Consider the following 57,671-nt stretch of genomic DNA (forward strand, 5'->3'; position numbering starts at 1 on the left):
CACGCATATCACCGTTGATCTGCGGTTCACTGGCTTCAGTCAGCAAGTAACGGATCTGTGGCTGGTGTTTTTGTCCGTAGCGGTCAATACGTCCGTTACGCTGCTGGAATACCATCAGCGACCACGGAATATCGAAGTGAATCATTTTATGGCTGAGGTGATGCAGGTTGATACCTTCAGACGCCACATCCGAGCAGATGAGCAGGCGTAGCGGAGACTGGGTTTTGCCAAACGCTTCGACGGTTTCCATCAGAACTGTATCGCCCTGATCGCCTCGCAACGTGGCAATTTGATCGTCTTTCAGCTTGAGATCGGAACGCAGTTGCTGCCCAAGGAACTCGAGCGTTTTGATACTCTCGGTAAAGATCACCAAACGATCTTCTGTGTTATTCGCTTTCCAGCGGAGATCGTTACGGATGGTCTCCAGCAACAACTGATACTTGCTGAACTGACTGGCATCAATATTATTGAGCGCCAGCAGCAGTGACTCTAATTCGTTAATCTGGCTCTGACTGTTTATTTCTTTGCGGTTCTCAAGCCGCTTCAGGCGGTTAGCCACCACGCTGGCACATGCCATTGGACTTGAGAACAACGCTTTTTCGAGCGTAATTTTGAACAGGCGGCCTTTGTTTGATTGCGAGTCTTCATCATCGTCGTCACGGAACTGGCTCTCAACCAGCCGACGATAAGCTTCTTCTTCGGCCCCGGTTGCCGGGTGCGTGAGTTTGACGATATTACGTTCCGGAAACTCGCCAGCCATCTGATCTTTCACGTCTTTTTTGAAGCGACGCACAACCAGATTTTTATCGGCAAAATCGGCGTATTCATACTCTTTCGGATTAGCAATGGCCGTCGGGTCGAGCATATTCATCAGGCTGGCAAAACTTTCAGCCTTACCGTCATGCGGCGTGGCCGAGAGCATAATCAGCGTATCGCTGCGTCCGGCAAGCAATTTTGCCAGTTTGCTGCGCAAGGAGCTGGTCCCACGTTCAGCGACGTTATGCGCTTCATCGATAACAATAATATCCCACCAGGCATTTTCCAGGTGGTGGCGATATTCGATGTCCTGTTTCAGAGTATCGATGGAGATAATGGTCTTATCGAAATAGTGAAACGGGTTGTGGTTGGTTGGGATACGGTTACGCACCTTTTGTAAACCAGCGGAATCAAGCCGCGTCAACGGAATAGCAAAACGGCTCCAGAACTCTTTCTGGAATTGCGTGAGCATGGATTTAACCGCCAGCACCAGAATGCGTTTGCCACGTCCGCGGCGAATCAGCTCTGAAACCAGGATACCGGCTTCCAGCGTTTTACCCAGCCCTACCGCATCAGCAATTAATATCCGCTGGCGCGGCTGCGCCAGTGCCATGCGCGTGGGATCGAGCTGAAAGGGCATGGAATCCATCGCAGCCTGATGTCCAAAATGGACTTTGCTGTCAGTCGGGACGCGTTGGCGTAGCTGGCTCTCTATGTACAATTGAGCCGCCTGGTAATTGGCTGACTCATCTTCCACCAGATTTGTTTTTGCTGGATCAAGAATCTCGACTTTTTGCTCCAGCTTTGTCAGAAATAGCCCTTCTTTACCGCGTACCAGCTCCGAAATTCCATCACAGGTCAGCAGGTGACCACCATCTCCGCTGTCATCCGCCCGGCGAATGCGCCACTCTGCATCACGAATAACCACCCGCATCCCAGGTGCATAATTTTGCTTATTCATCGGTTTTTCTGTCTGTATGAGGCAGTGGCGGTAACACTATCCCGAGCGATGTGGTGCGGCACACTGCGATAAAAAAGAGGGCCTTAAAGATAACATGAAGGGCAGCGTCAGGGGGATAAAATGGAATGTAATGCGCAGAAATCACGCATAAATTTCAAACAACGATAGTTAAAAAGTGAGTTGGGTCAACTCCCCCACACTGAGTCGGTGGGGGAGAATTCGTTTAGCCTGCGATGATATAACTCTTCAATCCATTATCCGGGGCTATAACCAATGCCCGGCATGTTGCCAGGCGCTCGACCTGATTCGGTATTCGTCCTGAAAAATCGAAGAATGTGTCACCTGTACAACGCCAGTAACTCAGTCCCATATCGAGCAACACATAATGTTCACTGCCATCGCTGAAGGTCACGGTCAGTTCACGTCCGTGATCGGTGTTCTGATTATCTCCTGCTAACCATGAGATTTTCCCTGACCAGGCTGGCCCAAGGTAGCCCTCTTCCAGCAACGTGGTCATAACTTGCTGGCGATCCTGCTCATCAAGCCATGCGTTATAGAGTGAATCGTGTTGGCGAGAACTGTACTCTAACTTTTTAACTGAAACAGTGAGTTCGGCACGTTCTGCCAGCCCCTGTTCAACCAATTCCGTCAAAATTTCACCTAACAAACGTACAGTAAATGGGCTATTGAGATAACGATCACTATAATGGACGTGAGTAATTTCGCGTCCATTAGTAAAAACCTTCTTCCAGCCAGCATGCTGCTGAGCTATCAGTGCCCAGAAACGCGAACCAAAACCTTCCACCTGACCGTCAAGTTGTTGGCTGAGATTGATGCGTACCGCCCCGGCGGGCAATGCTGGCAGTAAGTCTTCTGCACTCAAAGTCTGACCCGAGAATGTTTTTCTGGACGCCCCTTTAATCGTCACTACCGGCGATGCCGAGCTTTGTCCCCATAATTCACCGGGCGAAACGGTGGCACTGTCGGCAGCGGCCCACTGTTGGGTTTGCCCCTCACGAGTGACCTGTGCCAGTAAGTGCCCATTCCCTTGCACAAGTTGCGCAGTGTCTATAGATTTCACTTGCAAGCATTCACCCGGTATCGCCGCTAGCGCGGAAAGCTGATGTCTGGTGCTATCAGCTAAGTTTTCCAGCTGCGTGGCAATCAGCAACTCAACATTGCCCCCAGAGGAAGCAAACTGGAGTAACTCTTTAAATAATGGCCATTGCGCAAAACTCCACTGTTCCTGCGACCCAGCAAGAACCAACGAGCAAGAATCATAAACCTCGCTGTTCAGGCATTGCGCAATACGCAAACTGAGTGGGTTGGTTTCAACCCGACTACTTTCTCCGAAGTACTGATATTCTGGCGCGAGATTAAGCCGCTGTAGACGAAGATTAGTGAGCAGGGTTAATGCCTGGTGACGATCTAATTTGCCGACATAATGCTGACTGTCGTAGCTGAGCAAGCAGTGGTGGCAGAATTTATCACAGCTGCAATCGAGCAATTTTCTGGCGTAATTAAAGACATCCGACCAATCATCGATCAATTGCACTGCATAACCCGCACCACCAGCATTATTATCGTAAATAAAGATAGAATATCCAGTGAAGCCATCGATATCGCGCGCTTGCTGTGTCGTCACGCCCAGCTCAGTATTTTCGATACCCAATTTATGCGCTAATCCTTCACGCAAAGCAACCGCAAGGGAACGCGCGGCAACATCATCCCTGATCAGTAAGCCACTATCATCACTGAGTTGCAGCTCAACCATATCTGTACGGCTGCTATATCCCAACCACAGATCTTTATGAACATGACCGTGGCACAATTTATTGTTCCCCTGCCGATCATTACTACCGCCTCTCAACAGGTAGTGTGTATTTTCCTTCTCCGGGTTCTTTAGATTCTCCGGAGTACGCTGGGGCTGGGTTTGAGATTCTGCCCGGCCACAGGAAAGACAAATTGCGTAGCCATGACCAAATTCACCCTCACTAAAGTGGAACAATTCCCCGTTATGACTAAAACGGTAACGTCCGAGTCCAGCATCGGGTAAGGAGACCCATACCGAAGAAGGTACAAGAACACGAGGATCTTTCCAGGGAAGTTGCGCAGGCATGGATACATCATTATGTGCCTGATAACGAATGTCTGTCGCGAAACCGACAGGCTGTAAATACCGCTTCACATCAAGCTGCTGTATATCTGCCTTGCAGTGGCAACATTCGACAGGCCGGGTGGCGCTGGTCGCTCCCGCGCCGCATTTACGGCAATGCCAGAACCACGGAATATGATGATCGCCAGACAGCTCCTGCCCGCTGGCAAGTACTTTACCAAGCATAATACCCGAGGAACGATATACTTTTCCGCCCAATACCACATCAGCACCAGGAGCATATTCACGTAATGCTGTGGACAGGTCACGGCTGGGCAGTTTTTCAATGCGGCGAGAAAAGTTTTCTCCCCCTTCATTAGGGTCAGCCTGAGTGGCTTTTATTGCGCGACGTCTTTCCAGTTCATCCGCGGTCAGATAATTGAAATTGACCACGCCAACCGGGAAACCATGACCCGGCAGGAACGCTTCACTGATGAGTTTAGAAAACAGATAAGCACCGCGATAATCACGAAGCTGATAAGTGATTGCTTTGCCTGCTGGCGTTTCTTCCCACGCGCTGTTATCTGTTTTCAACGCTTCGATGTTTTCCAACAGTATGGCAAGTTGGCTTCTCCAACGAGTATCAACCAGCTGCATCATCGTTTGCGTACGAGTCAAGAGCTGTGGCGGCGTCAATGACATCAGTACAGTTCCCTGGGTAAGGCGTTTAAGTTTATCCGCCAGCTGATCGGCCTGATGATTTAACCAATGGAGAAAACGAAGACACTGGCTCTCATCACCTTCAAAGAACCATTTACAACTCAGTTTTGTCGCATCAGGAACTTCAGCTCGTAAAAACGCACCTAAAACCAATGCGTTAACATGCCGCTGAACAATACTACTGCTACCAAAACGAACCCGTGGGGCACTCGCAACGGTGTTGAACGCCCAGAGAGGGTCTTTGAATACCTCCATTCCATGCGCGGTGTTTTTACATAACGTAATGGCGGCAGATGCGCTTTCACCGCGACGGCCAGCGCGGCCAGCACGCTGCAAATAATTCGCCGGAGCCGGAGGAACGTTATTCATCGCGACCAAACTCATACCACCAATATCCACGCCCATTTCCATGGTCGTGGAACAGTTCAACACATTGACTTTCCCTGCTTTAAATTGTTTTTCATTGAACTGGTTCTTCTCTGGTGTTCGCTGCGCTGAGTGTTCCTCCAGACGATACCAGCTATCTTTCAGGGCCAATCGATCGCTGCGAGTAGACCATACCCCCTCCTCCCGAGCATGTTGAATGAGTTCATTACTTTCCAGCCAGTGCAGGCGATCTTCTCGCGCCATTTCTCCACCACCGGATAAACGCCAGTGACGCACAGGAAGCTCAGGCATTTCAATCAATACAGCTTTTTCAGGTGCTATCTCTTTGCTACCTGGTAAATACGGAGAATAACCCAATAAAGTGACATCTAACGCACGGCGAGTATAGGGGCAACGCCAAACTTGCTTTGGACTGTAAAATTCAGCTTGTTGTTTAATGTCCAATTGATAACCAGATTCAAACTGACGCAGGCATGGTCGAATAGCTTCCCAGACCTCATTCATTAAGTGATTAACCAGCGCTTTCCAGTGAGCCTGCTCAGGCTGTATTGCTGGAAAGACAGCAATTAACAGCTTAATGACCCGGTTATAATGGCGATCGCGTATTTGTGGCCAAAGTTGATCACGTTTCTGCCCTTTGTATTTTTTATCTGGCCCCTGCAGCATTTTTACCGGGAAACGAGCCCCCATCCAGCGAGGGTACTCCTCGTTTTCGTAAAAAACAGCACTGTTTTCACGTATAAAGAAATCAAGGGTAATCTTCAATAAATTACGCCATTCCGGTAATTGCTTATCGTGGTCGGGTAATAATGTCTTCCAGTCCTGCGGGCAGGTTGTGACTTTATCAATAAATGGATAGTGAATGGCCACCAGCCCCAGACTTTCGAGGGTCCAGGCATTTTTAGGGCGGCGACCAAACTCACTGTATAAACAAAAATCAGCAAACTGTTGTTTAGTAAGATCGAGCCCAGACATGTCGTTAAAACTTCCTCTCATTCTATCAGCAAGGTCCACACTGCCAACCAGCTGCTCAGACAGTGTTTGCCACGACATGGTTTTCTTCTGCTGATTGCCAGAGCTGGCCAGGAGTATTTGCATTGCTTGAGCATGTTCCTGGCTTAAGGAATTAACCATCGGCTTAATAATTTCAAGCGCCTGAACATCCGCAGGGCTCAGTTCCTCATTTACTACCATCGCTTTTCTCAGTGCGTCGATGGAATTTTTTAAAGGAGGGATAGAAAACTGGGTAATAAAACTCTCTAACAATGCACAGTGTGCCGGACTGAGCTTTACTGATGGCTCATTAATATTTGCCAGCTCCTGGTAACAAAGAGCTCGCAACGTACCCTTATCTGCGTCCTGCTGTAAGCGGGCAGAGATGCGGGCGGTTCCCTGACGTGAATCCGTAAAAGTGAGCAGGCGTCGACCATTAAACGGCCCTAACCGCTCTTCTCTTGTTTGTGGTAAAGGCGAAAATTCAAGCAAGGTAGGAATAATTTCATTCAAAAAAAAGGGCGCGCCGAGTCGAAGCGGGCGGAATAAAGGATTATTTTTCCGTTGGGTATCACCACAACAAACACAGGAAAAAGAATTATTGCGTTCCTCCCCCCGATGTTCTGGCCTCAACAGGTTTACCTCATAGTGCTTTTGTGCCCCACCGTCAATTTTGCCCGCAGTGGTATCCTCCAGTGAAACAATAGTTTTTTCACCAGCGCTCGCTAACAGACGATCAAATTGATGGCTATTCTCTAATCCATCGTTTTCTTCATCTTCGGGATAAACATCAATATCAAGGGCAAATTCATCTTCTTCTGCGGCTGCGGGTTGCGCCACCAACCAGTTCGTTCCATCACCGCGCATTTCCTCTTTGGCTGATAAATACGCTGAACCGCACCCTGAGCAACGCAAAACTTCAAACACAGGCGCACCGCAGTCGCAATATTGGCGTTGTTCAAACCACACCTGACCAAATGGCCAGTCACTCTCACCTAATTCACTCGCTTTATGTGCGCATTGTTTATTTGAACATGCCCATAGACCCGCGAGTGTTCGGATAAACCCATGCATACGTAATGGCGTAAAAGCCAGTGAAAATTTAGATTCACCCTCTCGCGATTTCGCCATCAGATCGAGAAGTTGCAGCAGCTCACGGTGATTAATATCTGGCCAGATTCTTCTGGCAACATTGAGCAATTCACTCAAACGTACCGCCTGCCGTCCGGGGTGAGTTAACGCCTGACGCAATTGCTGGGCCACACGGTAATGGCACAGCTGTTGGTAAAGTTCCTGAGAACTTAGTGAGTTAAGAGATGCTAAAGATGTGGGATATTCATGACGAATAAGAGACTCCGATATCGGCGGTATTTGTCGATAGCCGCGAACTACTTTTACATCACGTTCTGTGACCCCCGCGAGATCGGCAACAAATTTAGCAAGTTCTTTATTACCTTCAGGAGAATCTTCACCAATAGTGGCCGAGGTAGCAATGATTTGCACAGGTTTATCTGTACCAGGTCCAACATTGAAGGCCTGCATGACGCGACGTAAAAGCAGCGCTAATTCAGCTGCCTGAGAGCCAATATAACTGTGAGCCTCATCAAGGACGATATACTTCAGCATTCCCTGGGACTTTTCAATGACAGGGGCATCTTTGCGACGAATCAGCATATATTCCAGCATCGTGGTATTCGTCACCATGATGGACGGTGGGGCTTCATAAATGGCTTCCCGACTCAATGCCTGTTCAGGTACTTTGAGCTGGTCTTCCTGAACTTCATATTTGGTATGCCGGGTTTCGCCATTATATAGCGCAAAGCGTATCTTCCCTTTAAACCCGCGAGTCCACTCGCGAAGCCGCTCTTGCTGACTATTTATTAGCGCATTCAACGGATACAAGAAAATAGCCTGCGTCCCTGTTAGTGACTGCCGGGTCAAATTTTGCTGACGAATAAGATCTTCCAGCACCGGCACCATAAAACATTCTGTTTTTCCTGACCCTGTACCACTGCTCACTAATAGGGACTGCTTCTCTTCAAGAATCGTTCGCCACGCAGTTAGCTGATGACGAAACGGCACTGGCGCATTGCTCAAAGCATCAACCAGCGGGCTGGAGATCAGTTTGTCACGCAAATCCTCCATTGTTTCATTCGCAGGCATCCAGCCAAACGTACTTTCGAATACCGGATCTGCAAGCAGTGACCCCCCCAGACCTGGAGGCTGGAAATATTGAGATTCCAGATATTGACTCAACGACTTGCTCCGCAATGCCAGCTGACTTACCACCGACCTCACCGCACGCTGATGAAGCTGATTTAGAAGTGGCGCATAATGCAGTTGCTGAACGTTCATCAATGACATACTCCTGCTTGTTCAAAATAATACTGATAGATAACCCCCAATTGCTGCGGGGCTTGCTGATAGTGAAATTCAAAAAGTGCAGTTAGCTGATGCATAAGTTTATTGTTTCTTTGGGAAAGCAGCGCCGCGACTAACATCAAATTAAAACGTTTTTCAAAACGAGTGTGATATGTGTTTTCGATCCAAAATTTATTAAAAACAGATTTAAGGTCTGGAGTAATAGCACTATCCCAAAGCTCTTTAGAAAAAATGCTGACACGTCCAAAACTATCTGGGTTTCTTAATAACATCTGTTTGGCATCATTAAACTGCTCGCGGCTTACAGATGGCAATACAGTGCAACCTGCAGGTAATATCTCACTATGTGTAAGCAACATATTAGCGATGGGAACTAATCGACGATCGATATGCGCTTGATGATTTATAAATGCAATAAATGGCTGTAGTATATTTAATGCAAATGCCTTATCATTAATCTGTTTTTCCAGAGAATACCAACACTGTTCAAAGACATCTTTCCATATTGAAACAGGAATCCATCCCCATGAGAAGGGTAATTCCTCCTGTATATCATAAATAGCATCACTATCCCCAGAAAGACATGATGATATTAACAACTGAACAACCACGCAATAATTACTCGAAATTTCTCTAAATAAATCCAGTTCCAGCAAAGGCAAGTTATTATTCAACTTGTATTTTTTAATATACTCAACTAACAAATAACAAGAGTTTTGCAAAGGATTATTGTTTATTTCCAAAAATAGCGCATTATAATATTCCTTGCGCTGTTCTGGTTCTGCGTTGCATATAGCATTTAGAAATAAATCATCTGTTTGTAATGTAGGTAACATCCATTTAATCACTGGTGCAATACGAATTGCACCATCAATTTTACCCACAATTAACCATGGGCCACCTTGATTATTCAACGTCGAGAAATCATAACCAGACTCATCTTTTTTCAGCAGGACTGTGCATAAGTCAGGAGTATTAAGAGAAATGGCTTCAACAACCATGCCGTCTATTTTATGGTAAGGAAAAACAATAGAATATTTTATATCAACCAGCAATCTTTCATCACCCTCAATAAAACGGCCATCGTAGCGTTTAATATTGAGTGTTGTTTTGTCCTTACCAAATCTGTCAGAGTAAAAATCAACACGTAATGAACTATCATTTTTCCATGCACATACAAGCATGGCGTTCAGCAGATTATAATTCTCATAAAGTGAAATCTGTTGCAATTTTTCATTACGGCCAGATAACAATGGAATATCCGCATGTAAATAATGAAATTTTTCAGACATCGGGTTTTCATCCAACAACTCGATATTAAGATATCCTTTCCCGGCACAAGATATTGTTAACAGCTCAGCGTCTACGCCATGCAAATGTGCTATAGATGCAACACCGTCAAAATGAACAGAACCATCATTACTTACAAACCGTCCACCGCTAACGGGCTTAGGTAATAACAATTTAAGATTAGAACCATCTTTCCAGGATACTCGTAAATTGATAGTGCTCTCTAGCATCTGTGATGAATTACAATCAATAACACACTCGTTTTGCAAATAATCTGATTTAAGTGTTACTTTTTCATTGTTTGAATATTTATCAACCCTTGCATCCGTTATACCAGAGAGTACAATAACTCCTTTCTGAGCAGTCTCGGGAATAATTTGAATATCGAAATCTGCTGGCAAAATCACAACTTTACCGCTAAATAAAACCTCACCATTGACTATTCGCCTGACTTCTATCTGCCCTTTCGGCATTACTGATGCGACAGAAAACCAGGAGTTGTTACCTGAACGAATGGATCGCCAAAAAAGTTCGTTCTCTGGGACAATGCCATGCTGCATATCCTTTTTCCAGCCGATCTTTGGCCAGGCACGATGGACAGGATAATCAGATTTTACCAGATCGATCTCTGTCGGTTTTATATAATACTCAATCGCAGAATCATAAAGTTGCTGCGTGCGAATCGTACAAACTGCGCCATCATGTAAAACAACGCTGAATACTCCGCTTATTTTAGTTAAGCTACGTTCACTATTTTTCAGCAACCTCGGGATATCAAACTCACCTTCTCCACTAATATCCAAATGACTATTTGTCGGTAGCGAAATAAAAAGAGAGTTTTGCCTGGAACTAACAGAGCCCATGCCGACAAGTTTTAACTGCGACTCGCTCTCATTCATCGCTTCAAAAACCCATGGTAAATCTTCGGTAAGCTCATAACCCCCTTTGGGAATTACGTGACCTAGCAGAATCGGCCCTTCATGGAGCGACAACGATATTTCGGCCATCGCATCTGCCCCAGAGAGTTTTTGCATAGCGAAGGGTAATAACTCTACTCGCCAATCTTGCTGTTCATAACGGCTTAGCATTGCCAACCGGGCCCCACCATTTCTCCATTTTGCAGAAATGATGAGTCGTGTCTGTTCCGGCTGAATATTGCTTTCAAACAGGGATATTAACTGTTCAGTACGCATTGTGGCCGGAAATCGAAACCGGGCATCGCAATACCAACTGTCATCAACATCAACCCATATCCTTTCAACCAGCACATTGCTTGATATACGGGGCTCTGAAGATTGAGAAAGTAATCGTCTTACAATCTCTGAGGCATTCTCTTCCGGGAGTACCAACGGAAGTTGAAGATGCCAGTCAGGATATTGTTTGCGTAGTGAGGAAACGGGGTCCTGACCATGAGTGGGATGCTCATTGAGTAACGTATGAAGTGTCTCGCAAAATTCACCAGCTATTTCATAGACGAGTTCATTTTGCATTGTCGCAGGAATAGTGTCGCCCAGTTCTTGTGCGATTATTTCCGCAGGACGCCTTGACGATTGCCCACGTAGTGCCTGATAAACTCGTTTGAAATAGGTTATTAAATAGCCACTTTCATTTTCAATCATCCGGATGGGCAAACCGCCTTCGCAAGCCAGAGTATGCAGATAACCCGATGCTTGACCCAGACTTCTCACCTTTCTTTTCCAGTAACGGATCCCATCATTTACCAGCTTTTGCCGATGTGCGTAAGGTACCTTCCAGCCAATCGATTCTAAAATAACGTCCCATCTTGGATGTCCTGCAGTATGGTTACGGCGGATAAACTCAGCGGCGTATATGCTGAACAAAACATCACTGTAAGAAATGAATATGGTTTTGGGGTAGTTACGTGGAACATGGGCACGAAGAAGAGCAGCCAAACTTTCATACTCTGCATCATGACAACGGTAAGCATACAGCGCCCTCCCATCAGCTCCGGGTAATGAACGACTGCTAAAAAACGCATTGAGCCATCGCAAAAGTGGGTTAACTGGAGTTTTCACAAGCAACCTGCCTTCGATTGATACAATTAGTAACAGATTACTATGATTGCAGGAAAGCTCAACGCCTGAGACCAACAAAATATGATAGAAATCATGTATATCTTGGCGAAAGTTGATACAATCAACGAAGATTCGCTGGTTTAAAGGCCACATATTTTACAAGGTGTACATACAATTTTTATACCAGCATTACTAACTGTGATTATTACAGGAATAACAATGTTAGCTCAGCTTTTTGAACATTTGTTTCAATCAATTGATTCCACACTCGTCACAAACATTTTTATTTGGGCTGTTATCTTTGTATTTTGTGCTGCTTGGTGGTGTGATTATAAAAATATTCATAACAAATTCCGAGAGTATGCTCCAACATTAATGGGAGCATTAGGCATACTGGGTACTTTTATCGGTATCATTATTGGATTGCTTAATTTTAATACTGAAAGCATTGATACCAGCATCCCAGTATTATTAGGAGGTCTTAAGACAGCATTCATTACCAGTATTGTTGGAATGTTTTTCGCAATTTTGTTTAATGGATTAGATGCTTTCTTTTTTGCCAATAAACGTCGCCTATTGGAGGCGAATACTCCAGCGTCGGTTACTCCTGAGCATATCCATCAAGAATTAAAAGAACAAAATAAACATTTAGTGAAGTTAATCTCTGGCATGAGTGGTAGCGAAGAGGGTTCCATTGTTGCTCAAATAAAACTACTGCGTAATGAAATCAGTGATGCCTCCCGGGCACAAATATCTAACCATTCTAATTTCAGTAATAAGCTCTGGGAACAATTACAGCAATTTGCAGACCTGATGGCAAAAGGAGCAACCGAACAAATTATCGATGCCCTTAGGCAAGTTATTATTGATTTCAACAATAATTTAACTGAACAATTCGGTGAGAATTTCAAAGCACTTGATACTTCTGTAAAAAAACTTGTCGACTGGCAGGAAAACTATAAAAACCAAGTTGAGCAGATGGGTGAGCAATACCAACAAAGTGTTGAATCTTTAGTCGAAACCAGAAAAGCTGTCGCAGGGATCTGGGAAGAATGCAAAGAGATTCCTCTTGCGATGGCTGAGCTTCGTGACGTGCTGCAAGTGAATCAGCACCAAATTGGTGAACTCTCCCGTCATCTGGAAACCTTTGTCGCCATACGCGATAAGGCAACTGATGTTTTACCTGAAATTCAAACAAAAATGTCTGAAGTGGGTGAACTCTTAAAATTAGGTGCCGCGAATGTCAGCGCGTCTCTTGAACAAACCAGTCAGCAGATACTTATCAATGCTGATTCGATGCGAGTTGCCCTTGATGAAGGCACTGAAGGTTTCAGACAGTCAGTGACTCAGACACAGCAAGCTTTTGCATCAATGGCGCATGATGTCAGCAATTCCTCTGAAACTCTTACCAGCACGCTTGGAGACACTATTACGGAGATGAAACAAAGTGGTGATGAGTTCCTGAAATCTCTGGAAACACACTCAAGAGAATTGCATCGAAATATGGAACAAAACACTACTAATGTTATTGATATGTTCAGTAAGACAGGTGAGAAATTTAATCAACAATTATCCAGCAATGCCGATAACATGTTTGGTTCAATGCAATCTTCGTTTGATAAAGCAAGCGCGGGACTGACATCTCAGGTGAAAGAGTCAATTGAGAAATTTGGTAGTTCAATTAACGAGCAGTTACATGCTTTTGAGCAAGCAACAGAGCGCGAAATGAATCGTGAGATGCAATCACTAGGGAATGCTCTGCTCTCAATCAGCAAAGGTTTTGTCGGTAACTACGAGCGACTACTCAAAGAGTATCACGCTGTCATGGGACAACTGCAAACATTAATTTCTGCTAATCAAAAACGAGGATAATTGCTAATGGATAAAATCCTTGGCAAGCAGGCCCCTAAAAAAGATCAAGATAATGAACATTGGGTTTCAATGTCAGATTTAATGGCAGGTCTGATGATGGTATTTATGTTTATTTCTATCGCCTACATGCACTATGTGCGTATTGAAAAAGAAAAAATTAAAGAAGTGGCTGTCGCCTATGAAAATGCTCAACTTCAACTCTATAATGCACTAGAAACTGAGTTTACAAAGGATTTGCCAGCTTGGGATGCTGAAATTGACAAACAAACTCTTGAGGTCCGTTTTAAATCACCCGATGTCTTATTTGGTTTAGGTAGCACAGAGCTTAAGCCAAAATTTAAACAGATCCTTGATAATTTCTTCCCTCGCTACCTTAAAGTTCTTGATAACTACCAGGAACATATTACTGAAGTACGTATTGAGGGACATACAAGTACTGACTGGACTGGAGCATCCAATTCTGACATGGCCTATTTTAATAACATGGAACTCTCGCAAGGGCGAACACGAGCAGTACTGCAGTATGTCTATGGTTTAAAAGAAAGCGCAGCACACCAGAAGTGGGTAAAAAGTAAATTTGCTGCCGTTGGATATTCTTCCGCACACCCTATTCTTGATAAATCTGGTAAAGAAGATCCCAATCGCTCTCGCCGAGTAACATTTAAAGTTGTAACAAATGCCGAGTTGCAGATTAGAAAAATAATTCAGGAGTAAGAGATGAAATTATCTATCGACATTTCTGAACTTATTCAGTTAGGAAGAAAAATGTTGCCGGAAGGCGTTGATTTTTTCCTTGACGAAACGCCTGTAGTTTTTGATCCAATTGATATCGAACTTTCTGCAGGTAAAGAAGTTAGAATTGAAGATCTTGATCCCGGCAGTGGTCTTATTTCCTACCAAGGGAGACAGGTTCTTTTGTATATTAGAGACCATACCGGACGTTATGATGCGGCTATTGAAGATGGAAAGAAAGGGAAGCGATTTCATATTGCCTGGTGTAGAACATTAGATGACATGCGCCAAAAAAATCGATTTGAACGGTATCATGCAACAAATCGTGTTGATGGCTTATTTGAAATTGATGATGGGCTCGGTCGGAGCCAAGATGTCGCTCTTAAAGTTTGTATGAACTGCCTAGAACGCCTTAATTACAAAGGAAGTATAGATAAACAACAGAAAAGAGTAATATTTAAATCATTTTCTTTGAATGAATTTTTTTCAGATTATAGTACCTGCTTTCGCCATATGCCTAAAGGAATCTATGATAAATCAAATAGCGGCTATGTAGAAAATTGGAAGGATATATCCAGAACTACTCGAGAACAAGCTAACTACAAATGTAGTGATTGTGGTGTGAATTTAATGTCCATGAAAAGTCTATGCGATGTTCACCACAAAAATGGTATTAAATATGATAACTCAGCTGAAAATCTACTCGTCTTGTGTAAAGATTGCCATCGAAAGCAACCTTTGCACGAAGGAATATTTGTCACTCAGGCTGACATGGCAATCATTCAACGCTTACGTTCCCAACAAGGGCTTTTGAAGGCTGAATCCTGGAAGGATATTTACGATCTGACAGATCCATCGATTCATGGTGATATAAACATTATGCAACACAAAGGATACCCGCCACCAGTTCCGGGATTAGACTTACAAAACGCGGAGCATGAAATTATTGCTACCGTAGAAGCTGCCTGGCCGGTTTCAAAAATTGCAGTAAATTTAACACCGGTAAAAGTCGATGGTTGGAAAGTATTCTCCGTGGGAGAACTCGTTAAAGAAATACAATCTGGGGTTATTTTCTAATTATACAACCCAAGTCTGAACAAACAGCAGTTGATTATTAATACTAATCTCTGTAAATTTTGACTTGGGTTCTCTTAATAATTCATATTTATCTATCGTCAAAAGACTGTTTGTAAATCTTAGAATAATCAAATGGTGAAGTCTGCTTCTCCCGATTCGCATCCAGAAAATCAGCCCACCACTGCAACATTAGCCTCCTCTCCCCCAGATGCTCCGCCTTATGTATATAAGCCGCCCGAACAGAGTTGCGTTCCTGATGGCTCATCTGCCGCTCCACAGCATCCCTCGACCACAATCCTGATTCAATAAGTGAACTACACGCCATCGTCCTGAAACCATGTCCGCATACTTCCGTTTTCGTGTCATAACCCATCACTCTCAGCGCCTTATTCACCGTGTTTTCACTCATCGGCTTACGCGGATCGTGATCGCCAACGAAGATCAGCTCACGGTGTCCACTCATGCTTTTGATCTTTTCCAAAATTGCGAGAGCTTGTCGCGACAAGGGAACAAGATGCGGCGTCTTCATCTTTGAGCCACGCTGAGAATGTTTAACACCGTCCAACGGTTCACGCTCACCGGGGATCGTCCACATGGCCGTTTCAAAATCTACTTCTGACCAACGGGCAAATCGCAGCTCGCTCGAGCGGATAAAGACTAACAAGGTAAGTTCGACAGCAAGTCGGGTTAACGGTCTGCCAGAGTAGTGATCAATGCGGTGAAGTAATTCGGGAATACGTTCAAGATCCAGAGCCGCACGGTGCTTTCTTTTCGCCGTAGCAACCGCTCCAGCGATCTCTTGTGCGGGGTTGTAATCGATTAAACCACTTTGTACAGCAAACCTCATAATCGCGGTAGTACGCTGCTGTAAACGGGCGGCGACTTCAAGGCGTCCGGATGACTCGACTGCTTTGATGGGTACAAGTAGGTCTCGCGTTTTCAGTTCTGCAATGTTCCGCTTACCAATGACAGCAAAGAGATTATCTTCCAGGCTTTTCAATACACGAGCACTATGTGATGCAGACCATTTCTGATTACTGGCATGCCAGTCTCTGGCGACTACTTCAAACGTTATCGCTTCTTGCTCTTGTTCTACCTTAACAGCTTTCTTGTTCTCACTGGGATCGACGCCATTCGCTAATAGCTTACGGGCCTCATCCCTGCGAGCTCTGGCATCTGCCAATGACACTTCAGGATATTTCCCCAGCGCCAGCATCTTCTCTTTACCACCAAAGCGATAACGTAGCCGCCAGTATTTGGAGCCGTTAGGGTGAACCAGCAAAACCATGCCTTCACCGTCAGTTAGTTTGTAGGCTTTTGCTTCAGGCTTTGCCGAACGAACCTTCACATCACTCAGAGCCATGATGAGTATCCTTTCAAGGGTTCTGTGTGGGTACAAACATTATCGAACCGGGGTATACCCGCAGTTGTACCCGCATCAGTAAGTTGATGTAGATTGAATCAGGTTGACTTAGGTTGAGTGAAAAAGCGAGGAAAGCCTTGCGGATACTGGATTTCAGGCACAAAAAAAGACGTCCGTTGACGTCTATTGATGTTCCGATGGTGCCGAAGGCCGGACTCGAACCGGCACGTATTTCTACGGTTGATTTTGAATCAACTGCGTCTACCGATTTCGCCACTCCGGCATGGATAAGGATACGGAAAACGCTGGCGATTATACCGTTACCCGTGGGGTGTGCAACCGCTATTGAGCAGCGCGTGCGCTGAGCGTTGAAAAAAACAGCGTCGTTATCCCCCCGGAAACCAGAACACTCTCAATCTGCATGGCCCTGCCCGCTTCTCCGGAACTTTCTGAGATCTTCCTCCTCATATCCTGCATTATCGGCGTCTGAAAGACGGAACCATGAGGTTATACATGAGTAAATCAATGCAACGCGGCGTTTGGGCATGGGGTATGGCGGCAGCACTGGTCGCGGGCAGCGCGTCGGCGGCGAGCTGGCAGGATCAGCTGAGCAGCGCCGCGTCTCAGCTCTCGCAGCAGCAAAACAGCAATACCACCACCAGCAGCAATGGCGCGCAGAGCGGCGGGCTGTCGCTCTCCACGCTGACCGGCCTGCTGAACGGCGGCGATAAAGCGGTCAGCGCCAGCAATATGACCAACGCGGCGGGCGTGATGGAGTACTGCGTGCAGCATAACGTGGTGGATAACAACGTGAAGTCGGTGAAAGAGCAGGTGCTGAGCAAACTCGGCCTGAGCACGCCGGCGGCGCAGGCGCAGAAAACTGATTATCAGCAGGGAATCGCGGGCCTGCTCAATACCGGTAACGGCCAGCAGCTTAACCTGCAGAGCCTGAGCAACTCGCCAATGGGTGAGAAGCTTAAAACCAAAGCGTGTGATGTGGTGCTGAAGCAGGGTAAAAAATATATCGGCATGTAATCAGCGCCGTGTGCCGGGCCGCTGTCCCGGCCTTATCGTGCTGATGAATGAGATTTTTTATGGCCAGATGCGCGCGCTGCTGGCCTCCCCATGTTTTTCTGTGCGCCCTGACGCTATAGTGAGATTTTGCAGCAAACAGGACAGCGCGCATGAAAGGCATCAACATAGCGATTTACTTCGATCCCGATCTGATTCGGCTCTGCGTACATGAGCAGGATGACAGCTACCTCAACCAGACTTTTCAGTATGACGACAGCGTCATTGAAGAGATCTATCAGTGGCTGGAACAGTACACGCCAAAGCGCACCCATATCTGCCTGATTGAGCACGACACCGCTGATATCCTCGCCGATGAGCTGACCGATAACGGCTATCACGTCCATCAGGTGAGCCAGCATGACCTGCTGAACTGGTTCGCCAGCGAGCCGCCGGCGACGCCGGATGGATCGCCGGTGCGCGCCCTGCTGCGCTATCTGGAGAGCGAACGCCCGGCGGAGTATGAGTCGCGCACGCCGCAGATCGAAGCGCTGATGGATCTGCTGGATGAGCTCGACGCGCTGGAAGGCGTGGATGAGGTGGAGGATGAAGATAGCCTGCCGGATAACGTGCTGCGCCTGATGAAGCAGAAAAAAATCAGCGCTGATGATGCCGCGCAGCGCCTGCTGCCGGAGGTCAATGAGCGCATCCGTGAACACCTCATTAACTACCCCGAACTGATGACGCCCGAGCTGCTGGAAGATTTTTTTCCCGAGATGATCGAAGCGCTCGACACGCCGAAGCACTGAGTAATACATCCTGTCACAGGGCCGCGCACGCGGCCCTGCCCTGCGGAGATGCATGATGCTGGAACTCTTCAAAGCGATAGGCCTCGGGCTGGTGGTGATCCTGCCGCTGGCCAACCCTCTGACGACCGTGGCGCTGTTTTTAGGGCTGGCGGGCGAGATGAATTTTCAGGAGCGTAACCGTCAGGCGCTGCAGGCGTCGGTTTATGTGTTTCTGATCATGATGGTCGCCTGGTACGCCGGCAACGCGGTGCTGCACACCTTTGGCATCTCGATTCCCGGCCTGCGCATGGCGGGCGGGCTGATTGTCGCCTTTATCGGCTTTCGCATGCTGTTTCCGGCAAAGCCGGTCGGCCATTCGGTAGAGGCGCGCCATAAAAAAGATGAGCAGGATGCCAGCGACGATCCGCGCGAGACGGTCAATATCGCCTTTGTACCGCTGGCGATGCCGAGCACCGCCGGTCCGGGTACCATTGCGATGATCATCAGTTCAGCCTCAACGGTGAAAGCCGGCGTCGATTTCCCCGCCTGGGTGGTGATGGTCGCTCCGGTGCTGACCTTTCTGGTGGTAGCCCTGATTTTATGGATTTCCCTGCGCAGCTCCGGCGCGATTATGAAGCTGGTGGGTAAAGGCGGCATTGAAGCGATTTCGCGCCTGATGGGTTTTCTGCTGGTCTGTATGGGCGTGCAGTTCGTGATCAACGGCGTGCTGGAAGTGGTGCGCACGTTTCATTGAGTTTGGTGCGGGCCCCGTAGGGGGCGCATTTATGCGCCCCTGGTTGAATCCGGGTGACGATTAATGCAGGGTTTTGCGGACGTCGGCGACCTGCTCTTTGGTCACGGCCGGGGCGCGGTTGCTCCAGCCCTGGCGAACGAAGGTGGCGAGCTGTGCGACCTCTTCGTCGCTCAGGCGCTGGCCGAAGCCCGGCATCGCCAGCGTCGACGGCGCTTTAGCCGTTGAAGGCTGCTGCGCGCCAACGAGGATCGTGTGGATCAGCCCCGTCGGATCGCCTGCGTTCACGATCGTTGCCTGATCCAGCTCGGGGAAGATCCCCGGCGCACCTTTACCGGTTACGAAGTGGCAGGCGCCGCAGTTGTCGAGATAGAGACGCTCGCCTTCGCTCAGGTTCTTCGCGGCCGTCAGCTTCGCTTCAGTCTGCTGCTGCGCCTGCACGTTGTAGGCCTGCAGCGGCGGATTGCCGCCAAGGAACTTCAGATAAGCAGCAATCGCTTTCAGATCGGCGTCGGTCATATGGGAGCTGGAGTGCTCAATCACCGACTTCATCTCACCGCCCACGGCAGCTTTATCGTTACGCCCGGTCTGCAGGTAATCGATCACCTCCTGCTCGCTCCAGTGCGGCATACCGCGCAGCGACGGCACATCCCAGTTATTCAGGCTGCCGCCGGCGAGGAAGGTTTTGTCGCTGCTGTCGAGCGATTTCTCATTCATGCCGAGACCGCGCGGCGTATGGCAGCTGCCGCAGTGGCCAAGACTCTCGACGATATAGGCACCGCGATTCACTTCAGCAGAGGCGCCGCCAATCGGCTGAAACGGCTTGTCGGAGGTAAACGCCCGGTTCCAGAAGCGCATCCCCCAGCGCTGGCTGAACGGGAAGCTCAGCTTCGTCTCCTGCGGCTGCTCGCTGCTCGGCTTTACGCCCTTCATAAAGTAGACCCAGAGCGCGTGCATATCAGCATCGCTGATCTTCGCATAGTCCGGATACGGCATGGCCGGATAGAGGCGTGAACCATCCGGCAGCACCCCTTTACGTACCGCGTCAGAGAACTGCTGTTCGCTGTAGTTACCGATACCGTGCGCTTTGTCCGGCGTGATGTTAGTGGAGTAGATCGTGCCCAGGTTCGACTCAATCGCCAGCCCGCCCGCGTAGGCTGCTTTGCCCGCGACGCTGTGGCACGCCATGCAGTCGCCCAGCCGCGACAGATACTCGCCCTGCTTAATCAGGGCCGCTTCATCTTCCGCCTGCGCCTGCAGCGCCACGCCGCTCAGCGCCAGCGCTGCCAGTAATGTTAGTTTTTTCATCTGCTTATGCCTGTACCAGTGGGCCGGGGTTCTTCAGATACTGCTCTTTGATCGCCTGCGCCGCCATCAGGGTGATCGCGCCGATGGTATCGGTCGGGTTCGCCTGGAAGTTTTGCGGGAAGGCGTTGCCGCCCGGCACAAAGACGTTATGCACGTCCCAGCTCTGCAGGTATTTGTTCAGCGCTGAGGTTTTCGGGTTATCGCCCATCACCGCGCCGCCCACGTTGTGGGTTGAGACATATTTGGTGATATCAAAATCGGCGCCCATCGGCAGGAAGCTCATACTCATGCTGTCCGGGTTCAGCTCTTTGGCAATATCGCCCACGATGCCCTTCAGATGCTGCTGCAGCTTCAGCTCGTTCTCTTTCCAGTTAAAGGTCATACGCAGCAGCGGGTTGCCGCGATGATCGGTGTAGTGCGGATCGAGATCGAGATAGATATCGCGATAGGACTGGCAGGTGGTGGTGATGCTGATCTTCATCGAATGGTTGTACCACTGCTCCAGCCCCTCTTTGTATCCCATGCCCCAGGCAGGCGTGCCTTTCGGCAGCGCAGCAGCCATCGGCGTACCGGTTGCCTGCGAGCTGTGGATCTTGGCACCGCCGAGGAAGCCGAGGCCCGGGCCGTCGAAGTTGCCTGGCGAGATGTCATTGAACATCTGGCCGGTCGCGCCGGCGGTGGCGTAAGAGTTAAAGTTCTTATCTTTAAAGAACAGCGTGGCGCCGCCGTTGGAGAGAAACGCATAGTTGCGCCCTACCACACCCTCTTCAGTGATCGGGTTATACGGCTTGCCGATGCCGGAGAGCAGCATCAGACGCACGTTGTAGAGCTGGAAGCTGGAGAGCACCACAATTTTGGCTGGCTGGAACACCTCGTTGCCGTCGGCATCGTAGTAGATCACGCCTTTTGCGGTTTTGCCATCATCGTGCAGCACGACTTTAGCCACTTCAGCGTTCACTTCGTAGGAGAAGTTCGGCAGTCGCTTCAGCGCATCCATCACCGCCGTCTGCGGTGACGCTTTGGAGTAGTTCAGGCACGGATATTTTGAGCAGTAGCCGCAGTAGTTGCACGGTGCAATCTGGTTGCCGTAGGGGTTTTTCCACGCGCGCGACACGCAGGCTGAAGGGTTCGGGAACGGATGATAGCCGAGCTTCTTCGCCGCCTCTTTAAACATCACGTTGTTGAGCGTGTCGTCCAGCGCCGGCAGCGGGTAAGGCTCTGAGCGCGGCCCTTCAAACGGATCGCCGCCTTCGAGGATCTGACCACGCAGGTTGCCGGTGGTGCCGGACTGCCCGCAGATCAGCTCAAATTTATAGAAGTAAGGCTCAATCTCTTCCCAGCTGAACGGGAAGTCCATCACGCGCATATCATCCTGCAGAATGCCTGGCTTATACGCCTGATCAACATAGGTTTTCAGTTTGATATCGGTCGGGGTCGGACGGATCAGTACTGCCGTCCAGTGCATGCCTGCTCCGCCCACGCCGGTGCCAGGTGCGAAGGCACCCCATTTGCGGGTAGGCAGCGCGGTCTGGTCCATATTGTAACGCACCGTCACCGCCACCTCTTTTGGTGTGGCGAAGACTTTATTACGTACGTTATAGGCGTATTCATCAGCCGGCTTCGGGTAGGCGAAGTCGGGATAGTCGCGCTCGCCGCCGCGCTCCAGCGCGCGCACCTCAAGTCCGGCCAGCGCCAGCTCGATACTCATCAGCGAGCCGGCCCAGCCGAGGCCGCACACAACGACATCGACTTCTTTTTTTGTAATCTGTGCCATGTTAGTTCTGTCTCATATACCAAATAGGGAAATTCAGGCGCGCTGGCCCAGCAGGCTGACCGGTCCGAGCGGATACGGCACGTTGTGCTGCTTCACCCATTCGGTAAAGCTGGCGCGGGCACCCGGGAAGCCGATAGCGATCCACGCCTTCATGCCTTTATTACCGCCATACATCGGGTCGGCAAGATAACCATGTTTGGTATCAGCCAGTAGCTGGCTGAAGAACTGTGAGGCTTTCAGCGACGGCTCGCCCAGCGCCGCAAAATCGAGGCCATCATTCTTGTTGATACGGGTCAGCACGGCATCTTTCTCTTCCGTGCTCAGCTCGTGGAAGGCTTTCTGATAGGTCGTCTGCGTCCACTGCTCCACCAGCTTGATGGCGGTGCGGTACATCTGCTGCGGCGTAAACGGGATCTGATAGCCCATGGTCGCCGGGGCGTGTACATCAAACGGCCCCTGCAGATAGATTTCTGCACCGAACTCCGGCGTGTGCAGCTGCTGGTCGATAAATATCGGTACGTTGGTTTCCAGCGCGCCGGGCGCCTTGCCGCTGCCGCCAGCCGGGATCAGACGGTCGGTTGCCGCCAGGATAAACTGCCATTCACTGGCGCTGAAAAAGATCGGTTTATAATCGGCGAGTTCCGGCGCAGCCATTTCTGCCGCCTGCGCGGCGGTAACGCCTTTTAATAAAAGGTCGCTGACCGGCAAAGCCAGCAGCGCCCCGAGTAAAAATTTACGTCTGGTGGTGGGTTTTTCTAACAGCATGGCGCGACAATTCTCACTAGCTAAGAAAGATAATTTATATTTTTGTTAATGACGTTATAAATCGGCAAACAAGCGGGCAATCTTATGGATACAAATATTTCAGGATGTAAAAATTAAATTTAAAATGTGTTTAAGTGAAGGATGGTTATTTTTTTGCCGTGTTATACGTGTGCAGCAGTGCCACTAATTACCTGAAATTGTGGTTTAAACCTGCTAAAAGAAGGGGTTTTAAGTGCTTTATCTGGATATAACGCTAAAAGCGCTGCATTAAAGAAATAATCGCCCGGCGCAACTGTTGAAAATAAATCACGCTTACGCTGCAGTAACGATCAGCGTAAATATTCAGCTTCATTAAGCCTCAGCCAGCTTTTCATCTCCCTGCGTTTTATTTGCCCATTTAATGCGTAAAAAAGCGGCAAAACAATTAATACCCGGTATTAACCTTATATTCTGACAAAGCTCAGAACAAACCGGCATTTTGACTCTGCCCGCCGCGCGTTAAATTCAGCGTCTCTTCCTCTGAGGATAATAATAATGCGCTTACTGATTTTACTGGCAGCGGTCTGGAGTACTGCCTTTACCCTGCATGCCGCCACGCCAGAGGATACGCTGGTAGTGGCGGTACCGCTGGATGGCATCATCAGCTTTGACCCGGCGGAGAGTTTTGAGACGGTCAGCAACAGCGTGCAACGCAATCTCTACCAGACCCTGACCGAGCCGGACCGCAACGCGCCGCAGCAGCTTGCGCCGCTGCTGGCCAGCGAATGGCAGCCCGGCAGTACGCCGCACAGCCTGCGGTTTACCCTGCGGCCCGGCGCGCGCTTTGCCAGCGGTAACGCGGTGACAGCGCAGGATGTGGTGTTCTCTCTGACGCGCGCGGTAGAGCTCAACAAAGCGCCGGCGTTTATTCTGGCGGAGTTTGGCTGGACCCCTGCCAACATTGCCAGCCAGTTTCAGGTGCTGAGCGATACACAGCTGGAGATCCGCTGGCCGGCCGCAATTGGACAGGATCTGGCGCTGCGCCTGCTCACCGCGCCGGTGGCGTCGATTGTTGACAGCAAAACGGTACAGCAGCATGCGGTCAACGGTGACAGCGGCAACGGCTGGCTGCACACCCACTCCGCCGGCAGCGGCGCTTTTACGCTGCAGCAGTATGTGCCGCAGCAGGCGGTGGTGCTTGGCGCCAGCCCGCAGGCCAGACCGGCACCGCAGCTGCGGCGCGTGCTGCTCAAAGGGGTAACGGATGCCGGCGCACGCCGCCTGCTGATCCAGCAGGGCGATGTCGATGTCGCCTATCAGCTCGGCCCCGATCAGATTGACGCGTTGAAACAGGATAAGCACCTGCGTATTGAAGCCTTTCCTTCCAGCCTGATTTACTACCTGGCGTTCAATGCCCACAACGCCGCGCAGCCGGCGCTGGCTAACCCGGCGCTGTGGCGCGCCGCGCGCTGGCTGGTGGATTATCAGGCTATCTCACAGCAGCTGCTGAAAGGACAATACCGCATCCATCAGAGTTTCCTGCCGCAGGGATTTGACGGCGCACTGGAGGAGACACCGTTTCACTATGACGTCGCGAAAGCCAAAGCTACTCTGGCGGAGGGCGGCATTCAGCCCGGCACGCGCATTGCGCTGACGGTCATCAACCAGCCTCCCTATATTGATGTAGCGCAGGCGCTGCAGGCGAGTTTTGCTAAAGCAGATATCGATATCGATCTGCAGCCGGTAGCGGAGTCGGCGCTGTGGAGTAAAATGCGCGGCCGCGACTTCCAGTCGATCTTTATCTACTGGGGGGCGGATTATGTTGATCCCAATACCAACGCCAGCGCCTTTGCCTGGAACGTACCGGGCGGCGCTAAAACGCTGGCGTGGCGGGTGGGCTGGGATATTCCGCAGCTCAGCGCGCAGACGCGGGAGGCGGCAGGTGAGAGCGACGTGGTAAAACGCCGGGCGCTTTATACCGCACTGCAGCAGCGCGTACAGCAGGACTCACCGTTTGTGGTCACGCTGCAGGGTGCGCAGCAGGTGGCGATCCGGCAAAACGTGACCCACGTCCAGCAGGGTATCGGCGTCAGCCTGCTCTTCTTCGATACGGTCCGTAAAGGGTAACGCCTCTTCTGCCCTCCGGCACGACCGGAGGGCTTCTCCTTTTCTGCGCAATCAGTTGCGCTACCGCAGGCTGCGCTTGCTATCCTTGGTGTCATAACGCATTGCTGAAGAGCGAGAGATTATGACCACCCCACTGCTGATTGCTCAAACCCACGATATCCGGCTGTCGCTGCTCCCGGCGATGGCCAATCGCCACGGGCTGATCGCTGGCGCCACCGGTACCGGCAAAACCGTTACGCTGCAGAAGCTGGCAGAATCCTTTTCACAGGCCGGCGTGCCGGTATTTATGGCTGACGTCAAAGGGGATTTAAGCGGCATTGCCACTCCCGGCAGCGCCTCTGAGAAGCTGCAGGCGCGGCTGTCACAGATTGGCGTCAGCGACTGGCAGCCGCATGACAACCCGGTGATGCTGTGGGATATCTTCGGTCAGCAGGGCCACCCGGTACGTGCCACCGTTACCGATCTGGGCCCCCTGCTGCTGGCGCGGCTGCTGGGGCTGAATGAGGTGCAGTCGGGCGTATTGCAGATTATTTTCCGCATTGCAGACGATCAGGGGCTGCTGCTGCTCGATTTCAAAGATCTGCGCGCAATGACGCAGTATATCGGCGACAACGCCAAAGCGTTTCAGACGCAGTATGGCAACATCAGCAGCGCATCAGTGGGTGCGATTCAGCGCGGCCTGCTGGCGCTGGAGCAGCAGGGAGCGGAGCATTTTTTTGGTGAGCCGATGCTCGATATCCGCGACTGGATGTGCTGCGATGAGCAGGACCGCGGCTATATCAATATTCTCGCAGCAGAACGGCTCTATCAGATGCCTAAACTCTACGCCACCAGCCTGCTGTGGCTGCTGGCGGAACTCTATGAGCAGCTGCCGGAAGCGGGCGACCTGGATAAGCCGAAAATGGTCTTCTTCTTTGATGAGGCGCATCTGCTGTTCAGTGATGCACCGCCCGTGCTGCTGGAAAAGATCGAGCAGGTCATCCGCCTGATCCGCTCCAAAGGCGTGGGCGTCTGGTTCGTCACGCAGAATCCGTCAGATATTCCGGACAAGGTATTAGGCCAGCTTGGCAATCGCGTGCAGCACGCCCTGCGCGCCTTCACGCCGCGCGATCAGAAAGCGGTAAAAAGTGCCGCTGAGACCCTGCGCGCTAACCCGGCGTTTGATGCCGTGGCGGCGCTTCAGGCGCTCGGCACCGGTGAGGCGCTGATCTCTTTCCTCGATGAGAAAGGCAGTCCATCCATCGTGGAACGCGCTATGGTGATCGCCCCCGGCTCACGCATGGGGCCGCTGACGCAGGATGAGCGCAACGACCTGATCAACCACTCGCCGCTTTATGGCAAATATGATGAGGAGGTCGATCGCGAGTCGGCATTTGAGCGCCTGCAGCAGGGGATCGCCACCGCGCCGCAGCAGTCAGCGGCGCCGGACGTTAAAGGCGCTGACGTGAAGGTAGACAGCGGCATTCTTGGCGGTCTGAAAGATATTCTGTTTGGCACCACCGGACCGCGCGGCGGTAAACGCGACGGCGTGGTTCAGAGCGTGGCCCGCAGCGCAGCGCGCCAGGTCACCAGCCAGATCGTGCGCGGCATGCTGGGCAGCCTGCTCGGCGGGCGCCGCCGTTAAGGACTCTCTGCTAAGATCGGATAATGGATAAATATCAACAACTGAAGCGCAGCAAACAGCTGGCGCTGGCGCTGCTGCTGGCGGCAGCGGCAACCTTTATCGTTACGCTGTTTCTGCCACCCAATTTCTGGGTACTGGGCGTTAAAGCGATCGCGGAAGCGGCTATGGTCGGTGCACTGGCCGACTGGTTTGCGGTGGTGGCGCTGTTTCGCCGCGTGCCGCTGCCGCTGATTGCGCGCCATACGGCGATTATTCCGCGTAACAAAGATCGCATCGGCGAAAACCTCGGTCGCTTTGTACAGGAGAAGTTTCTCGATACCGATTCGCTGCTGGCGCTGATCCGCCGCAACAATCCGGCACAGCTGCTGGCGCAGTGGCTGAACGCGCCGGGCAACGCCGATCGCGTAGGGCGTCATCTGCTGCAGGTCATGCGCGGTTTTCTCGATCTCACTGACGATGCCCGCATTCAGCAGTTTATGCGGCGCGCCGTGCATCGCGCGCTGGATAAGGTCGATCTGACGCAGTCCAGTGCGATGATCCTCGACAGCCTGACCAAAAATAACCGTCATCAGGCGCTGCTGGATGCGGCGATTGAACAGCTGCTGCAGCTGCTGCATAAGCCCGGCACGCGTGAGTTTATCGCCCTGCAGATTGTGCGCTGGCTGAAGCGTGAGCATCCGGTTAAAGCTAAAGTGCTGCCGACCGAGTGGCTGGGTGAACACAGCGCCACGCTGGTCGCTAACGCGGTGGACTCCATTCTCGACGAAGTGGCGCGCGATCAGGGGCATGAGCTGCGTCTCGGCTTTAATCGCGCGGTGCAGCGGCTGATTGACCGGCTGAAAAGCGATCCGGAGATGGCAGCGCGCGCGGAGTCAGTGAAGCAGTGGCTGAAAGAGGATGAGTCGCTGAATCGCTATATCGGTGAGCTGTGGCAGGATCTGCGCGCCTGGCTGAAGCGCGATCTCAGCAGCGACGATTCCCGCGTACAGGAGCGGGTACGGCTGGCGGCGCTGTGGCTGGGAGGGACCCTGCTGGCCGATGAGGCGTTACGCAGTTCGATGAATCAGCATCTGGAGGATGCGGCGCGCAGCGTGGCCCCGGAGTTTGCTGCTTTTCTGACGCGTCATATCAGCGATACGGTAAAAAGCTGGGACGCACGCGATATGTCACAGCAGATTGAGCTGAATATTGGCCGCGATCTGCAGTTTATCCGCATCAACGGCACGCTGGTCGGCGGCACCATCGGCCTGCTGCTCTATCTGCTGTCCCAGTTGCCCGCGCTTCTGCAGACGCTGCCCTGACCCGCCGAGGCTGAGCCAGGGCGCCATCATTAACCGAGGGCGCCATAAATGGCGCCCCTACGTTATCGTGCAGGGGCCTCATTAATGAGGCCCTGGCGCATTCATGCGCCCCTGGATCTCTCCCGCTTAACGTCGTTTCAGCAACAGATAGAGACTGATAGCGAAGAAAGCGCCGCTGGGCAGGATTGCCCCTAATATTGGCGGCAGGCCATAGACCAGGCTCAGCGGACCAAAAATCTGATCCAGCACGTAGAACAGGAAGCCGAAGCTGATACCCGTCACCACGCGCACGCCCATCGATACGCTGCGCAGCGGTCCGAAGATAAAGGAGAGCGCCATCAGCATCATGACCGCTACCGAAAGCGGCTGGAAGATTTTACCCCACATATTGAGCTGATAACGGCCCGACTCCTGCCCGCTCTGCTTCAGATATTTACTGTAGTTATACAGTCCGCTGATAGAGAGCGCGTCCGGATCCAGCGCCACCACGCCCAGCTTGTCTGGCGTCAGGTTGGTTTTCCACTCGCCGTTCAGGCTCTGCGAACCGGTGATCTGCTTTGGATCGGTGAGGTCTGACTCATCCACCTGCGCCAGCTCCCACCGCTTACGCGCCTGATCCCAGGTCGCGGTAGCCGCGTAGCGCACGCTCTGCAGACGGCGGGCGTCGTTAAAGCGATAGATACTGACCCCATCAATCTCGTTATCGCCCTTGATGCGTTCGATATAGATAAAGTCGTTGCCATCCTTCGCCCAGAGGCCGTTCTGCGTGGAGACCAGCGACCCGCCGTAAAGCTGCTGCGCGCGGAAATTACGCGCCATCTGCTCGCCCTGCGGCGCCACAAACTCGCCGACGGCCATGGTCAGCAGCACCAGCGGGATCGCGGTTTTCATGACGGACAGCGCCACCTGCAGGCGGGTAAAGCCGGACGCCTGCATCACCACCAGCTCGCTGCGCTGAGCCAGCGTGCCGAGGCCAAGCAGCGCGCCAAGCAGCGCCGCCATCGGGAAGAAGATCTCGATATCTTTCGGCACGCTCAGCAGGGTGTAGTAGCCCGCATCCAGCGCGGAATACGCGCCCTGCCCGGTTTTGCGCAGCTGATCGACAAACTTGATAATGCCCGACAGCGACACCAGCATGAACAGCGTCATCATGATGGTGTTAAAAATGGTTTTACCGATATAGCGGTCAAGAACCTTAAACATCACACCGACCCTCCGCGGCTGAAACGCGCCCGCAGACGACGCATCGGCACGGTATCCCAGGCGTTAAGCGCCACCGCCAGTGCCAGATACGCGACGTTAACGGTCCACATCCAGATAGCCGGATCGAAGCGCCCTTTGGCCGCATTGGAACGCAGCGAACTCTGCAGCAGGAAGAAGATCAGATAGAGCAGCATCGCAGGCAGCATCGACAATACGCGGCCCTGACGTGGATTGACCACGCTAAGCGGCACCACCATCAGCGCCATAATCAGCACCGAGAAAACCAGCGTCAGACGCCAGTGCAGCTCAGCCTGGAACTGCGGCGTTTTGGTGTTGATCAGCGTAAGCAGATCGGCCTGATCGGCATCGTTAGGATCGAGCGTCGCTTCTTTATAGCCCACTACCGCCTGATAGTTCACAAAGTCAGTGATGCGGAAATCACGCAGCAGCGCGGTACCTTCAAAGCGGGTGCCTTTATCCAGCGTCACCACCTGCGAGCCATCCTTGCGCTGCTCCATATGGCCGCTGTCCGCCAGCACCACCGACGGACGCGCGTTGCCTTTAGGCCGCAGCTGCGCGAGGAACACGTTGCCGAAGGTGTTGCCTTTCACATCCTCGACAAACAGCACGGTATTGCCGTCGCTGGAGGTCTGGAACTGGCCTGCGGCCAGCGCAGCAGCGCCCGGGTTCGCTTTGGCATTCTGCGTAACCTCATCCTGGTAACGCGATGACCAGGGGCCGAGCCAGATCACGTTGACCGCCGCCACCAGCGAGGTCATCAGCATCAGGATCATCGCCGCTTTAACCAGTAACCCTTTACCCAGGCCGCAGGCGTGCATCACCGTAATTTCACTTTCGGTGTATAGCCGGCCCAGCGTCATTAAAATCGCCAGAAACAGACTTAAGGGTAAAATAAGTTGCGCCATTTCAGGCACACCGAGTCCTAACAAGGTCAGAACCAGATTTGTGGGGATTTCGCCATCCACCGCCGCCCCTAAGATCCTGACTAACTTCTGACAAAAGAAGATTAGCAGCAGGATAAACAGGATAGCCAGCTGGCTTTTGAGCGTTTCCCGAACCAGATATCTAATAATGATCACGCTTAGTACGCCTGTGAAAACTTGTCTTTTTGCAGGAAAATCGCTAGTTTCAACGCTTATCAGCCATTTTTCTTCATCAATGGCCGTATTGGTCGCTAAAATGGTCTGTTAATGCGTCAGGGTGGTGAAAAAACATCATATTGTCACCCCACTCATTATGACCAGCGGCGTTAAATTGTCATGGCGTCGCGCCAAATAATGGGTGACGAACGCGCTACATTCTAACGACAGCTACGGCCGTTGTCTTTAAGATTCAGGAGAGTGCATGGAGTTCAGTGTAAAAAGCGGCAGCCCGGAAAAACAGCGGAGCGCCTGCATTGTTGTAGGCGTTTTTGAGCCGCGCCGTTTATCGCCCATTGCCGAACAGCTGGATAAAATCAGCGACGGCTATATCAGTGCGCTGCTGCGCCGCGGCGAACTGGAGGGCAAAGTCGGCCAGACGCTGCTGCTGCACCATGTGCCGAATATTCTCTCTGAACGTATTCTGCTGATTGGCTGCGGCAAAGAGCGCGAGCTGGACGAGCGTCAGTATAAGCAGGTGATCCAGAAGACCATTAACACGCTGAATGACACCGGCTCCATGGAAGCGGTCTGCTTCCTGACCGAACTGCATGTTAAAGGCCGCAACACCTACTGGAAAGTGCGCCAGGCTATCGAAACTTCGAAAGAGGCGCTCTACAACTTTGATCAGCTGAAAAGCAATAAAGTTGAGCCGCGTCGTCCGCTGCGCAAGCTGGTGTTCAACGTCCCGACGCGTCGCGAACTCACCAGCGGTGAGCGCGCTATTCAGCATGGCCTTGCCGTAGCAGCCGGCGTGAAAGCGGCAAAAGATCTCAGCAACATGCCGCCAAATATCTGTAATGCGGCCTATCTCGCTTCGCAGGCACGCCAGCTGGCAGACGCTTACAGCAAAAACGTCACGACCCGTGTTATCGGCGAACAGCAGATGAAAGAGCTGGGCATGAATGCCTATCTTGCGGTCGGCGCCGGTTCGCACAATGAGTCGCTGATGTCGGTCATTGAGTACAAAGGCAACAGCGATCCGGACGCGCGTCCCATCGTGCTGGTGGGTAAAGGGCTGACCTTTGACGCCGGCGGCATCTCTATCAAGCCTGCTGAAGGCATGGATGAGATGAAATATGATATGTGCGGCGCGGCCTCGGTCTATGGCGTAATGCGTATGGTGGCAGAACTCAATCTGCCGCTGAACGTCGTGGGCGTGCTGGTGGGCTGTGAAAATATGCCGGATGGCCGCGCAATGCGCCCGGGCGATGTTCTGACCACGATGTCAGGCCAGACGGTGGAAGTGCTGAATACCGATGCTGAAGGTCGTCTGGTGCTGTGCGACGCCCTTACCTACGTTGAACGCTTTGAGCCTGAAGTGGTGATTGACGTGGCGACCCTGACCGGTGCCTGCGTGATTGCGCTGGGTCATCACGTCAGCGGCCTGCTTTCGAATCACAATCCGCTGGCGCATGAGCTGATCAGCGCTTCTGAACAGTCAGGCGACCGCGCGTGGCGGCTGCCGATGGCCGATGAGTATCAGGAGCAGCTGGAGTCGAACTTTGCCGATATGGCGAATATCGGCGGACGTCCGGGCGGTGCGATTACGGCCGCCTGCTTCCTGGCGCGTTTTGCACGCAAATATAACTGGGCGCACCTCGATATCGCCGGCACTGCATGGCGCTCCGGTAAAGCCAAAGGCGCTACCGGTCGTCCGGTACCGATGCTCTCTCAGTTCCTGCTGAACCGTGCGGGTCTGAACGGCGACGATTAATCGGTATTGCGCGTCCTGTGGCGGCATTTCCCCCGTAGGGGCGCCATTCATGGCGCCCGGTTTGATGCGCGTGCGGAACGTGATGACGCCATTCATGGCGCCCGGGTCGATGCGCGTACGGGACGCGATGGCGTTCAATACGGTGCGGTTATTGACCAGGGGCGCATAAATGCGCCCCCTGTGGCGGCATTTCCCATTTAGGGGCGCCATTCATGGCGCCCGGGTTGACGCGCGTACGGGACGTGATGACGCCATCAACAACATTCCTGCTGCTGATATCGGCCTTAATGTTGGACGCACGCCGCGCGCTGACGCACAATGCTCTCTGTTGTTACTGATGGAATTTAGCCCGCCATGAAAAACGCCACCTTCTATGTTTTAGAGTCAGAAAGCGCCAGTGATGGCCTTAGCGCTATTGAAGCGCTGGTGTGCGATCTGGCTGCTACCCGCTGGCGTGAAGGCAAACGTATCCTGATCGCCTGTGAAAGCGAAGCGCAGGCGAACCGGCTGGACGAGGCGCTCTGGCAGCGCCCGGCTAACGCCTTTGTGCCGCATAATCTGGCGGGTGAAGGCCCGCGCTACGGTGCGCCGGTAGAGCTTGCCTGGCCGCAGCGCCGCAGCAGTGCGCCGCGCGATTTGCTGATCAGCCTGCTGCCGGCATTCGCAGATTTTGCCACCGCTTTCCATGAAGTGATAGACTTCGTACCGTATGAAGAATCCCTGAAACAACCGGCGCGCGATCGCTATAAAGCCTATCGTAGCGTTGGTTTCCAACTGAAAACGGCGCCACCACCCCCGCCGCAAACGACATAGCAGAAATGGACAAGACATATAACCCGCAAGATATCGAGCAGCCGCTCTACGAGCACTGGGAACAGCAGGGCTACTTTAAACCGAATGGCGACACCAGCCAGGAAAGCTTTTGCATCATGATCCCGCCGCCGAACGTTACCGGCAGCTTGCATATGGGTCACGCCTTCCAGCAGACCATTATGGATACCATGATCCGCTACCAGCGCATGCAGGGTAAAAATACCCTGTGGCAGGCGGGCACTGACCATGCCGGTATTGCGACGCAGATGGTTGTAGAGCGTAAGATCGCCGCCGAAGAGGGGAAAACGCGCCAGGATTATGGTCGTGACGCCTTTATCGATAAAATCTGGGAGTGGAAAGCGGAATCAGGCGGCACTATTACCCGCCAGATGCGCCGCCTCGGCAACTCCGTGGACTGGGAGCGCGAGCGCTTCACCATGGATGACGGCCTCTCAAATGCGGTGAAAGAAGTTTTTGTGCGCCTTTATAAAGAGAACCTGATCTACCGTGGCAAACGCCTGGTAAACTGGGACCCTAAACTGCGCACCGCTATCTCCGATCTGGAAGTAGAAAACCGCGAAAGCAAAGGCTCGATGTGGCATATCCGCTATCCGCTGGCGGATGGCGCGACCACGGCAGACGGCAAAGATTATCTGGTTGTCGCTACCACCCGCCCGGAAACCCTGCTGGGCGATACCGGCGTTGCCGTCAATCCGGAAGATCCACGCTATAAAGATCTGATCGGCAAAGAGCTGATCCTGCCGCTGGTAGATCGTCGCATTCCGATCGTGGGTGATGAGCACGCCGATATGGAAAAAGGCACCGGCTGCGTGAAGATCACCCCGGCGCACGATTTCAACGACTATGAAGTGGGTCGTCGTCACAAGCTGCCGATGATCAACATTCTGACCTTTGACGGCGATATCCGCAGCCGTGCCGAGGTGTTTGACACCAACGGTGAAGCGAGCACCGCCTGCTCCGATGAAATCCCGGCGGCGTTTCAGGGTATGGAGCGCTTTGCCGCGCGTAAAGCGATTGTCGCTGCCGTGGATGAAGCGGGCCTGCTGGATGAGATCAAGCCACACGACCTGACGGTGCCGTACGGCGATCGCGGCGGCGTGGTGATTGAGCCGATGCTGACCGATCAGTGGTACGTGCGTACTGCCCCGCTGGCGAAAGTTGCGGTAGAAGCGGTAGAGAACGGCGACATCCAGTTTGTACCGAAGCAGTATGAAAATATGTACTTCTCCTGGATGCGCGATATTCAGGACTGGTGTATTTCACGCCAGCTCTGGTGGGGGCATCGCATTCCGGCGTGGTATGACAACGACGGCAACGTCTATGTCGGCCGCACCGAAGAAGAAGTGCGTCAGGAAAATAATCTGGCTGCAGACGTGGCGCTGCGTCAGGATGATGACGTGCTGGATACCTGGTTCTCTTCCGGCCTGTGGACCTTCTCTACTCTTGGCTGGCCAGAGAACACCGAAGCGCTGCGCACCTTCCACCCCACCAGCGTGCTGGTGAGCGGCTTCGACATTATCTTCTTCTGGATCGCGCGCATGATCATGCTGACCATGCACTTTATCAAAGATGAAAACGGCAAGCCGCAGGTGCCGTTTAAGACCGTCTATATGACCGGTCTGATCCGCGATGAAGAGGGACAGAAGATGTCGAAGTCGAAAGGCAACGTCATCGATCCGCTCGATATGGTTGATGGGATTTCGCTGGAAGCGCTGCTGGAGAAACGTACCGGCAACATGATGCAGCCGCAGCTGGCGGAAAAAATCCGCAAGCGCACCGAGAAGCAGTTCCCGGACGGCATCGTGCCATCAGGCACTGACGCCCTGCGCTTTACGCTGGCCGCGCTGGCCTCAACCGGACGCGATATCAACTGGGATATGAAGCGTCTTGAAGGCTATCGCAACTTCTGTAATAAGCTGTGGAACGCCAGCCGCTTTGTGCTGATGAATACCGAAGATCAGGATTGCGGTCAGCAGGGTGGCGAACTGAAGCTGTCGCTGGCGGATCGCTGGATCCTGAGCGAGTTTAACCGCACGGTGAAAGCGTACCGTGAGGCGCTGGACAGCTATCGCTTCGATATCGCGGCCAATATTCTCTATGACTTCACCTGGAATCAGTTCTGCGACTGGTATCTGGAGCTGACCAAGCCGGTGATGAACAGCGGCAGCGAAGCGGAGCTGCGCGGCACGCGCAACACGCTGGTAACGGTGCTGGAAGCCCTGCTGCGTCTGGCACACCCGATTATTCCGTTTATTACGGAAACTATCTGGCAGCGCGTAAAAGTGCTGAAAAACATCGATCATGACACCATTATGCTGCAGCCGTTCCCGCAGTATGACGCGGCGAATGAGGATGCCGCAGCGCAGGCAGACATTGAGTGGATGAAACAGGCGATTGTCGCGGTACGTAATATCCGTGCTGAGATGAACATTGCGCCGAGTAAGCCGCTGGATGTGCTGCTGCGCGACTGCTCCGCTGACGCACAGCGTCGCGTGGAAGAGAACCGCAACTTCCTCTCCCGCCTGGCGCGTCTCGCGAGCCTGACGATCCTGCCGGCGGGCGACAAAGGCCCGGTCTCTGTGACCAAGATCGTCGAGGGCGCAGAGCTGCTGATCCCGATGGCCGATCTGGTCAACAAAGAGGCGGAGCTGGAGCGTCTGGCAAAAGAGCTGCTGAAGCTGGATGTTGAGATTGAGAAGATCCAGACCAAGCTGGCGAACGAAGGCTTTGTGTCGCGCGCTCCGGAAGCGGTGGTCGCGAAAGAGCGCGAGCGCGTGGCGGAGATGGAGCAGTCAAAAGCAAAACTGATTGAACAGCAGGGCGTGATTGCGGCATTGTAAGCGCTTAAGACCTGTTCGTTAACCGAAGCCGGGCTCTGCCCGGCTTTTTTATTACCGGAATTCTGCCATGAGCACCCTCACCTCACTGAATCTGCAGGTCCGCCCGATCTGCGCCGCGGACAACCAGCCGATTGCACAGGTGATCCGCACGGTGTCAGCCGAGTTTGGCCTGACCGCGGATAAAGGCTATACCGTCGCCGATCCCCAGCTTGATAGCCTGTTTGAACTCTACAGTACCCCAGGGAGCGCCTACTGGATTGTGGAGCTGGAAGGCAGCGTCGTGGGCGGCGGCGGCATTGCGCCGCTGGCGTGCAGCGCGCCCGATATCTGCGAACTCCAGAAGATGTATTTTCTGCCGCAGGTGCGCGGGCTCGGCCTGGCGCGTGAACTGGCGCTGCGCGCGCTGGCGTTTGCCCAGGCGCAGGGGTTCCGCCGCTGCTATCTGGAGACCACCGCCAGCCTGACGCGGGCGATTGCGCTTTATGAAGCGCTGGGATTTACGCACATTGACCGCGCCATGGGCTGTACCGGTCACGTCGATTGCGAAGTGCGGATGCTTAAAACGCTGGCGTAGAAGCCCGCACTCAGAACGCGGGCACGCCGCTGTGAAAGCGCAGCTCCGTATCCGGCTCGCCGATCAGGCGCGCTTCCGCTGCGCCGATCGCCTGCACGCGCGGTGTAATATCGCGCGGTGAGATCTGCGCTGCCAGCGCAAGGTAGTCCTGATAGTGACGCGCTTCTGAACGCAGCAGCGAGATATAGAACTTCTCCAGCTGCGCATCCAGATGCGGTGCCAGGCTGGCAAACCGTTCGCAGGAGCGCGCTTCAATATAGGCGCCGCAAATCAGCTTATCCACCAGCGTATCGGGCTCATGGGTGGTGACCTCCCGCAGCAGCCCTTTTGCATAGCGGCTGGCGGTGATTTTGCGGTAAATCAGACCGCGCGCCTGCATGATCTCCCATACCTGATAAAAGTGGTGCAGCTCCTCTTTGATCAGCAGCACCATCTTCTCCACCATCTCATCCGCCCACGGCAGTTCGTTGCGCACGATAACGCTTTTGGTCAGATTTTTATGCGCATTGATGAAGTCGCTGCTGTGCGCTTCGCCAAAGACAAACGCCTCATAAGGTTCGAGCCACGCCAGAATCGCCTCACCGCTCGGTTTATCTGCCACATATTTACGGATCAGCCATACGGCGGTCTGTGCCGCTTTCAGCTCACATACCATGTGATCGGTCAGCAGCAGCGTAAGATTTTCCGGTTTGCGCGCCTCTGCGATCCACGCCTCAGGCGTGCGACAGTGCAGGAACTGGTGGATGGGTGCTAATAGCGGGGCGTAATTCATCAGTGGTCTTTACAGGCAGGTAAGTGAAACGGGCGACAGGCGCCGCCCGGTACAATCAGTGACGGACGCCGTTATCCTCGCCGTCGTCGTCCATCTCTTCATCTTCGTCTTCGTCATCTTCCGCGTTGGGATCTTCGAAGTAGGTACCCCAGCCGTCATAATCGACGTTGTATTTGCCCACCAGGTTCACCAGCTGCTCAACCTGCGCATCGATCAGTTCAGGTTTCAGGGCAGATTCGCTGAGGATATCCACACACATTACCGTGGTGCCATCTTCCAGCTCCAGCTCTTCCGGCTCGGTGACTTCATAGCCCAGCTTAAACGCATCAACTGCCGCTTTTTCCAGCGAGTCGAAGTTGTTGCAGGAGAGATGATGTTCAATGGTGTAGAGCGCGTCCGGATCGCTTCCGTCATCCAGCAGCTCTTCGATGATCAGACGCGTCTCTTCGCGCTGTTCTTCCAGCAATGCTTCGTATGCCATGTGTGAGTCCTCAAAATGGTGGCAGTGAATGCAATTATTTTCCCATACTGCCTCGCGCGCCACTACACAAAACAGAAAGTTTATTTGCGCCGGGGTTGAAAATGAATATTCATACCATTAAATTGAATTTTAATTCATTATTAAGCAGCTTACGGAGCAAAGCATGAGCCAGTTATATTCGAAACATTTCCTGCGGTTGCTGGATTTTACTCCGGCAGAGATCGCCAGCCTGCTGTCGCTGGCCGCTGAATTAAAGCAGGCCAAAAAAAGCGGCAGTGAACCGCGCTACCTTACCGGCAAAAATATTGCGCTCATCTTCGAAAAAGACTCGACCCGTACCCGATGCTCTTTCGAAGTTGCCGCTTACGATCAGGGTGCAAACGTGACCTATCTCGGGCCGGGCGGCAGTCAGATTGGGCATAAAGAGTCGATGAAAGACACCGCCCGGGTGCTGGGACGCTTCTATGACGGTATTCAGTATCGCGGCTATGGTCAGGCGCTGGTGGAAACTTTGGCTGAACACGCCGGTGTACCAGTGTGGAACGGTCTGACCGATGAGTTTCATCCTACGCAGCTGCTGGCCGATCTGCTCACGATGCAGGAGCAGCTGCCGGGTAAAGCGCTGAGCGACATGACGCTGGTGTATGTGGGCGACGCGCGCAATAACATGGGCAACAGCATGCTGGAGGCCGCCGCGCTGACGGGGCTCGATTTGCGTCTGGTAGCGCCTGAAGCGTGCTGGCCGGAGAGCGGGCTGGTAGAGACGTGCCGGGCAGCGGCGGCGCAAACCGGCGGCAAAATTACGCTGACGGAGAATATCGCCGAAGGCGTGCAGGGTGCAGACTTTATCTATACTGACGTCTGGGTCTCTATGGGCGAGGCGAAATCGGTGTGGGAAGAGCGTATCGCTCTGCTGCGCCCCTATCAGGTTAACAGCGCGATGCTGGCGCTGACCGGTAATCCGCAGGTGAAGTTTCTGCACTGCCTGCCCGCTTTTCACGATGACAAAACCACGCTGGGCCAGCAGCTGGCGGCGCAGTACGGACTGGAAGCCGGAATGGAAGTCAGCGACGAGGTATTTGAGTCGGCGCACAGCGTGGTATTCGATCAGGCGGAAAACCGCATGCACACCATTAAAGCAGTGATGGTGGCCACGCTGGCTCAGCGCTGATTAACGCCAGGCAAACGTTTACTTAGCGCTTGCTGCCCGCCCGCGAATGCGTATAATGCGCCACAATTTGCCGGAGGAAATATGCCACAGCGCCAGCCACATTTTGCCGCTCCCGTCCGCCTGAACGCAGGCGGCACCGCTGTTTCTTTCCGCTATTCACCGATCGTTATAAAGCCCCTGTAAAGGGGCTTTTTTTTGTCCGCTATCCGGCAGCACTGAGGAGAAAGCTATGGCTAACCCGCTATATCGCAAACACATCATTTCCATCAACGATCTTAATCGCGATGAACTGGAGCTGGTGCTGCATACCGCTGCCCGGCTTAAGGCGCAGCCGCAGCCTGAGCTGCTGAAGCATAATGTGATTGCCAGCTGTTTTTTCGAAGCCTCTACCCGGACCCGCCTCTCGTTTGAGACGGCGATGCATCGCCTGGGGGCATCGGTGGTCGGGTTCGCCGACGGCGGTAACACCTCGCTGGGCAAGAAAGGCGAAACGCTGGCCGACACCATTTCCGTCATCGGCACCTACGTTGACGCTATCGTGATGCGCCATCCGCAGGAGGGTGCGGCGCGTCTGGCCACGGAATTTTCTGGCGGCGTACCGATCCTCAACGCCGGCGATGGTGCGAATCAGCATCCGACGCAAACCCTGCTCGATCTCTTTACCATCCGTGAAACGCAGGGGCGGCTTGATAACCTCAGCGTCGCGATGGTCGGCGATCTGAAATATGGCCGTACCGTGCACTCGCTTACGCAGGCGCTGGCAAAATTCACCGGCAACCGTTTTTACTTTATCGCCCCGTCAGCACTCGCCATGCCCGCCTATATTACCGATATGCTGGATGAACAGAACATCGTCTGGACGCGGCACGACAGCATTGAAGAGGTGCTGCCTGAACTCGACATTCTTTATATGACACGGGTGCAGAAAGAGCGTCTCGATCCGTCAGAGTACGCCAATGTTAAGGCACAGTTCATTCTGCGCGCCGCCGATCTGCACGGCGCGCGCGGCAATATGAAGGTGCTGCATCCGCTGCCGCGCGTGGATGAGATCGCCACCGACGTCGACAGCACGCCCCATGCCTGGTATTTCCAGCAGGCGGGGAACGGCATTTTTGCCCGCCAGGCGCTTCTGGCGCTGGTACTGAATAGCGAACTGACAGACTAAGGAGCCGACGATCATGACCCAGGATAATAAACTGCAGGTAGAAGCGATTAAACGCGGCACGGTAATCGATCATATTCCGGCCCAGACGGGATTTACGTTGCTGTCGCTGTTCCGCCTGACGGAAACCGAGCAGCGTATTACCATCGGCCTTAACCTTCCTTCCGGCGAGATGGGACGTAAGGATCTGATCAAAATCGAGAACACTTTTCTTACTGAAGATCAGATCAATCAGCTGGCGTTTTATGCGCCGCACGCTACGGTAAACCGTATCGAAGAGTATGAGGTGGTGGCCAAAATTACCCCAACGCTACCGGCGCGCATTGAGCAGGTGCTGACCTGCCCGAACAGCAACTGTATCAGCCGCAGCGAGCCGGTTTTCTCCAGCTTTGCGGTAAAGCAGCGTGAAGATGATATCCACCTGCAGTGTAAATATTGCGAGAAGTCGTTTGCCCGCCATGTGGTGCTGGGTCACTGGTAATCATCTGACCGCTCCCTATAATGGGAACCCTTGCTTACGCGGCGAGCGCCCCGCTGGCCGCGCACTTCTGAGGAGAAACGATGTCTCGCGAAATCAGTACGGAACAGGCTCCCGCCGCTATCGGTCCCTATGTGCAGGGCGTAGATCTCGGCAGCATGATTATCACCTCCGGACAGATCCCGGTCGATCCGGCAACCGGCGCGGTCGCCGATGATGTGGCAGCCCAGGCGCGCCAGTCGCTGGAGAATGTCAAAGCGATTGTTGAAGCAGCCGGTCTGCAGGTTGGCGACATTGTCAAAACCACGGTCTTTGTCAAAGACCTCAACGACTTTGCCACGGTTAACGCCACTTACGAGGCGTTTTTTACTGAGCATCAGGCCAGCTTCCCGGCGCGCTCCTGTGTCGAGGTCGCCCGCCTGCCTAAAGATGTCAAAATTGAGATTGAAGCGATCGCCGTACGTCGCTGATCCCCTGCCCCTCTCCCGGCCGGGAGGGGGGACTCACCACTTCCTTGCGGCATATCAAGCCATACGCAATTAATCCCGCCCCGGACACAACATATAGTCATTACACTACCTGAAATATCTATATATAGCTCAGGAGTGGTGAATGGTGACGACGGTTATAAAACGCGACGGCTGCAGAGTCCCCTTTGATATACAGCGTATTGAACAGGCCATTGCGGCGGCGGCAGAGGCAGTGGCGCAGTGCGATCCTGCCTGGTGCCGGGCGCTGGCTGAGCAGATTGGTCAACAGCTGGCCGCGCGCGCGGAAGTCGATATCCATGAGATCCAGCTGGCGGCTGAAGAGGCGCTGATGCATGCCGGTAAACCGGCGGTGGCGCGCGCGTGGATTGAGTATCGCCACGACCGGGACCGGGCGCGCGAGCAGCGCAGCCGGCTGCATCACGCCATCAGGGGGCTGGTGGAGCAGACCGACACCGCGCTGCTGCATGAGAATGCGAACAAAGACAGTAATGTCATCCCGACCCAGCGCGACCTGCTGGCGGGCATCGTGGCAAAACATTATGCGCAGCGGCATCTGCTGCCGCGCGCGGTGGCCGAGGCGCACGATCGCGGCGAGATCCACTATCACGATCTCGATTACGCCCCCTTTTTCCCGATGTTCAACTGCATGCTGGTCGACCTGCGCGGCATGCTGACCCGGGGCTTCAAAATGGGCAATGCGGAGATCGAGCCGCCGAAATCGATCGCCACCGCCACCGCCGTTACCGCGCAGATCATCGCGCAGGTCGCCAGCCATATTTATGGCGGCACGACGCTTAACCGCATTGATGAAGTGCTGGCGCCGTTTGTGGAATTAAGCATGGCGAAGCATCGGCAGGTCGCGGCGGCGTGGCAGATCGCCCGCGCGGAGGAGTATGCCCGGGAACGCACTGAAAAAGAGTGCTATGACGCGTTTCAGTCGCTGGAATATGAAGTCAATACGCTGCACACCGCCAACGGCCAGACCCCGTTTGTGACCTTTGGCTTCGGGCTTGGCACCTGCGAAGCAGCACGCATGATCCAGCGGGCGATTCTGCACAACCGCATCGCCGGGCTGGGTAAAAACCATAAAACGGCGGTATTTCCCAAGCTGGTTTTTGCCATCCGCGAGGGGATTAACCGTCGACCGGGCGACATTAATTACGATATCAAACAGCTGGCGCTGCGCTGCGTCGCTAAACGCATGTATCCCGACATCCTCAATTATGACCAGGTTGTGGCGGTGACCGGCTCATTTAAAACGCCGATGGGCTGCCGCAGCTTTCTCGACCGCTATGACGTGCAGGGAGAGCCGGTTCATGACGGGCGCTGCAACCTCGGCGTGGTAACGATCAATCTGCCGCGCATTGCGCTGGAGGCACAGGGCAATGATGACCGCTTCTGGCAACTGCTCGATAAGCGGCTGGCGCTGACAAAGCAGGCCCTGATGACGCGTATCGCGCGTCTTGAACGCACCAAAGCGCGCGTGGCGCCGATTCTTTACATGGAGGGAGCGTGCGGCATACGGCTGCAGGCTGATGAAGAGATTGGCGTTCTGTTCCGCAACGGACGCGCGTCGGTTTCGCTTGGCTTTATTGGTCTGCATGAGACGCTGAATGCGCTGAGCGGTAATGCGCAGCACCCTTACGATTCGCCCACGCTGCAGGCAAAAGGCGTGGCGATTGTTTCCCGCCTGCGCGCAGCGGCCAGCGCGTGGAAAGCGGAGAGCGGCTACGGCTTTAGCCTCTACAGCACGCCGAGCGAAAACCTGTGCGATCGCTTCTGTCGCCTCGATGCAGCGGAATTTGGTGTGGTTCCGGGCGTGACCGATAAAGGCTACTACACCAACAGCTTCCACCTTGATGTAGAGAAGAAGGTGAATCCGTACGACAAAATCGATTTTGAAGCGCCCTATCCGGCCATCAGCAGCGGCGGCTTTATCTGTTACGGCGAATATCCCAGCCTGCAGCACAACCTGAAAGCGCTGGAAGATGTCTGGGACTACAGCTATCACCGCGTGCCCTACTACGGCACCAATACACCGATCGATGAGTGCTACGCCTGCGGCTTCAGCGGCGAGTTCAGCTGCACCAGCAAAGGCTTTACCTGTCCCGCCTGTGGCAATCGCGACCCTGCCCGGGTCTCCGTGACGCGCCGCGTCTGCGGCTATCTTGGCAGCCCGGACGCCCGCCCCTTCAATGCCGGTAAACAGCAGGAGGTACAGCGACGCGTGAAGCACATGAGTGGCGGCCTGCCGAAATGATGCGTATTCATGGCTATTATGACATTGACGTGGTGAACGGGCCGGGCACGCGCTGCACGCTGTTTGTCGCGGGCTGCGAGCATCGGTGCCGGGGCTGCTATAACCCGCGCACCTGGCGCACCGACACGGGCACACCCTTTACGCTGCAGATGGAAGAACAGCTGATTGCCGATCTCAACGATACCCGCGTGCCGCGTCAGGGCTTATCGCTCAGCGGGGGCGATCCGCTGCATCCGCACAACGTACCGCATATTCGCCGGCTGGTGCGGCGCGTGCGGCGCGACTGCCCCGGTAAAGATATCTGGCTCTGGACCGGCTATGAGCTGGCTGAGCTTTCTGCCGCTCAGCGGGTGATACTCGACGCTATCGATGTGCTGATTGATGGCCGCTTTGTTGAGGCTGAAAAGGATGCACGGCTGCAGTGGCGCGGCAGTCGTAATCAAAAGATCTGGTGGTTGCGCCAGCCGCCGCCTGCGGAAGACATTGCGCCGCCGGGCTTGCGTTTCAGTGATTAGCGTCCAGACTTGTCAGGTCACTCATGCAACGAACCCTGGGTTCGTTAACCACATGGAGAAGAGAAGATGGGCAAGAAAATAGCGGTTCTGATCACCGATGATTTTGAGGATTCTGAATTTACCTCACCAGCGGATGCTTACACCCAGGCGGGCCATGAAGTGGTCACCATTGAGATGCAGGCAGGAAAAACGGTGAAAGGTAAACAGGGCAAAGCGGAAGTGAAGATTGATAAAGATATCGATCACGTCAGTGCAGCAGAATTTGATGCACTGCTGCTGCCGGGCGGCCACTCCCCCGACGCGCTGCGCGGTGACGATCGCTTTGTCAATTTCACCAAAGAGTTTGTTGCCAGCGGCAAACCGATTTTCGCTATTTGTCACGGTCCACAGCTGCTGATCAGCGCCAACGGCGTGCGCGGCCGCAAGATGACCTGTGTGAAAGCGATTGCGATCGATTTGCGTAACGCGGGTGCCGATTTTTACGACAAAGAAGTGGTCGTGGATGATGACAAGCTGGTCACCAGCCGCACCCCGGAAGATCTGCCGGCATTTAACCGCGAATCGCTGCGCATACTGAGCGCATCATAATACCCCGGCCGCCCGTAGTATCCAGGGCGGCATGATATATCTGACCCAGGGCGGCATGAATGCCGCCCCTGTGATTGCACGATCTGTAGGGGGCGCATTCATGCGCCCCTGGTGTATTTATGATGCGATACGCTGCCAGCTGATTTTCTTGCCAAAACCCAGTGTGTTATCCGTCATCTTCAGCTCATCTATCGTGAGCTGCCACAGAGGCGCGGTGACTTTTTTTGCGACCGGAAAACGGCGCTGATAGGCGCTTAACGCCTGCGCATCCTCGCTTAGCCGGATATGTCCGCGATACTGGACGCCTTTAAGCAGCTGAACACTTTTCGGCTGGCCATTAATGGTGCCTGCGACCTGCGGGTTATGCAGCATCATGGCACCGTGACGCGTGGCGGTGTCGCTCATCAGCCAGAATGCCATCTGTGCTTCATCAAACAGATAGTAGCAATTAGCGCACCACAGCTCTTCCGATGCGCTGGCGCAAAGCGAAAGCACATGCTGTTTCTTCAGGTAGCGCAGTAAATGAGACAGATCGGACAAAGGTCGCTCCCTGCACATAGCCGTGAACGCGGCGGCACGTTACACTGCTGGTGCTTTGTTTTGAGGTCTGAGAAATGGAACAGAACTGGCAGCTTTATATGCTGCAAACCGCTGCCGGGATGATCTATACCGGAATTACCACCGATGTGGCGCGCCGGCTGCTGCAGCATCAGCAGGGACGCGGCGCCCGCTCGCTGCGCGGCAAAGGGCCGCTTACGCTGATGTTTCACTGCCCTGCCGGTGACCGCGCTGCGGCTTCACGCCTGGAGTATCAGGTCAAACAACTCGCCCGTACCCACAAACTGCTGCTGATAGCGCAACAGCCGGCGTGTCTGACCACCTGGTTTACTCAGCGTGGTTAAAAGGCGCAGCAAATACCACTAACCCTTCTGCGCCGCTGAACGCATCGTCTGCCAGCTTGTAAATCTGGAATGTCGCCTCGCTGTCGGGCCAGCGGCAGTGCAGCCCATGATGGGCCGCCGACTCAAAGCCCAGCGGCTGGTAAAATGCGGGATCGCCCAGCACCACCACCGCGCTGTAGCTGAATTCATTCAGTGAATCGAGCCCCTCATAAACCAGCTGCTTTGCCAGGCCCTGCCCGCGTACCGAACTGTCAACGGCCAGTGGAGCCAGCGCCACCCAGTTACGATCTTCACCCTGCAGCGTTACCGGACTGAAAGCAGCATAGCCCAGCACCTGACCCTCATCATCGGTTGCCACCACGCCCAGCGTGAGCAATCCATCTTCGCGCAGCTGCTGTACCCGTTCAGCTTCAGCTGGGGTCGCAAAACTGCGTTTTAACAGGCTGTCGATGCCGGCAGCATCAACGCCAATCTCAGTACGAATTAACATGGCATCCCCGTGCGTGACGCATAAGCCTGCGCCTTCTGTTCCCTTCTGCCTTAGCCTGAGCAGCTACCAGCAGCAAGTCGTTGGCTTCGCCGCGAAACCCGGCATCTGTTTCGGCATCGCGTGAAACGGTCAGACGCCTCCTGCAGCGTGGCGATGCGGCAAAACTGACTCGCAGCAATCCGATCGCCCAGGCCGCGCCCTTGCAGAAAGTCTAACTCACCTTCAGCAAAAACATGACGAAATTGCGCGTTTAAGAGTTGTTGCAAAAGAGTTTTTTCCATCTCCGTACCCGCTTTGCCCGCAATATACGCCTATTCAGCAGGCTTTTTCCCCTAACCGGCGGCGTACGGTTACGAACGGTGTGGCTCTGCGTATTTATAACAGGTTATCAATTATGCCATCTCTGTCGCGCAGTCCTCCCTGCTGAGATCAACAAGCCTGCTATTACGCGTCAGGAAAATAGCGCAGCGGCAGGGGTATACCTTCCGGAAAAATGGTTAATAAAGGCACAATCCGGCTACATCCCTGCCCTTAATAGCAGTTTTAATATGGGTAATGTTGCGTAATACTTATGGCAGCAGGCTGTTCAACGCCTGCGCCATCATTTGCTGGAGTACTCATGTCTGAGAAAAAACCTGTTCGCCTGTCCGTGCTGGATCTGGCTCCTATTCCGCAAGGCGCGTCTGCGCGCGACGCCTTTCACCATTCACTGGCGCTGGCGCGTCAGGCGGAAGCGCTGGGTTTCCACCGCTACTGGCTCGCTGAGCATCACAACATGACCGGTATTGCCAGCGCGGCGACCTCGGTGCTGATCGGGTATCTCGCGGCAAATACCGAAACCCTGCGGCTTGGATCCGGCGGGATTATGCTGCCTAACCATGCGCCGCTGGTGATTGCCGAGCAGTTCGGTACCCTGGAGTCGCTCTACCCTGGTCGCATCGATCTCGGGCTGGGCCGTGCACCGGGTTCCGATCAGCGCACGATGATGGCGCTGCGCCGTCATCTCTCCAGCGCCCAGGCCGACAGCTTCCCGGAAGATGTCGCTGAGCTGCTGCGCTGGTTTGATGCTGAAGAAGGCGAGCATCATCCGGTACAGCCAGTGCCGGGCCTCGGCCTGAAAATTCCGGTGTGGCTGCTCGGCTCAAGCCTTTACAGCGCTCAGCTGGCGGCGAAGCTCGGGCTGCCGTTTGCCTTTGCCTCGCACTTCGCCCCGGATCTGCTGCTGCAGGCGCTGCATCTGTACCGTGAGAAGTTCCAGCCTTCGGCGCGCCTGGCTAAGCCATACGCTATGGTCTGTGTGAATATTGTGGCGGCAGAGAGTGAGCGCGACGCGCGCTTCCTGTTTACCTCCATGCAGCAGCAGTTTATCAACCTGCGCCGCGGCAAGCCGGGCCCGCTGCCTGCGCCGGTGGAAAATATGGATAGCCTCTGGTCGCCGTCAGAGCAGTATGGCGTGCAGCAGGCGCTGAGCATGTCGATTGTGGGCGATAGCGAAAAGGTGCGTCACGGTCTGGCAGCGTTGCAGCGCGAAACGCAGGCGGATGAGATCATGGTCAACGGTCAGATCTTCGATCCCAAAGCGCGGCTGCGCTCATTTGCGCTGGCGATGGAAGCTGCCGGCACGCTGTAGCAGGTTGAGTAAAAGAGATAAAAAAAGGGACGCCGCATGGCGTCCCTTTTTATTGCTTAACGTTTAGCGATTATGCATCACGACGACGTGAGGTGCCTTCGTCGCGACGTGGGCCACGGCCCGCTTCGCGGCTAAAGCGTCCGCCTTCGCGGCCACCTTCACGACGCTCGGAGAAGCGACGCGGTGCGCCTTCACCACGTGGTGCATCACCACGCGGTGCGCTGCTGCGACGCTCACCACCGAAGTCACGACCGCCGCTGCGGCGCTCAGTACGCTCGTGCGGCTGTGCATCACCCAGCAGCTGCATATTCATCGGCTTGTTCAGAATACGCGTGCGCGTGAAGTGCTGCAGAACTTCACCCGGCATGCCTTTTGGCAGTTCGATGGTGGAGTGCGTGCCAAACAGCTTGATGTTACCAATGTAGCGGCTGCTGATATCGCCTTCGTTAGCGATAGCACCCACAATGTGGCGAACTTCAACGCCGTCATCGCGGCCCACTTCAATGCGGTAAAGCTGCATGTCGCCAACGTCACGACGCTCACGACGTGGACGATCGCCATCACGGCTCTCACCACGGCTGTCGCGGTCACGACGCGGACGGTCAGCGCGGTCATCACGATCGCGGAACTCACGACGCTGCGGACGCGGCGCGTCAGCCGGTACGATCAGTGGACGTTCACCCTGAGCCATTTTCAGCAGGGCAGCCGCCAGCGTTTCGATATCCAGCTCTTCTTCCGGCTGCATTTTGCTCAGCAGCGCGCGATACTGATCCAGATCGCTGCTTTCCAGCTGCTGCTGTACTTTTGCTGCAAATTTGGCCAGACGACGCTCACCCAGCAGCTCTGCGTTTGGCAGTTCTACTTCCGGAATAGTCAGCTTCATGGTGCGTTCAATGTTACGCAGCAGACGACGCTCGCGGTTCTCAACGAACAGCAGCGCACGGCCAGCGCGGCCCGCACGACCGGTACGGCCGATACGGTGAACATAAGACTCCGCATCCATCGGGATATCGTAGTTAACAACCAGGCTGATACGCTCAACGTCCAGACCGCGCGCCGCAACGTCGGTTGCAATCAGGATATCAAGACGGCCATCTTTCAGGCGCTCCAGCGTCTGCTCACGCAGTGCCTGGTTCATGTCGCCGTTCAGCGCGGCACTGTTGTAGCCGCTGCGCTCTAAGGCTTCAGCCACTTCCAGCGTTGCGTTTTTGGTACGCACGAAAATGATGGCTGCATCAAAGTCTTCTGCTTCCAGGAAACGCACCAGCGCTTCAGTTTTACGGCCGTAAGCGGTCCAGTAAGACTGTGAAATATCCGGACGCGTGGTCACGCTTGACTGGATACGCACTTCCTGTGGATCTTTCATGAAGCGTTTGGTAATACGACGAATCGCTTCTGGCATAGTTGCAGAGAACAGTGCGGTCTGATGACCTTCCGGGATCTGCGCCATGATGGTTTCAACGTCTTCGATGAAGCCCATACGCAGCATTTCATCAGCTTCGTCCAGAACCAGACCACGCAGGTTAGAGAGGTCCAGAGTACCACGCTTCAGGTGGTCCAGCAGGCGGCCCGGGGTACCCACAACGATCTGTGGTCCCTGACGCAGGGCGCGCAGCTGTACGTCATAACGCTGGCCGCCATACAGGGCCACGACGTTGACGTTACGCATATGTTTAGAGAATTCTGTCATCGCTTCAGCCACCTGCACCGCCAGTTCGCGGGTCGGTGCCAGCACCAGAATCTGTGGTGCGCGGACAGAAGGATCAACGTTGTTTAACAGCGGCAGTGAGAACGCCGCGGTTTTACCACTACCGGTCTGCGCCATACCCAGAACATCGCGGCCCGCCAGCAGGTGAGGAATACACTCAGCCTGGATTGGGGAAGGCTTAACGTAGCCCATACCGTTCAGAGATTCGAGGATGTCGGCGTTCAGGCCCAGATCAGCAAAAGTGGTTTGAATATCAGTCATGTAGTACACGTGCCTCTTAGATTGCGGCGGCCAGTCTACATAACTCGTCGTGAAAATTTTCAGTCATTTTCATCAAAAAGTGTGAACCGGCTCAAATTAGAAGTTTTGACGAACAGAAAAGCCCTCACCTCTGGAGATGATGACTTTACAGGTACAACAGGCAATAAAAGTTCGTCAGCTATTGCTGGTCAGATTCTGATAAATCGTCTTGTGTCTGGCCGAGTTGCGCCAGTTCCAACAATGCGTATCGGTGTTCAACAAAGTTGTTAACGTTGTTAGACACCGCCAGTTTGAACAACGCTTTCGCGTCGTCCTTCTCCCCCAGACTTAGGTAGTACTTACCTAAATAGAAGTTGGTTTCACTGAGATGTTCAGCGAGCGAGGTGTTATCCGTTGCGTCCGCCTTGAGACGTTCCATCAATGTTTTTTCACTGATGTCGCCCAGGTAGAACTCGACAATATTCCATCCCCATTGGTCCTTAGCCGCTTTGTCATAACGCTGTTTCAGCGCTACTTTAGCCTGATCTTTGTCTATCTCGCTTTCAGTGAGATAGAGCCAGAGGCTGCGGAACGGATCGTTAGGATCGTCTTGATAAAACGCCAGCAGATCATCTTGCGCTAACCTGTATCGACCACCGTAGTAGAGAGCGATACCGCGGTTTAAATGCGCATAATTGTAAGTTGGATCAAGCTCAAGTACAGAATCAAACGCTTCGTAGGCGGCATCAAAGTTGCCAGCCTGCGTTAAGTATATACCAAGATAGTTAAACACTTCTGGCATATCTGGTCTTATAGACAGCGCTTGCGAGAAATCGTTCCGCGCCAGTGCCCTCAGACCCAAACTATCATACAACACTCCGCGCTCATATAACAGCTGTGCGCGTTCATCGTCGGTCAGGGCCCGACTGGCAAGAATTTGTTCCATTCGCGCCAGAATGACCTCTTGCTGCAGTGTGGGCTGCAAAGGTACTGCCAGAACTTCGTTCTTACGCCAATTGGAGTTGCTGCATCCTGCCAGCGAAATAGCTGTCGCAACAATACACCAGCGCAAAAAAGGCTTCATTTCCCACTCCCGATACAAACATTGGGATAACCATCCTGTCATCCGCCTGCTATGCACAAGGGTTCCCGCCCTCGCGATGATACCCTGGCGGTGTCAACTTATCGGCACAGCGACCGTGAATTGACGATACCAGAGTATACAAACACCCCTTTCTGCCGGGCAGAAAGGGGCTAATCAGGACACGCTTATTCAGCGTCAGAAGCGTCCACAGCAGCAGCGGCTTCTGCCGGCTTCTGCTCAGTTGCCTCTTTGATGCTCAGACGTACGCGGCCCTGACGGTCAACTTCCATCACCTTAACCGGTACTTCCTGACCCATCTGCAGGTAGTCGGTCACTTTCTCTACGCGCTTGTCGGCAATCTGAGAAATATGAACCAGACCTTCTTTACCGCCACCGATAGCCACGAACGCACCGAAATCAACGATACGGGTAACTTTACCGGAGTAGATGCGGCCCACTTCAATCTCAGCGGTGATCTCTTCGATACGACGAATCGCTTCTTTCGCTTTCTGACCGTCGGTCGCAGCGATTTTTACGGTGCCGTCATCTTCGATTTCAATGGTAGTACCGGTCTCTTCGGTCAGCGCACGGATTACCGAGCCGCCTTTACCAATCACATCTTTGATCTTGTCAGAGCTGATCTTAATGGTGTAAATACGCGGTGCGAATTCAGAGATCTCCTGACGCGGCGTGCTGATAGCCTGCTCCATGACGCTCAGGATATGCAGACGCGCACCCTTAGCCTGGTTCAGCGCAACCTGCATGATTTCGCGGGTGATGCCTTCGATTTTGATGTCCATCTGCAGCGCGGTAATACCTTCACGGCTACCCGCTACTTTGAAGTCCATATCGCCAAGGTGATCTTCATCGCCCAGGATGTCAGACAGCACGACAAACTTCTCATCTTCCTTCACCAGACCCATAGCAATACCGGCAACGGCTGCTTTGATCGGTACGCCTGCGTCCATCAGTGCCAGTGAAGCACCGCAAACGGAAGCCATAGAAGAAGAACCGTTTGATTCAGTGATTTCTGATACAACGCGTACGGTGTACGGGAACTCTTCCTGCTTAGGCATAACTGCCAGTACGCCACGCTTCGCCAGACGACCGTGACCAATTTCACGACGCTTTGGTGAGCCAACCATGCCGGTTTCGCCCACTGAGTATGGAGGGAAGTTGTAGTGGAACAGGAAGCTGTCGGTACGCTCGCCCATCAGCTCATCCAGGTTCTGCGCATCGCGTGCGGTGCCCAGCGTAGCAGCAACCAGCGCCTGCGTTTCACCACGGGTGAACAGAGCAGAGCCGTGCGTACGCGGCAGTACGCCGGTACGAACGTCCAGACCGCGGATCATATCTTTTTCGCGACCATCGATACGCGGTTCGCCGCTCAGGATGCGGGTACGAACCACATTCTTCTCGAGGCTATGCACGATATCGCCGATTTCTGCATCATCCAGCGCAGCATCTTCAGCCAGCAGGGCAGCGATCGTCTCATCTTTGATCACGCCAACCTGTGCGTAACGCTCCTGCTTATCGGTGATGCGGTAAGCATCAGCGATGCGCGCTTCAGCCAGCGCGGCAACACGTGCAATCAGTGCATCGTTAGTCGCTTCTGGCTTCCAGTCCCAGCGCGGTTTGCCCGCTTCGGCAACCAGCGCGTTGATGTTTTCGATAACAACCTGCTGCTGGTCGTGGCCAAATACTACGGCGCCCAGCATCTGCTCTTCAGTCAGGATATCGGCTTCCGATTCAACCATCAGTACCGCGTTCTGGGTACCGGCAACCACCAGGTCCAGACGTGACTGTTTGATCTCATCTGCGGTCGGGTTCAGGACATACTGGTCGTTGATGTAACCAACGCGAGCAGAACCGATTGGACCGTTGAACGGAATACCTGACAGTGACAGCGCAGCAGAGGCACCAATCATTGCCACGATGTCCGGGTTAACCTGAGGGTTAACAGAAACGACAGTAGCGATAACCTGCACTTCGTTAACGAAGCCTTCCGGGAACAGCGGACGCACCGGGCGGTCAATCAGACGCGCAATCAGGGTTTCGCCTTCGCTTGGACGGCCTTCGCGACGGAAGAAGCTGCCCGGGATACGACCAGCAGCATAGGTACGCTCCTGATAGTTAACGGTCAGCGGGAAAAAGTCCTGGCCTGGTTTCGCTTTCTTCTGGCCAACAACGGTTACAAATACCGCTGTGTCATCCATGCTTACCATAACAGCCGCGGTAGCCTGACGTGCCATCATGCCGGTTTCCAGCGTGACGGTATGCTGACCATATTGGAATTTGCGTACGATCGGATTCAGCAAAATTAACATCCTTAAATTCAGGGCAGAGCCATTGCGGCTCGCCAGTGATAACCGATCTTTGTCGCATCCTCGCGACTAATGACAACCCTCAACCGCCCCTGCGGCAAAGCCTCTCATTAGCCGCGCGAACCTCTGCAAACAAAGATCACACTCAGCAACAATACATGAGTTTGGTCTGGATTGCTGCGGATTGCTCGAAAAAAGGGGCCTTAAAGGCCCCCTTTTCGCGAAACTCGCACAAATCTGATCGTCAGATGCGTTTTTTTGCATAGTGCATGCGCTACATCCCTGATCAGATTCTTCAGACTTAGCGACGCAGACCCAGGCTCTCGATCAGGCTGGTGTAGCGAGCAACGTCTTTACGCTTCAGATAGTCCAGCAGCTTACGACGCTGGGATACCATGCGCAGCAGACCGCGACGGCTGTGGTGGTCTTTCTTGTGCTCAGAAAAGTGACCCTGCAGGTGGTTAATCTGAGCAGTCAGCAGAGCAACCTGAACTTCAGTTGAACCGCTGTCGTTAGCGCCACGACCATATTTAGCAACGATCTCTGCTTTAGCTTCTACGCTTAGAGACATAATAAACTCCAGTAAAAAAATGAATGTATGGGTGCCGATCTCTAATTCAGCAGCCCGCTTTTAAAGCCGCGCTATTCTACTCTGCGCCCGCAGGCAACGCAAATGCGCTGTTGCAGCAAAGATGAGCAGCACGGTCAGCCAGGAAACTCCACCACCAGCCGGCGTGGCGCTACCCGTCCATCGGCGGCGATTTCAGCCATGCCGATGAATTTTTGTGCCTCACCTTCCGTGACCCTTACCAGACCTGCTGCCGGCGTATCCGCAGCCTGGACCGGCATACCCTGCTTAAAGCTGGCGGCAACCGTAACGGGCAGATTGACCACCGGAAAATCTTCCGCCGGGCTGTCCATTGGCAGCAGCAGCGCATCGAGCGCGCTGTAGTCAGGCGTTTCAGCCGCGGTGGCTTCTGCTGCCACCGCCTGCAGCTGCTCCAGCGTCATCATTCGTGCAATCGGGTAGCGTGCGACCTGCAGACGACGCAGCATAATGACATGCGCGCCACAGCCCAGCTTCTCACCCAGATCGTCGATGATGGTACGAATATAGGTGCCTTTGGAGACGTGGATCTCCAGCTCCAGCTCATCACCTTCATGGCGAATAAACTGCAGCTCAAATACGGTGATGGGTCGGGCTTCACGCGGCACGGTAACGCCTTCGCGCGCATACTCATAGAGCTTGCGACCCTGATATTTCAGCGCCGAGAACATAGTCGGCACCTGCATCGTATCACCGCGAAAACTCTCCAGCGCCGCATCCAGCTCAGGCTGGCTGAAGGTCACCGGGCGGGTTTCCACAATGTTGCCATCTGCGTCTGAAGTATCGGTACGTTCGCCCAGCCGGGCGATAACGCGATAACGCTTATCAGAGTCGAGCAGATACTGCGAAAACTTGGTGGCCTCGCCCAGACAAACCGGCAGCATACCGGTGGCAAGGGGATCCAGCGCACCGGTATGACCCGCTTTGTTAGCATTAAACAGGCGCTTAACTTTTTGCAGCACATCATTGGACGACGCGCCCTGATGCTTATCCAGCAGGAAGACACCGTGTACGTCGCGGCCGCGACGACGAGGACGACTCATCAGTCCTCCTTGTCATCTTCCGCCGGGGTTTCACCGCGCCGTTCTGCATCGTTTCTGATCACGTTAGAGACCAGATTTGACATGCGCATCCCTTCAATCAGTGAGTTGTCATAGAAGAAGGTCAGCTCCGGCACAATGCGCAGACGCATCGCTTTGCCCAGCAGAATGCGGATGTAGCCTGACGCCTCTTTCAGCGCTTTCAGACCATTTTTTACCGCTTCCTCATCCTGATCGTTCAGGAAGGTCACAAATACTTTGGCATAGGCCAGATCGCGCGACACTTCAACGCCAGAGACCGTCACCATCATACCCAGACGCGGATCTTTGATTTCGCGCTGCAGAATAATCGCGATCTCTTTTTGCAGCTCCTGAGAAACCCGCTGCGGGCGACCAAATTCTTTCGCCATAATGATATCTCCCAAATAATTCGGGAGGCCAGTGGCCTCCCAAATTGCAGTACATCGATAAGTGAATTATGCGATGGTGCGTTTAATTTCAATGATTTCGAACACTTCGATCATATCGCCAACGCGAACGTCGTTGTAGTTCTTCACACCGATACCACACTCCATGCCGTTACGCACTTCGTTGACGTCATCTTTGAAGCGACGCAGGGATTCCAGCTCGCCTTCATAGATAACCACGTTGTCGCGCAGGACACGAATTGGGTTGTGACGCTTGATGTTGCCTTCGGTAACCATACAGCCCGCGATCGCGCCAAATTTCGGTGATTTAAACACATCACGTACTTCGGCCAGACCGATGATCTGCTGTTTGAATTCCGGCGCCAGCATACCGCTCATCGCAGCTTTTACTTCGTCAATCAGATTATAGATGACGGAGTAGTAACGCAGGTCGACGTTTTCAGCATCAATCACGCGACGCGCAGAAGCGTCAGCACGGACGTTAAAGCCGAGGATGATCGCATTGGAAGCGGCCGCCAGCGTAGCGTCGGTTTCGGTGATACCGCCCACGCCAGAACCGATAATCTTCACCTTCACTTCGTCGGTGGAGAGTTTCAGCAGCGAATCGGAGATCGCTTCTACCGAGCCCTGTACGTCAGACTTCAGAACGATGTTCAGCTCTGAGACTTCGCCTTCAGTCATGTTCGCAAACATGTTTTCCAGCTTCGACTTCTGCTGACGCGCCAGTTTCACTTCGCGGAATTTACCCTGACGATAGAGAGCAACTTCACGCGCTTTCTTCTCGTCACGGACCACAGTCGCTTCATCACCCGCTGCCGGTACGCCAGAGAGACCCAGGATCTCAACCGGAATCGATGGGCCTGCTTCCTGTACTTCGCGTCCCAGTTCGTCACGCATCGCACGTACGCGGCCATACTCGAAGCCACACAGTACGATATCGCCTTTGTTCAGCGTACCTTCACGTACCAGCACGGTAGCGACCGGACCACGACCTTTATCCAGGAAGGATTCGATAACCACACCGCTTGCCATACCTTCACGAATAGCGGTCAGCTCAAGCACTTCCGCCTGCAGCAGAATGGCGTTCAGCAGATCGTCGATACCGGTACCCGCTTTCGCAGAAACGTTGACGAACATGTTTTCGCCGCCCCACTCTTCCGGAATGATGCCGTACTGAGTCAGCTCGTTCTTCACGCGGTCCGGATCGGCTTCTGGTTTGTCGCACTTGTTCACTGCAACCACAACCGGTACGCCGGCCGCTTTTGCGTGTTGAATCGCTTCGACGGTCTGTGGCATCACGCCATCATCCGCAGCAACGACCAGGATAACGATATCCGTTGCCTGCGCACCGCGAGCACGCATTGCGGTAAACGCGGCGTGTCCCGGGGTATCCAGGAAGGTGACCATGCCGTTTTCGGTTTCAACGTGATAGGCACCGATGTGCTGGGTAATACCACCCGCTTCGCCAGAGGCGACTTTGGTTGAGCGGATGTAATCCAGCAGGGAGGTTTTACCGTGGTCAACGTGACCCATGATGGTCACGACCGGCGCACGGCTCTCCTGCGCTGCATCAGTATCACGATCGTCCATTACCGCTTCTTCCAGCTCGTTCTCGCGGCGCAGGATCACTTTATGACCCATCTCTTCCGCGACCAGCTGTGCAGTTTCCTGGTCGATAACCTGGTTGATAGTCGCCATCGCGCCCATCTTCATCATCGCTTTGATGACCAGTGAACCTTTCACTGCCATCTTGTTCGCCAGTTCAGCTACGGTGATGGTTTCGCCGATAATCACGTCGCGGTTAACGGCCTGCGCTGGCTTGTTAAAGCCCTGCTGCAGTGCGCTAGGTTTGCGATGCTTACCGCCTTTACCACCGCGAACCTGCGCACGCGCTTCTTCACGATCGGTTTTAGCTTCGGAGTGCTTGTTGCCTTTTTTGGCAGGACGCGTGGCTTTAGCCGTGGTGCGTGCACGTGCACGACCCGCTTCAACCTGACGATCGTTTTCGTCTTCTGCCTGACGGGCATGAGTTGAAGTTGTGACGTGATAGTCACCTTTATCTTCTTCCTCAGGTTTGTCCCACTCAGCGCCTTTCTCTTCTGCCAGGCGGCGTGCTTCTTCCGCTACGCGGCGTGCGCTCTCTTCGAGCTTACGACGGGCTTCTTCTTCAGCTTTACGCTTCAGTTCAGCCGCTTCAGCTTCGCGACGGGCTTTATCAGACTGCGCAGCCTTGGTCACTTCATCGGTAGGTTGGTTTGTCACTTTATCTTTTTCCGCTGCTTCACGCTTAGCCTTATCAGCGGCTTCGCGCCTGGCTTTATCTTCGGCTTCACGTTGCGCTTTTAATTCAGCCTCGCGACGGGCTTGTTCTTCCGCCTCGCGACGCGCCTGCTCTTCCGCTACGCGCTGTGCCTCAGCTTCCGCTTCTGCCTGAGCCTGCTGCTCAGCCTCTGCATCACCCTTCACATATGTGCGCTTTTTGCGAACTTCAATTTGCACCGATTTACTTTTACCCCCGGTGCCCGGAATATTCAAGGTGCTGCGCGTTTTGCGCTGCAACGTCAGTTTACCTGAACTGGTTTGACCGTGCTCACGGTTCAGGTGGGACAGTAAGGTCTCTTTCTCTTGCTGGGACACCGCGTCGTTTTCAGACTTAGGGATCCCCGCATCAGCAAATTGCTGTACCAGGCGATCGACCGGAGTCTGAATTTCGGCGGCCAGCGATTTTACGGTTACATCTGTCATGCTGTTCCTTCCTGTTATTACGCGTCATCGCCGAACCAGCAGATATTACGTGCAGCCATAATCAGCGCACCGGCCTTCTCATCATCCAGCCCTTCAATATCTGTCAGATCGTCAACACCTTGCTCAGCGAGATCT

The 57,671-nt window shown here is 53.6% G+C and carries 44 protein-coding genes, 1 tRNA gene and 1 pseudogene (2 of these 46 cut by a window edge); 22 read left to right on the top strand and 24 right to left on the bottom strand.

The genetic code is table 11. The annotated features are described in order from the left end of the window. From B4M48_RS02330 to B4M48_RS02340, 3 genes are all read right to left on the bottom strand, one after another. Nucleotides 1-1,717, bottom strand: partial view of a DEAD/DEAH box helicase gene (locus B4M48_RS02330; RefSeq protein ID WP_130973566.1) — the 5' portion only. Its footprint begins 1,142 nt before the window's first position; 1,717 of the gene's 2,859 nt are visible here — the first part of the coding sequence; it begins with the start codon at nt 1,715-1,717; its stop codon lies off the left edge, out of view. Between the two features lie 223 nt (nt 1,718-1,940). Beyond that, nucleotides 1,941-8,267 carry a DEAD/DEAH box helicase gene (locus B4M48_RS02335; protein ID WP_288655852.1) on the bottom strand — a complete coding sequence of 2,109 codons (6,327 nt, stop codon included), beginning with the start codon at nt 8,265-8,267 and terminating at the stop codon, nt 1,941-1,943. Next, on the bottom strand, nt 8,267-11,626 hold the full coding sequence (locus B4M48_RS02340; RefSeq protein WP_288655926.1) for an STY4851/ECs_5259 family protein: 3,360 nt from the start codon (nt 11,624-11,626) through the stop codon (nt 8,267-8,269). Before B4M48_RS02340 ends, B4M48_RS02335 begins: the two co-directional genes overlap by 1 nt. 213 nt (nt 11,627-11,839) lie before the next feature. On the opposite strand from B4M48_RS02340, the gene zorA2 reads away from it, so the two are divergent. Genes zorA2 through zorE form a run of 3 tightly spaced genes read left to right on the top strand, consistent with a single transcriptional unit; the run spans nt 11,840 to nt 15,301 of the window. Next, nucleotides 11,840-13,492 (top strand): type II Zorya anti-phage system protein ZorA2, encoded by a 1,653-nt coding sequence (gene zorA2, locus B4M48_RS02345; RefSeq protein WP_288655854.1) that lies wholly within the window; start codon nt 11,840-11,842, stop codon nt 13,490-13,492. A 6-nt stretch (nt 13,493-13,498) separates the two neighbouring features. Beyond that, the gene (zorB2, locus tag B4M48_RS02350) at nt 13,499-14,206 is read left to right on the top strand and encodes a type II Zorya anti-phage system protein ZorB2 (RefSeq protein ID WP_023343022.1); all 708 of its coding nucleotides are present in this window, start codon (nt 13,499-13,501) and stop codon (nt 14,204-14,206) included. Nucleotides 14,207-14,209: 3 nt separating this feature from the next. After that, nucleotides 14,210-15,301 carry a type II Zorya anti-phage system protein ZorE gene (gene zorE / locus B4M48_RS02355; protein WP_288655857.1) on the top strand — a complete coding sequence of 364 codons (1,092 nt, stop codon included), beginning with the start codon at nt 14,210-14,212 and terminating at the stop codon, nt 15,299-15,301. Nucleotides 15,302-15,389: 88 nt separating this feature from the next. Here the strand turns inward: zorE and B4M48_RS02360 are convergent, their stop codons facing one another. Together B4M48_RS02360 and B4M48_RS02365 are read right to left on the bottom strand one after the other, a co-directional pair. Next, nucleotides 15,390-16,664 carry a tyrosine-type recombinase/integrase gene (locus B4M48_RS02360; protein ID WP_288655860.1) on the bottom strand — a complete coding sequence of 425 codons (1,275 nt, stop codon included), beginning with the start codon at nt 16,662-16,664 and terminating at the stop codon, nt 15,390-15,392. A gap of 198 nt (nt 16,665-16,862) precedes the next feature. Next, nucleotides 16,863-16,947: transfer RNA gene (locus tag B4M48_RS02365), tRNA-Leu, on the bottom strand. Between the two features lie 230 nt (nt 16,948-17,177). Here B4M48_RS02365 and B4M48_RS02370 point away from each other — a divergent pair. The 3 genes from B4M48_RS02370 (at nt 17,178) to B4M48_RS02380 (ending at nt 19,217) form a co-directional block, all read left to right on the top strand. Continuing rightward, nucleotides 17,178-17,699 carry a DUF2501 domain-containing protein gene (locus tag B4M48_RS02370; RefSeq protein WP_414692653.1) on the top strand — a complete coding sequence of 174 codons (522 nt, stop codon included), beginning with the start codon at nt 17,178-17,180 and terminating at the stop codon, nt 17,697-17,699. 149 nt (nt 17,700-17,848) lie between these two features. Further along, nucleotides 17,849-18,484, top strand: coding sequence for a hypothetical protein (locus tag B4M48_RS02375; protein WP_286876967.1), 636 nt, complete (start codon nt 17,849-17,851; stop codon nt 18,482-18,484). Between the two features lie 55 nt (nt 18,485-18,539). Beyond that, nucleotides 18,540-19,217, top strand: coding sequence for a MarC family NAAT transporter (locus B4M48_RS02380; protein WP_065650243.1), 678 nt, complete (start codon nt 18,540-18,542; stop codon nt 19,215-19,217). 60 nt (nt 19,218-19,277) lie between these two features. On the opposite strand, the gene B4M48_RS02385 is transcribed toward B4M48_RS02380, so the two are convergent. From B4M48_RS02385 to B4M48_RS02395, 3 genes are read right to left on the bottom strand one after another with little or no spacing between them, the layout of a single operon-like run. Then, the gene (locus B4M48_RS02385) at nt 19,278-20,522 is read right to left on the bottom strand and encodes a c-type cytochrome (protein ID WP_071669125.1); all 1,245 of its coding nucleotides are present in this window, start codon (nt 20,520-20,522) and stop codon (nt 19,278-19,280) included. 4 nt (nt 20,523-20,526) lie between these two features. Beyond that, nucleotides 20,527-22,296 carry a GMC family oxidoreductase gene (locus tag B4M48_RS02390; protein WP_071669126.1) on the bottom strand — a complete coding sequence of 590 codons (1,770 nt, stop codon included), beginning with the start codon at nt 22,294-22,296 and terminating at the stop codon, nt 20,527-20,529. A gap of 33 nt (nt 22,297-22,329) precedes the next feature. Continuing rightward, complete coding sequence (locus B4M48_RS02395) at nt 22,330-23,061, bottom strand: gluconate 2-dehydrogenase subunit 3 family protein (RefSeq protein WP_071669127.1); 732 nt, start codon at nt 23,059-23,061, stop codon at nt 22,330-22,332. Nucleotides 23,062-23,595: 534 nt separating this feature from the next. Between B4M48_RS02395 and B4M48_RS02400 the strand changes: the two genes are divergently transcribed. The 3 genes from B4M48_RS02400 to B4M48_RS02410 all read left to right on the top strand — a co-directional run bounded on the left by B4M48_RS02400 (nt 23,596) and on the right by B4M48_RS02410 (nt 28,092). After that, the gene (locus B4M48_RS02400) at nt 23,596-25,167 is read left to right on the top strand and encodes an ABC transporter substrate-binding protein (RefSeq protein WP_288655864.1); all 1,572 of its coding nucleotides are present in this window, start codon (nt 23,596-23,598) and stop codon (nt 25,165-25,167) included. A 121-nt stretch (nt 25,168-25,288) separates the two neighbouring features. Beyond that, nucleotides 25,289-26,791, top strand: coding sequence for a helicase HerA-like C-terminal domain-containing protein (locus B4M48_RS02405; RefSeq protein WP_288655867.1), 1,503 nt, complete (start codon nt 25,289-25,291; stop codon nt 26,789-26,791). Nucleotides 26,792-26,814: 23 nt separating this feature from the next. Then, nucleotides 26,815-28,092, top strand: coding sequence for a DUF445 domain-containing protein (locus tag B4M48_RS02410; protein ID WP_288655868.1), 1,278 nt, complete (start codon nt 26,815-26,817; stop codon nt 28,090-28,092). 126 nt (nt 28,093-28,218) lie between these two features. On the opposite strand, the gene lptG is transcribed toward B4M48_RS02410, so the two are convergent. Then, nucleotides 28,219-29,295, bottom strand: a complete 1,077-nt coding sequence (gene lptG / locus B4M48_RS02415; RefSeq protein ID WP_039382335.1) for an LPS export ABC transporter permease LptG — start codon at nt 29,293-29,295, stop codon at nt 28,219-28,221. Next, nucleotides 29,295-30,395 carry an LPS export ABC transporter permease LptF gene (lptF, locus tag B4M48_RS02420; protein ID WP_071669130.1) on the bottom strand — a complete coding sequence of 367 codons (1,101 nt, stop codon included), beginning with the start codon at nt 30,393-30,395 and terminating at the stop codon, nt 29,295-29,297. Before lptF ends, lptG begins: the two co-directional genes overlap by 1 nt. 265 nt (nt 30,396-30,660) lie before the next feature. Between lptF and pepA the strand changes: the two genes are divergently transcribed. From pepA to B4M48_RS02440, 4 genes are all read left to right on the top strand, one after another. Continuing rightward, nucleotides 30,661-32,172 carry a leucyl aminopeptidase gene (gene pepA / locus B4M48_RS02425; protein WP_039382329.1) on the top strand — a complete coding sequence of 504 codons (1,512 nt, stop codon included), beginning with the start codon at nt 30,661-30,663 and terminating at the stop codon, nt 32,170-32,172. Between the two features lie 354 nt (nt 32,173-32,526). Further along, nucleotides 32,527-32,985 (top strand): DNA polymerase III subunit chi, encoded by a 459-nt coding sequence (locus B4M48_RS02430; protein WP_039382327.1) that lies wholly within the window; start codon nt 32,527-32,529, stop codon nt 32,983-32,985. Between the two features lie 5 nt (nt 32,986-32,990). Beyond that, nucleotides 32,991-35,846, top strand: coding sequence for a valine--tRNA ligase (locus B4M48_RS02435; RefSeq protein ID WP_039382324.1), 2,856 nt, complete (start codon nt 32,991-32,993; stop codon nt 35,844-35,846). 67 nt (nt 35,847-35,913) lie between these two features. Then, entirely contained in the window at nt 35,914-36,420 is a 507-nt protein-coding gene (locus tag B4M48_RS02440; RefSeq protein WP_039382322.1) for a GNAT family N-acetyltransferase, read from the top strand. A gap of 10 nt (nt 36,421-36,430) precedes the next feature. Here the strand turns inward: B4M48_RS02440 and miaE are convergent, their stop codons facing one another. Both miaE and rraB read right to left on the bottom strand, forming a co-directional pair. Next, a complete protein-coding gene (miaE, locus tag B4M48_RS02445) occupies nt 36,431-37,192 on the bottom strand; it encodes a tRNA isopentenyl-2-thiomethyl-A-37 hydroxylase MiaE (protein ID WP_039382319.1) in 762 nt (253 codons plus the stop codon). Between the two features lie 55 nt (nt 37,193-37,247). Beyond that, nucleotides 37,248-37,673 (bottom strand): ribonuclease E inhibitor RraB, encoded by a 426-nt coding sequence (gene rraB / locus B4M48_RS02450; protein ID WP_039382316.1) that lies wholly within the window; start codon nt 37,671-37,673, stop codon nt 37,248-37,250. 163 nt (nt 37,674-37,836) lie between these two features. Between rraB and argF the strand changes: the two genes are divergently transcribed. The 7 genes from argF to B4M48_RS02485 all read left to right on the top strand — a co-directional run bounded on the left by argF (nt 37,837) and on the right by B4M48_RS02485 (nt 44,338). Continuing rightward, entirely contained in the window at nt 37,837-38,844 is a 1,008-nt protein-coding gene (gene argF / locus B4M48_RS02455; protein ID WP_071669132.1) for an ornithine carbamoyltransferase, read from the top strand. A gap of 229 nt (nt 38,845-39,073) precedes the next feature. Next, a complete protein-coding gene (gene pyrB / locus B4M48_RS02460) occupies nt 39,074-40,009 on the top strand; it encodes an aspartate carbamoyltransferase (protein WP_039382311.1) in 936 nt (311 codons plus the stop codon). A gap of 13 nt (nt 40,010-40,022) precedes the next feature. Next, nucleotides 40,023-40,487, top strand: a complete 465-nt coding sequence (pyrI, locus tag B4M48_RS02465; protein WP_039382309.1) for an aspartate carbamoyltransferase regulatory subunit — start codon at nt 40,023-40,025, stop codon at nt 40,485-40,487. 80 nt (nt 40,488-40,567) lie between these two features. Continuing rightward, nucleotides 40,568-40,954: a 2-iminobutanoate/2-iminopropanoate deaminase gene (gene ridA, locus B4M48_RS02470; protein ID WP_039382308.1), complete on the top strand. Its 387-nt coding sequence runs from the start codon at nt 40,568-40,570 to the stop codon at nt 40,952-40,954. A gap of 142 nt (nt 40,955-41,096) precedes the next feature. Further along, on the top strand, nt 41,097-43,235 hold the full coding sequence (gene nrdD / locus B4M48_RS02475; protein ID WP_288655872.1) for an anaerobic ribonucleoside-triphosphate reductase: 2,139 nt from the start codon (nt 41,097-41,099) through the stop codon (nt 43,233-43,235). Next, entirely contained in the window at nt 43,232-43,750 is a 519-nt protein-coding gene (gene nrdG / locus B4M48_RS02480; protein WP_052246465.1) for an anaerobic ribonucleoside-triphosphate reductase-activating protein, read from the top strand. Before nrdD ends, nrdG begins: the two co-directional genes overlap by 4 nt. Nucleotides 43,751-43,816: 66 nt before the next feature. Continuing rightward, complete coding sequence (locus B4M48_RS02485) at nt 43,817-44,338, top strand: type 1 glutamine amidotransferase domain-containing protein (protein ID WP_039382303.1); 522 nt, start codon at nt 43,817-43,819, stop codon at nt 44,336-44,338. 117 nt (nt 44,339-44,455) lie between these two features. On the opposite strand, the gene B4M48_RS02490 is transcribed toward B4M48_RS02485, so the two are convergent. After that, complete coding sequence (locus B4M48_RS02490) at nt 44,456-44,878, bottom strand: YhbP family protein (protein WP_104085588.1); 423 nt, start codon at nt 44,876-44,878, stop codon at nt 44,456-44,458. Nucleotides 44,879-44,952: 74 nt separating this feature from the next. On the opposite strand from B4M48_RS02490, the gene B4M48_RS02495 reads away from it, so the two are divergent. Then, the gene (locus B4M48_RS02495) at nt 44,953-45,240 is read left to right on the top strand and encodes a GIY-YIG nuclease family protein (RefSeq protein ID WP_039382299.1); all 288 of its coding nucleotides are present in this window, start codon (nt 44,953-44,955) and stop codon (nt 45,238-45,240) included. Here the strand turns inward: B4M48_RS02495 and B4M48_RS02500 are convergent. Further along, nucleotides 45,224-45,730 carry a GNAT family N-acetyltransferase gene (locus B4M48_RS02500; RefSeq protein ID WP_039382296.1) on the bottom strand — a complete coding sequence of 169 codons (507 nt, stop codon included), beginning with the start codon at nt 45,728-45,730 and terminating at the stop codon, nt 45,224-45,226. The two genes, B4M48_RS02495 and B4M48_RS02500, sit on opposite strands and share 17 nt — an antisense overlap. A 55-nt stretch (nt 45,731-45,785) precedes the next feature. Then, a pseudogene (locus B4M48_RS18025) lies at nt 45,786-46,011 on the bottom strand (SCP2 domain-containing protein); the annotation flags it as partial. A gap of 338 nt (nt 46,012-46,349) precedes the next feature. Here B4M48_RS18025 and B4M48_RS02505 point away from each other — a divergent pair. Beyond that, nucleotides 46,350-47,360 carry a luciferase-like monooxygenase gene (locus tag B4M48_RS02505; protein WP_039382294.1) on the top strand — a complete coding sequence of 337 codons (1,011 nt, stop codon included), beginning with the start codon at nt 46,350-46,352 and terminating at the stop codon, nt 47,358-47,360. 70 nt (nt 47,361-47,430) lie between these two features. On the opposite strand, the gene B4M48_RS02510 is transcribed toward B4M48_RS02505, so the two are convergent. From B4M48_RS02510 to nusA, 9 genes are all read right to left on the bottom strand, one after another. Continuing rightward, nucleotides 47,431-49,329: a DEAD/DEAH family ATP-dependent RNA helicase gene (locus tag B4M48_RS02510; RefSeq protein ID WP_094110676.1), complete on the bottom strand. Its 1,899-nt coding sequence runs from the start codon at nt 49,327-49,329 to the stop codon at nt 47,431-47,433. Nucleotides 49,330-49,345: 16 nt separating this feature from the next. Continuing rightward, complete coding sequence (gene yrbN / locus B4M48_RS18030) at nt 49,346-49,402, bottom strand: protein YrbN (RefSeq protein ID WP_100229640.1); 57 nt, start codon at nt 49,400-49,402, stop codon at nt 49,346-49,348. Nucleotides 49,403-49,507: 105 nt separating this feature from the next. Continuing rightward, complete coding sequence (gene nlpI, locus B4M48_RS02515) at nt 49,508-50,392, bottom strand: lipoprotein NlpI (RefSeq protein ID WP_039382290.1); 885 nt, start codon at nt 50,390-50,392, stop codon at nt 49,508-49,510. Between the two features lie 185 nt (nt 50,393-50,577). After that, nucleotides 50,578-52,710 carry a polyribonucleotide nucleotidyltransferase gene (gene pnp / locus B4M48_RS02520; protein ID WP_039382288.1) on the bottom strand — a complete coding sequence of 711 codons (2,133 nt, stop codon included), beginning with the start codon at nt 52,708-52,710 and terminating at the stop codon, nt 50,578-50,580. Nucleotides 52,711-53,017: 307 nt separating this feature from the next. Continuing rightward, entirely contained in the window at nt 53,018-53,287 is a 270-nt protein-coding gene (rpsO, locus tag B4M48_RS02525; RefSeq protein ID WP_010615981.1) for a 30S ribosomal protein S15, read from the bottom strand. Between the two features lie 134 nt (nt 53,288-53,421). Beyond that, nucleotides 53,422-54,366 (bottom strand): tRNA pseudouridine(55) synthase TruB, encoded by a 945-nt coding sequence (truB, locus tag B4M48_RS02530; RefSeq protein WP_039382285.1) that lies wholly within the window; start codon nt 54,364-54,366, stop codon nt 53,422-53,424. Then, nucleotides 54,366-54,773, bottom strand: a complete 408-nt coding sequence (gene rbfA, locus B4M48_RS02535) for a 30S ribosome-binding factor RbfA (protein WP_039382283.1) — start codon at nt 54,771-54,773, stop codon at nt 54,366-54,368. Before rbfA ends, truB begins: the two co-directional genes overlap by 1 nt. A 66-nt stretch (nt 54,774-54,839) precedes the next feature. Then, the gene (gene infB / locus B4M48_RS02540; RefSeq protein ID WP_071669136.1) at nt 54,840-57,536 is read right to left on the bottom strand and encodes a translation initiation factor IF-2; all 2,697 of its coding nucleotides are present in this window, start codon (nt 57,534-57,536) and stop codon (nt 54,840-54,842) included. A 17-nt stretch (nt 57,537-57,553) separates the two neighbouring features. After that, nucleotides 57,554-57,671, bottom strand: partial view of a transcription termination factor NusA gene (gene nusA / locus B4M48_RS02545; RefSeq protein WP_039382278.1) — the final stretch only. It continues 1,370 nt past the right edge of the window; only the last 118 of its 1,488 coding nucleotides appear in the window; its start codon lies beyond the right edge, outside the window; its stop codon occupies nt 57,554-57,556.

This window comes from Pantoea sp. UBA6567, from assembly GCF_002434165.1.
GTDB lineage: Bacteria > Pseudomonadota > Gammaproteobacteria > Enterobacterales > Enterobacteriaceae > Pantoea > Pantoea eucrina.

Bases quoted from the DNA above. Each gene is read 5' to 3' on its own strand.
- B4M48_RS02335 (WP_288655852.1), bottom strand. From the start codon at position 8,267: ATGAACGTTCAGCAACTGCATTATGCGCCACTTCTAAATCAGCTTCAT.
- zorA2 (WP_288655854.1), top strand. From the start codon at position 11,840: ATGTTAGCTCAGCTTTTTGAACATTTGTTTCAATCAATTGATTCCACA.
- zorB2 (WP_023343022.1), top strand. From the start codon at position 13,499: ATGGATAAAATCCTTGGCAAGCAGGCCCCTAAAAAAGATCAAGATAAT.
- zorE (WP_288655857.1), top strand. From the start codon at position 14,210: ATGAAATTATCTATCGACATTTCTGAACTTATTCAGTTAGGAAGAAAA.
- B4M48_RS02360 (WP_288655860.1), bottom strand. From the start codon at position 16,664: ATGGCTCTGAGTGATGTGAAGGTTCGTTCGGCAAAGCCTGAAGCAAAA.
- B4M48_RS02370 (WP_414692653.1), top strand. From the start codon at position 17,178: ATGAGTAAATCAATGCAACGCGGCGTTTGGGCATGGGGTATGGCGGCA.
- B4M48_RS02375 (WP_286876967.1), top strand. From the start codon at position 17,849: ATGAAAGGCATCAACATAGCGATTTACTTCGATCCCGATCTGATTCGG.
- B4M48_RS02380 (WP_065650243.1), top strand. From the start codon at position 18,540: ATGCTGGAACTCTTCAAAGCGATAGGCCTCGGGCTGGTGGTGATCCTG.
- B4M48_RS02385 (WP_071669125.1), bottom strand. From the start codon at position 20,522: ATGAAAAAACTAACATTACTGGCAGCGCTGGCGCTGAGCGGCGTGGCG.
- B4M48_RS02390 (WP_071669126.1), bottom strand. From the start codon at position 22,296: ATGGCACAGATTACAAAAAAAGAAGTCGATGTCGTTGTGTGCGGCCTC.
- B4M48_RS02395 (WP_071669127.1), bottom strand. From the start codon at position 23,061: ATGCTGTTAGAAAAACCCACCACCAGACGTAAATTTTTACTCGGGGCG.
- B4M48_RS02400 (WP_288655864.1), top strand. From the start codon at position 23,596: ATGCGCTTACTGATTTTACTGGCAGCGGTCTGGAGTACTGCCTTTACC.
- B4M48_RS02405 (WP_288655867.1), top strand. From the start codon at position 25,289: ATGACCACCCCACTGCTGATTGCTCAAACCCACGATATCCGGCTGTCG.
- B4M48_RS02410 (WP_288655868.1), top strand. From the start codon at position 26,815: ATGGATAAATATCAACAACTGAAGCGCAGCAAACAGCTGGCGCTGGCG.
- lptG (WP_039382335.1), bottom strand. From the start codon at position 29,295: ATGTTTAAGGTTCTTGACCGCTATATCGGTAAAACCATTTTTAACACC.
- pepA (WP_039382329.1), top strand. From the start codon at position 30,661: ATGGAGTTCAGTGTAAAAAGCGGCAGCCCGGAAAAACAGCGGAGCGCC.
- B4M48_RS02430 (WP_039382327.1), top strand. From the start codon at position 32,527: ATGAAAAACGCCACCTTCTATGTTTTAGAGTCAGAAAGCGCCAGTGAT.
- B4M48_RS02435 (WP_039382324.1), top strand. From the start codon at position 32,991: ATGGACAAGACATATAACCCGCAAGATATCGAGCAGCCGCTCTACGAG.
- B4M48_RS02440 (WP_039382322.1), top strand. From the start codon at position 35,914: ATGAGCACCCTCACCTCACTGAATCTGCAGGTCCGCCCGATCTGCGCC.
- miaE (WP_039382319.1), bottom strand. From the start codon at position 37,192: ATGAATTACGCCCCGCTATTAGCACCCATCCACCAGTTCCTGCACTGT.
- rraB (WP_039382316.1), bottom strand. From the start codon at position 37,673: ATGGCATACGAAGCATTGCTGGAAGAACAGCGCGAAGAGACGCGTCTG.
- argF (WP_071669132.1), top strand. From the start codon at position 37,837: ATGAGCCAGTTATATTCGAAACATTTCCTGCGGTTGCTGGATTTTACT.
- pyrB (WP_039382311.1), top strand. From the start codon at position 39,074: ATGGCTAACCCGCTATATCGCAAACACATCATTTCCATCAACGATCTT.
- pyrI (WP_039382309.1), top strand. From the start codon at position 40,023: ATGACCCAGGATAATAAACTGCAGGTAGAAGCGATTAAACGCGGCACG.
- ridA (WP_039382308.1), top strand. From the start codon at position 40,568: ATGTCTCGCGAAATCAGTACGGAACAGGCTCCCGCCGCTATCGGTCCC.
- nrdD (WP_288655872.1), top strand. From the start codon at position 41,097: ATGGTGACGACGGTTATAAAACGCGACGGCTGCAGAGTCCCCTTTGAT.
- nrdG (WP_052246465.1), top strand. From the start codon at position 43,232: ATGATGCGTATTCATGGCTATTATGACATTGACGTGGTGAACGGGCCG.
- B4M48_RS02485 (WP_039382303.1), top strand. From the start codon at position 43,817: ATGGGCAAGAAAATAGCGGTTCTGATCACCGATGATTTTGAGGATTCT.
- B4M48_RS02495 (WP_039382299.1), top strand. From the start codon at position 44,953: ATGGAACAGAACTGGCAGCTTTATATGCTGCAAACCGCTGCCGGGATG.
- B4M48_RS02500 (WP_039382296.1), bottom strand. From the start codon at position 45,730: ATGTTAATTCGTACTGAGATTGGCGTTGATGCTGCCGGCATCGACAGC.
- B4M48_RS02505 (WP_039382294.1), top strand. From the start codon at position 46,350: ATGTCTGAGAAAAAACCTGTTCGCCTGTCCGTGCTGGATCTGGCTCCT.
- B4M48_RS02510 (WP_094110676.1), bottom strand. From the start codon at position 49,329: ATGACTGATATTCAAACCACTTTTGCTGATCTGGGCCTGAACGCCGAC.
- nlpI (WP_039382290.1), bottom strand. From the start codon at position 50,392: ATGAAGCCTTTTTTGCGCTGGTGTATTGTTGCGACAGCTATTTCGCTG.
- rpsO (WP_010615981.1), bottom strand. From the start codon at position 53,287: ATGTCTCTAAGCGTAGAAGCTAAAGCAGAGATCGTTGCTAAATATGGT.
- truB (WP_039382285.1), bottom strand. From the start codon at position 54,366: ATGAGTCGTCCTCGTCGTCGCGGCCGCGACGTACACGGTGTCTTCCTG.
- rbfA (WP_039382283.1), bottom strand. From the start codon at position 54,773: ATGGCGAAAGAATTTGGTCGCCCGCAGCGGGTTTCTCAGGAGCTGCAA.
- infB (WP_071669136.1), bottom strand. From the start codon at position 57,536: ATGACAGATGTAACCGTAAAATCGCTGGCCGCCGAAATTCAGACTCCG.